A 40,713-nucleotide genomic window follows, 5' to 3' on the forward strand; every position below is an offset into this window, starting at 1 on the left:
CCAGATCGGGCAATTTCTTCGCGCCAAATAGCAAGATGATGACGAGAACAATAAGGCTAATTTCCAATGGTCCTAAGGTCATAAGATTCTCTTTCGGTTCTTCGTTGCTTGCGTCAGATGGGCGCCTCGCTCCTTTCTTACGCGGAAAAACTCGCGGGGCACTTCTAAGACGCATGTGCGTGCGGTAACTGGGATTTAAGTATAGCCCTTCAACGCAGCATTTCCCCGTTCCGCAATGAGATTAACAATAGATTCCGGGGCGATGACGCGTAACCTATCGGCGTTACCAAGAGCGAAGCGTACGATCCAATCCACCGAACCTACCTGCATCTTTGCAGCTATTGTGCCGTTTTCTAGGCGTTTGCCTAGTTGCATGTCGTAGTATTCTGCCAACCAGGTGAATTCTTCATGAACGATTAATTCCACGGAATCCGCAGTACCTAAATTAAAGGGTGCTGCAGCATCGAAATCCAGCTCTTTGAGGTGCGGGTGGGCGCTTTCCTCGGTCACCTCGGCATGTTTAATGCGGTCGATGCGAAAGGTCCTGTGCCCCTGTTTTTCTTCTTCCCACGCCGCGAGATATGGCTCGGCATCCACGATGAAGATCCGGGCGGGATCAACTAGTCGCTCGGTTTCCTTATTAGATGAGGCACTCCAATAGCGCATCCGGATGCGCCGTTTTTCATTGAGCCCGCGGTTCAAGATCGCCTGGATATCAGATTCGTGCGGGTCCACCGTAGACAACGTGTCATAAATGCTGAGAGTGCGCTTATCCATGATGGAGCGCAACTTTGCTGCAGCACACTTTATCGCCCGCGCATCCAGCAAGCCGGGCATAGATTCGAGGGATTCGAGGGTGAGCAGGAGTGCGCCCGCCTCGGTGGGGGTCAGCCGCAAGGCCTGTCCCAAGCCTTGGTCATTGTAGATGGTGACGCCGTCGCGGTAGCTGAAAGAGAGATCGATGAGATCCTCGGTATTGCGGCCGGTCCCTGAGCAAAACAGCCGGTCCACGGCATCCTTCAGTTCTCCTGGGTCCATGCCCAAATCCGCGGCCGCCTCCATCGGGGTTTTATCCGGATGGTTTTGGAAGTACGGAATAAGGTTGAGCGACCGGACGAGCGCTTGCAGTTTGTGAGATCCATCGGCCATTGGTTTACCAAGCTCCGTTCTGGTCGGCGGCTGCGCGCAAAAGGTTAATAATGTCAGCGCGCACCTCGGGGGGATCGAGTACTTCTACTTCGGGGGCATAGCCTGCGGCGGTGCGCACCAACCAATCCTTCCGGACTCCAGTAAGTATTACGGTGCCGGCAGCGGTGCGCTTTCCCGCACTTTCGAGCTCTTGAGCTTGACCTTGTGGAATATCCAGGGTTGCGTCCACCTTTTCGCCGCGTTGTAGCGTCTCCTTGACGAGTTTGTCGATGTCCACCGTCGGTTCACTATGCTCGGCAGGCTGCTGTGACCTTTTGATATCGGAGAGCCGCAGGGCGCGGAAGACGCGCGGGGCGGCACGGTCAACATCGAAGCCAACTATATAAATGCGGCTTTGGTGGTTTACTACGCCCCAGGGATCCATGGTCCGGCGCACGGTCTCTGCCGCTGGGTGGGGGCGGTAGGCAAAGGTAATGCGTATTTTATTTCGCACGGCGGCTAGGACAGAGGTGATCACCTCGGGCGCAAGGCGGGTGATGTCATTGACCGCTGTATAAACGGGCGCGCCCTCCAGGTTCCGGGAAGCACCCGAGGCGGCGATCTTGGTCCAGCCGGACAGGGAGAAATCGCTCAATCCACCAGGGGTTCCTACTCCCCCAGCGATGCCAAGCACCATCGCTTCTTCTGGTGAAAATTCCACCGGTGGGAGTTGGTAGTTGCTCTGGTCAAGGCGGTACGAGGCGCCGGAGTCCCCACCGGTGTGCACTATGGGAACTCCGGCGCGCTGCAGGGTGGCGATATCGCGGGCAAGGGCCTTGGTAAAAGCCTCGTCGGATTTATCGCCATAGCCTGCGACGTGACTGCGGATCCAAGCCGCGGAGCGGTCTGGTGAGCCACCCGAATTAGCCGCCCCTTGCAGGGCAAAGGATAGGTTTGTGAGCCGTTCTACCGCCGCATTTTGCCGGTTTGGTGTGGATCGTGATGCCACCACGTTGTCTACTCTCCCCAGTACTTAAGGTGCACGCGCTAAGCGTGATGATCGTGCATGTAGTCTAGCAATGCGGTAACGCGTGAATCTGTGAATGCAAAGGGATCGAGCAATTCCTCAGTGCGCGGTTCTGGTCGGTTGATTTTCAGCCGCGTCCAATCCACGGTCACGTGCGCGCCGCATTCTTCGGCTGCAGTCAGGAACTTGCCACGCAAGGCCGCACGCGTGGTCGGTGGCGGGGTCGATACCGCACGCTCGATGTCTTCGTCTTCGATCCAGCGCTCGATCATCCCGCGACGCAGCAGCACGTCGTACAATCCTCGCCCGGGCCGGATATCGTGATAGGTCATATCAACCTGCGTGAGCTTCGGATGTGACCAATCATCGCCTAAGCGCGAGCGATAGCGCTCAAGCAGCTCGAGCTTGATAACCCAATCAATCTCGCGGTTCACGCCGGAAAAGTTTCCTGTTTCGATGGCGCGTAGGATGCGTTCCCACAAGTCAACAACGCGCTCTAATTCCGCCGTGGGCGTGCCGGCGTCTTCGCGATGGGCGAGCCATTCACGCGCCCGCGCGCACAGCTGTTGCTGGACCTCCAGGGCAGTTATGGTTCCCCCGCTGGCAAGCGGCAGCGGCGTAGAGCCGGTCACATCGCGTGCGATGGAGCGAATGTGGTGGATTGGATCTGTAATCTGGAGTTCGGGCAGCTGGAAATCGGCCTCCAGCATCTCCAGCATGAGCAGGGTGGAGCCGACCTTCATAGCGACGGAAGGCTCTGCCATATTGGAATCGCCCACAATAATGTGCATGCGGCGGAAGCGCTTTGAATCCCCATGCGGTTCATCGCGGGTATTGATGACCGGTCGAGAACGGGTGGTCGCAGAAGATACGCCCTCCCATACCTGGTCAGCGCGCTGAGATAAGAGGAACTGTGCGGGGTGATCGCCTTTGGCTGGCTGCACCATTCCCGCCCCGCAGATAAGTTGCCGGGTAATTAAGAAGGGCAGGAGCGCTACGCCCAGATCTTTGAGTACTATATCGCGGCTGATGAGATAATTCTCGTGGCAGCCGAAAGAATGCCCGGCAGAATCCACGTTGTTTTTAAAAAGGTAAACTGCGCAGGCGTTTCCTTCGTGCGCCAATGCCTCTTCCGCCTGCAGGGCAAGGCCGTTCATTACGCGATCACCGGCGCATTCATAGGCGATAAGCTGGCTGAGGCTATCGCACTCGGCGGTAGCTACCTCAGGGTGTGAGCCGACATCTAGGTATAGGCGGCTAGCATTGGTGGCAAAGATATTGGATGAGGAGTACTTTTCTACGATCGGCCGAAAGAGTACGCGCGCAACCTCATCCGGGCTTAATGCCCGCTGGCTCTTCGGCGTCGCCGTGGATAGGCCATACTCGGTTTCGATGCCCATGATCCGCCGGGCAAAAACGGGCCGGGTGGATTCCACGCTTACTGTCCGCCCTTTTGGACGTAGGAGCGGACGAATTCCTCCGCGTTATTTTCTAGCAGGCCATCGATCTCATCCAGGAGGTCGTCGGTGCCGGAGGTGTTGATACTGAGCTGGGTGACGGTAAATTCTTTCTCTGACTCAGGGCCATTTTCCCCGTTATTGCTAGTGACCTGGCGATTCGAAGTAGACACGGTGTCATCCTTTCATCATATTAGGCGATCATTACTTACGATACTCCGGCTGGATACCGGAGGCAGCAAGCCCTTCGAGCAGCTCCTCTACGCTGCTGGCACCTTCGATGATGTTTTCGCAGTCCGCGCGGGTGAGCCCGCGGGCATCATCCATGGCCACGGTGGCCCAGACGCCGTTGCGGGAGTGTCCACTCGTGTCGTGAAGCCGCAGGGTGAGGCTTTGCCAGCTGGCGGCGATAATATCTTCGCCAAATTTTTGCGTTATGCGCCCGCGGAAATACGCCCGGCTATCGCCGGGCGGTTCGGCCGCGGCGCGGCGGAGTTCATCGGCAGTAAAGAGCTGGCGCATCTGGCCCTTGCGCACTAGCGCATGGTGCAGCGACTTCTCCGGATCGATTTCCGCATATTGCAAGTCGATGAGGCGCAGCTTGGGATCATCCGCGGCGATGCCGCGGTCAAGGTAGCTCCTGATTAACCGGTACTTTGCCACCCAATCCAGGAGGTGGGAGGCTTTTAGGGGGTCATCGGCAAGCAGCTCTACTGCCTCGTCCCAGGCTGCCAGCACTTTGTGGTCAGCGTCTGTCTCCGGCCGCAGGCGGCAGCGGTATTCGTTAAGCAGTTCGAGGGCGGTGAGCGTGCGGCCATCGGCAAGCGTGAGCCGATGGCGCAATTCAAGGTCGCGACTGACCAAGGACACCTCCGCGACGGCATCGGCAAGGCGCAGGTCGCTAAAGTCCGTGTCGGCCTCAATGGCATCGAGCACCAGCGAAGTCATGCCCAATTTCAGCAGCGTCGAGGTCTGCGACATATTCGCATCGCCGATAATGACATGCAGGCGGCCGAAATCATCGTGGATGGCATGGGGCTCGTCGCGGGTATTGATAATGCCGCGGTTGAGCGTGGTTTCCAGGGATATTTCCTGCTCGATATAATCAGCACGTTGGGAAATCTGGAATTCCGTTTCTTCCCCAAACTCCCCGCAACCCATGCGCCCTGCACCGATGACAACCTGCCGGGCCACGAAGAAAGGGATCAGAGCCTGGGCCATGACCGAAAAATCGGTGGTGCGGGCGTATTGATAATTTTCATGTGAACCGTAGCTTGCGCCCTTGCCATCGACGTTGTTCTTGTATAACCGCAGCGGTGGGCACGGTTGGCGGTCAGTGAGGATGGATTTTCCCTGTGCCGTCAGCTCCGCCACGGCATCCCTGGCCTGCAGCAGTATGAAATCGCCGGCGGCATCATAGAGCGTTGCGTCCCAAGCATTTGTACATTCCGGAGCTGAGTACTCGGGATGGGCGTGGTCCACATAGAACCGCGCCCCGCTCGAGGTGACAACATTGGCCACCCCCACCGCGTTGGGGTCTACGACGGGAACCGTATCGTAGCGCTTGAGATCGAAACCGCGGGAATCTCGCAAGGGGTGTTCTTCTGCAAAATCCCAGCGCGAACGCGCACCCGTATACAGGGCGGCATAAGCAACTACAGCATGGGTTGAGGTAATAATTGGGGAATGTTCCGGCGAACCCGGCGTAGAAATACCGTATTCCGTTTCCGTTCCTAGCACGCGGGCCACGTACAGCTCCTTCCGCTTAAAAGTTCTACACTAATAACACGCGAACCGCAGTGATCCGCGGAAACAATCTTGCTCCATTCCTCAGGGTTAGTTGAGGTTGGCATGTACTCCGATTCTTCCTGCTCGGCGGCGATGGCAGCGCGTAGATGCTGCTTGCCGATGCCCCCTTTAACTCCCCCATTGCCTTCCTCAGCATCAGATGCCGCCGAGGCGACGTGCTTCGCACCGTAGCGCGATAAAGCCTCCTTGATGGCCAGCTTCTTAGCCCGGGCCAAGATATTGGCAATCATCGCGCCCGAGACGAAATCGCGATAGTGCAAGACCTGGCGCTGCCCATTGCTAAAGTGCAGCTGCGCAAATGGTCTATCGCTATACAGCTCGTCTACCGCATCGCCGATAAGCTCGTCAATATCACCCACATGTGGAATGGACGGATCGAAGTGGCGGGCGAAAATATCCCGCGCGCCGTCCTTGGTGGGGCGATTGATGCGCACCTTCATATCCAGCCGACCAGGGCGCATAATCGCCGGGTCAATGAGTTCTTCCCGGTTGGTAGCGCCAATGATGACCACATTGCTCAACCCCTCCACGCCGTCGAGCTCCGTGAGCAACTGGGGAACGACGGTGGTTTCCATATCGGATGAGACCCCGGATCCGCGGGTGCGGAAAATGGATTCCATCTCATCAAAGAAGATGACCACGGGGCGATCCGCACTGGCTTGGGCAAGCTCACGGGCGCGCTCAAAAATCAACCGGATGCGGCGTTCAGTCTCGCCAACGTACTTGTTCAGCAGCTCGGGGCCCTTGACATTGAGGAAATAGCTGCAGCCGTCTGCCCCCATCTGGGTAGACAAAGAGTTCGCCACGGCCTTGGCTATGAGCGTTTTTCCGCAGCCGGGCGGGCCATAAAGCAATACCCCCTTTGGCGGTTGCAGGCCGTACTGGCGGTACAGCTCCGGGTGGATAAAGGGCAGCTCGACGGAATCGCGAATCTGCGATATCTGCTCGTCCAGACCGCCAATGTCCTCGTAGCGCACATCGGGTACGTCTTCTAACGAAAGCTGGGATACCTCTGCTTGATCCACCTTTTCCACGGCCACAGAAGCCTTGGTATCTAACAGCACCACCTCACCCGCGCGCACGCTTTCTTGCAGCACCTGCGCGAGGAGGATGACGCGGTTATCCCCTGCGGAATTAGCCACCACGGCGCGGCGCTGGTCCAAGCGCTCAACCACGGTGGCAAGCTCACCGGTGCTCGTGGGGGCGCAGCCTTCGACGACTACGAAGCCATCTCCCAACCGCACCTGTTGGCCCACCTGCAGGCTTCCCGGCTCCACGTTAGGAGAGACTTTGAGCTGCATTAGGCGCCCATTGGTATAGACCTCCGCAGTGGTGCCCACCTCGCTTTGATGAGGCGAGTAGGCCAAGAAGACGCCATAGGTGGAGGCAGGCTCTGCAAGTGCATTGACCTCAGCGAATAGCTGCTCGAGCTCGGCGCGCGATTTCTTTAATAACTCCACCAGCTTTTGATTGCGCGCAGCAAGCTGGCTGAGTTGCCGCTTAGTGTCCGTGGCTTCATCCATGCACACCACTTTAACGCGCGAAAAGGTATGGGCGAGGCCACTTGAGCACTAAATTACACCCGTGTGCTTAAATACGGCGCACCCACGCTCTGCGCACGGTTAGCGCGCGCTATTTACGGGCGCGGCGCTGGGGGCGCGGCGGAGTGACGCCATCAGCAAGCCGCCTAGTCCAAATAAGAAATGCGGTGTGCGCATTCATGCGGTGTTCCGGGCGGGTGGCCAAGCCTTCTACCTTCCACTCACGAAGCAGGGACTCCCACGCCTTCGGCTCGGTAAAACACTGCAGCTCGCGAATACCCTCCATAACCTTCATCAGCTGCGGGACCGTTGCCACATAGGTCATGAACACCCCGCCGGGGATCAGCAGATCGCGAACGGTCTCCAGGTGCTCCCAGGGCTCAAGCATGTCCAAGATGATACGGTCGACGGGACCGCCGAGATCCTCTACGGTGACATCACCAAGATCTCCTAAGCGCGGCGACCACCATTCAGGGCGACTGCCGAAGTAGTCCTCGACGTTATCTACCGCGTACTCCAGGTGATCCTCGCGGATTTCATACGAATAGACGTGACCTGCGGGTCCCACGGCGCGCAACAAGGACATGGACAAGGCTCCAGAGCCGGCGCCGGCTTCGAGCACGCGAGCGCCCATAAAGATATCGCCTTCCACCAAAATTTGCGCGGCGTCCTTAGGGTAAATAACGGCGGCACCGCGCGGCATGGATAAGACGTGATCCACCAGGAGGTGGCGGAAAAGCAAGAAGGATGAGCCCAAAGTAGACTCGATCACTGAGCCTTCATCCATTCCCACAATGTCATCGTGGTTGATTATGCCTTTATGGGAATGGAACTGGCCTCCTTCTTTCAAAATGACCGTGTAGTGGCGCCGTTTGGCGTCCGTAAGCTGCACGCGGTCGCCATAAGAAAAGGGGCCGGAATAAGCCATGCCGCAAAACTCCTCAAGGTGGTGGGAACTAACCCCTCAAGTATGCCTCAAGAGCCCGCGCGAGCCATATTTGGTCCCGCTCGCCCACCATCTCCCGCGCGGAATGCATCGAAAGCATGGGCACGCCCACATCGACGGTGTCGATGCCCAGCCGCGTTGCGGTAATGGGGCCGATGGTTGACCCGCAAGGCACGTCGTTATTGCCCACAAAGCGCTGCACCGGAACCCCAGCCCTGGAGCAGGCGGTCTCCCATAGAGCGATCGTCTGCGCGTCAGAGGCATAGCGCTGGTTGCCGTTGATCTTGGTCACTGGGCCGCGCCCAATGATTGGCTGGTGGCTAGGGTCGTGCTTGTCCGCGTAATTGGGGTGTACCGAGTGCGCAGCATCGGCAGATACACAGCTAGACCGAGCAAACATCTGGAAGCGCTCCTCTTCATTAGCCCCCAGCGCCCGGGCGGTGCGGGTCAGCACGTCCTGCAGGATCGGCCCGGCGGCGCCATAGCGGGAACTCGAACCCACTTCCTCATGGTCAAAAGCCATCATGACCAAAATATCGGAGCCGTCATAATCCTGCGCAGCGCTGTGTATGGCCTCTAGCGAGGCGTGTACCGAAGATAGGTTATCCATGCGGCCGGCCGCGATAAACTTTTCGCTCGCACCGAAAACCGTGCCCCGGGCGGCATCGGCCGTAATCAGGTTGAAGGAGGCAATATCCTGCTTGGCGATCCCCGCCTGCTCCCCCACCACCTGCAGGATCGACGCCTCTTTATCGCCCACCGAAAGCACCGGTTGCATATGTTTTTGCCGGTCTGGTTTGAACTCATCCTTGCGGTAGAGATGGATTGCCAAAGAAGGCAGGCGCAGAACCGGGCCCGTATCCACGAGGTGGCGACGGCCATCTGTGGTCACAACTTGGCCTGCTACGGTAAGTTCGCGATCGAACCAGGTGTGCAGCAAGGGACCGCCGTAGATTTCTACCGCGACCTGCTGCCAGCCCGCGGCCGAAAAATCAGGTGTTGGTTTCAACGCGAGCCCCGGCGAATCAGTATGCGAGCCGATAATGCGGAAACCGGAGTACTGATTGGCGCCTTCGGGCACATACCACGCGGCCACCGCACCGCCGCGGACCATGACGTGCCCGCCCGGTGCGGCCGACCAGTCCTTGCGCTCATCCTGCACCCGGAAGCCAGATTCTTGCAGCTGGCGCGCTACCTCATGGGCGGCGTGGTACGACGATGGCGAGGCGGCCAAAAAATCTAGGAAGTTATCCGTGTAACTCATACCTTCTAGCTTGCCACGAAAATATCGACGATAGGCTAGAAGCACCATGGCTACTTCATCTACCCCCCGCCCCCTTGCCTTGTCGCCTTCCCGCGCCTCCGACTACCAACAGTGCCCTTTGCTCTATCGTTTCCGGGCCATCGACAAGATTCCAGAGCCAAAGACCATAGCCCAAGTGAAAGGAACTCTGGTTCATGCGGTTTTGGAGCAGATGCATAAACGTCCGCGCGATGAACGCACCTACCCTACAGCAGTAAAGATGATTAAACCGAGCTGGGCTGCGATGACGCACAAGGACGCTGAACTCCGCGAGCTCGTGCCCGAAGAAGAAACTTATGACTTCTTCGTCGCTGCCCGCGAGCTCCTCAAGGGCTATTTCCAGATGGAAAACCCGCAGGGCTTCGACTGCCAAGCAACCGAGATGTATGTCGACACAGTCCTGCCCAATGGTGTGCCCGTACGCGGGTTTATTGACCGCGTGGATCGCGCGCCCACCGGTGAGGTGCGCGTCGTGGATTACAAGACGGGTAAGAAACCAGCACCGCGTTTTTCCCATAGCGCCCAATTCCAGATGAGATTTTATGCCCTGGTGTACTGGCGCCTGCTGGGCACCATCCCTCACCAACTGCGCCTGATGTATCTAAAGGTGTTAGATTCGATGTTTTTATCCCCTAACCAGGAAGAACTCGAATACTTCGAGCGCGATCTAGGCCATTTATGGGCCAAGATCGAAACCGATGGGCGCGCCGGGGATTTTCGCCCGAAACGCTCTAAGCTTTGTAATTGGTGCGCGCATCAGGCGATCTGCCCCGAATTTGGCGGCACCCCGCCGGAATATCCGGGGTGGCCGGGCTCCGCAGCGGATTAGCTCCTCTTAGAACAGTCCGGATATCGTGCCATCGCCGGCGACGTCGATATTATTGGCCGCTGGTTTCTTGGGCAGGCCCGGCATGGTCATCACGTTGCCGGTAAGCACCACGATGAACCCGGAACCTGTGCGCGGCAGTAGCTCGCGCACGTGCAGCGTGTGACCTTCTGGAGCACCCAATGCTGTTGCGTCATCAGAGAAGGAATACTGTGTTTTGGAGATGACAACGGGTAATGTATCCCAGCCATTCTCCTTGATGTACTGCAAGTCCTTAATAGCCTTAGATCCGTATTCCACGCGGTCCGCGCGGTAGATTTCGCGAGCAATGGTCTCGATGGAGGCCTCGATTCCTTCCTCCGGATCGTAGAGCTGCTGCGCGCCGCCTTCGAGGTTATCCAGCAGGGTCTCGGCCAACTTAGTCGCGCCTGCTCCGCCTTCGGCCCAGACGTTGGCCTCTTCCAATGCCACATCAAAGTCCTTTGCCCAATCCCGCATGAACTGGCGCTCCGCCTCTGTATCGGACCAGAAAAGGTTGAGCGCAACAACGGGTTTGATCCCAAACTTGCGCAGATTTTCTACGTGTCGCTCGAGGTTGACAATGCCTTTCTCTAGTGCCTCAACATTTTCCTCGGTGAGCTTGTCCTTGGCAACACCCCCGTTGTACTTCTGGGAGCGGATCGTTGCCACGACCACTGCGCCGGCCACATCCAAGTCACCAAAGCGGGACTTGATGTCCATAAACTTTTCGCCGCCGAGATCCGCGCCGAAGCCGGCTTCAGACAGCACGATATCGCCAAACTGCAGGGCGGTCTGCGTTGCCAGCAAGGAGTTACAGCCGTGCGCGATATTTGCAAACGGACCTCCGTGTACAAGTGCTGGAACCCCGCCGAGGGTTTGGACGAGGTTTGGGTTCAAAGCATCACGCATCAGCGCGGTCAGCGCACCTTCCGCATCGAGTTCGCGCGCGGTCACCGGCCGCTGTTCATAGGTGAACCCGACGGTAATATCGCCTAAGCGTTGCTTGAGGTCATCCAGGCTCTTAGCCAAGCACAAAATGGCCATAATCTCGGAGGCTGCCGTAATGGTGAAACCCGTTTCTGCCGGCACGCCGTGCGCCGATCCACCAAGCCCGGTCACCACGTTACGCAGTGCCCGGTCGTTGACGTCAACGCAGCGCTGCCACGTCACGCGCCGCGGGTCGATGCCCAACTGGTTGCCCTGGTGAATGTGATTATCGATAATGGCCGCGAGAGTGTTCGTTGCCGCAGCGATAGCGTGGAAGTCACCGGTAAAGTGGAGGTTAATATCCTCCATGGGCACAATCTGGGCGTAGCCGCCGCCCGCTGCACCGCCCTTGATGCCCATTACCGGGCCCTGGGACGGCTCGCGAAGGGCCACGATAGCCTTCTTCCCTATCTGATCTAGCGCATCGGTCAAACCGATAAGGACCGTGGATTTACCCTCGCCGGCAGGTGTGGGGGACACTCCCGTGACCAGCACGAGCTTTCCCCGCTTATCTTTGGCGTAGTCTATCTTGGTGATATCCACCTTGGCCTTCGTGGTACCAAACGGAATCACTGCATCGCCAGGAATCCCCGCCTTAGCTGCGATTTCCGCGATCGGCTGCAAGTTGTGGGCTTGTGCGATTTCAACATCGGATGGCTGCTTAGTCATGGCAACTACCATACCGATTTCTAGCATTAGCCACGTCGCATAGGACAAAAGTCATGCGACATCACATTCCTTATGGCGCAGCGACCACACAAAAGTGGCACCCTCTCCGCGGAGAAGGCGCCACTGGAAGTGTGAGGTGGAGGACCGGCTAAATGATCACCGCACCGAGCGCATAGCCCAGCAGCACGGAACCGACAATGCTAACCACACCAGGGATAAGGAAGGGATGGTTGAATACGGCTTTGCCGATCTTGGTTGTACCCGTGTCATCCATTTCAACTGCTGCCAGCAACGTTGGGTACGTCGGAAGGATGAACAAAGCAGATACTGCCGGAAATGCGGCCACAGCGGTAACCGGGTTAACCCCCAACGCTAATGCGGCGGGCATGAGCGCCTTGGTGGTAGCAGCCTGCGAGTACAGCAGGGCCGCGGCGAAGAAAAGCACCACTGCCAACAACCACGGCGAGGCCTCAATGACGTCTCCGGCTAGCGTTTGAATATCGTCCAAGTAGTGGTTGATGAGGGTGGTTCCCAACCACGCAACACCCAGCACACAGATGCAGGCAGACATTCCCGATTTAAAAACCGGGGTATTGAGCACGTCAGCGGCTAGAATCTTCGTCTTAAGGACGATGATTGTTGCGGCCGAAAGCATGACCGCCATAATCGCCTCATTGCGCGGCAGCGTGGAATCCGTGATCAGACCAACCTGATCAGAAGAAATGGTAGCCCATATCATGACGACAACGATGGCAATCAGGAAGATGATTACAGAAGACTTGGCGCCGTTCTTCGGCTCATATTTACTAGCACCAATCGGCTCTTTGACCAGGCCCTTCGCCTTGCGCTCCAGGTACACGGGGTCATCTTCCAATTCTTTGCCAAACCTATTGGCCAGCCAGGCTGCGGGGAAGATGGACAACAAGGTGGCTGGAATCAAGACGCCGAGTACCTGGAGGTACCCCACCCCCATGGGCTCGAGCAAGCCGGCCAGGATGACAACTGCAGCAGAAATCGGCGAAGCACAAATACCCATCTGCGCGGCGACGACCGCGATAGATAATGGACGCGACGGGCGAACCTTACCCTCCTTGGCCACCTCAACGATGACCGGCAGCGTAGAAAAGGAGGTGTGTCCGGTACCGGCCAAGACCGTCATCAACCAGGTCACGATGGGGGCATAATACGTAATCTTCTTAGGATTTTTGCGCAAGAATTTCTCGGCCACATGAACCAAATAGTCCATGCCGCCGGCCTTTTGCATGGCGGCGATTGCCGCAATCACCGTCATAATAATGGCGATAACGTCAAACGGAATATCTTCCCTAGTTACCGGGACTCCCGCTACACCCAAAAGGAGAACGCCTAGGCCGCCGGCCATACCAATGCCTATGGACCCAATTCTTGCCCCCAGGATAATGGCTGCGAGAACGATGACAATATGAATAATAACCATGGATACACTCCACACGGTCTCAACTACACATGGTGGACACACATTAGCCTGCCGGTCGTGTACCACCCTTACACATCTATTTTGCCCTGAGCATGTTGTTTTATTTACGGATTTTGCCCGTTTGTGTTGCTTCCCACATGTGTTCTATCTCGCTTTATAAACGATTAGGCGTGATTTCATGTCTTTGTTTTATAAAAGGAAATGAAACGTCAATTCTGCACCATATAAAAAGACCGCACACACCGTGTACTGCTTAACTGCTCCCCACTGGAGAACGAAAAGCACGATGTGTGCGGGATGATCAGCGCCACCATGAGGAGGATGGGTGTTGCCCATCCTCCTCATGCAGCCCTATGGATCGCGGATGCTACCTAGTTTTCGTCAAGGAAAAGCTGGCCACGAAATTCTGGGTGCATAAGGTTTTCCACCGACAAGACCTTGTTCAACGTTGCCTCATCAAGGAGGCCCTTCTCAAGTACTAGTTCCTTGACTCCCTTGCCGGTCTTGAGAGATTCCTTAGCGATCTCATCACCGTTGTGGTGACCGATGAAGGGGTTCAAATAAGTAACGATACCGATGGAGTTCTCCACGTAGTGGCGGCATACATCAGCGTTTGCGGTGATACCGGTGACACACTTTTCACGCAGCGCATCAACCGCATTGCCCATAATGCGAATGGATTGGAACAATGCCTCACCAATGACCGGCTCCATCACATTGAGCTGCAGTTGGCCTGCCTCTGCAGCCATGGTCACGACGTGGTCGTTGCCGAAGATCTTGAAGCAAGTCTGGTTGACAACCTCCGGGATAACCGGGTTGACCTTACCCGGCATGATCGAGGAACCTGCCTGGCGGGCCGGTAGGTTGATCTCGCCCAGGCCAGCGCGGGGACCAGAGGAAAGCAGGCGCAAGTCATTACAGATTTTGGAAAGCTTCATAGCGGCGCGCTTGATGGCGGAGTGCAAGAATACGTAGGCTCCGCAGTCAGAGGTGGCCTCGATAAGATCGCTTGCAGTCTTCATCTCCAAGCCGGTGACCTCAGACAGAGCGGCGGTGACCTGGTGACGGTAACCCGCCGGAGTGTTAACACCGGTGCCAATGGCAGTAGCGCCGAGGTTAATCTGCAGCAATCGAGTCTGTGCGTCACGCAAGACTGCCTGTTCCTCGTTCAGGTTATTAGCAAAGCCCTTGAATTCATCGCCCAAGGTCATGGGGACCGCATCCTGCAGCTGAGTACGCCCCATCTTGAGGATGTCCTGGAATTCATTGCCCTTGTCCTGGAATGCAAAACGCAGGCTGTCAATGCGCCCGATAAGGTCATCGATAGCAGCGTGCAGGCCCAAACGGAAGCCAGTCGGGTAGGCGTCATTGGTGGACTGAGACATGTTGACATCATCGTTGGGGTTGATGATGTCGTAAGAGCCCTTTTCCTTTCCCAAGTGCTCAAGAGCCAGGTTGGCAATGACCTCATTGGTGTTCATATTCAACGAGGTGCCGGCACCACCCTGGAATACATCGAGCGGGAATTGGTCCATGCAGCGACCTTCCTCCAAGATCTGGTCACAGGCCCAGATGATCGCCTCTGCCTTCTTCTTAGGCAATACATGCAGGCGCCGGTTGGCCATCGCGGCAGCCTTTTTGACCTGCACCATTCCCCGGATGAAGTGCGGAATGGTGTTAATGGTCACGTAAGAAATCTGAAAGTTATCCATCGCGCGCACGGTGTGAACACCAAAGTAGGCATCTGCGGGAACTTCCAAGTCACCGATCAGGTCGGTCTCAGTACGAGTCTTCTTACTCGACGTCTTTGGCTTCTTCTGCTCAGCTACCTTTTTCTGCGCAGAATGAGTGGTCTTATCCTCCTGCTTTTCCTGCGTTTCCTGTGCGGCAGACGTAGTGGCTTTTTCTTCTTTCTTGGACGACTTTGCCATGATGGCGCGGCTCCTTTGCCTGTCGAGAATGATATCCGAGTGAATTATCTCAAGCACCAATGGTAGCCACGTTTGAGCCCAGTGGGGACGATCAAGAATTTAGTACTCCCCTAAAAGCGGGCAATACGGAGATCAGAAGCCAAAATTGCCTCCGCGCCGAGTTGGGAGAGGCGGTCCATAATCTGGTTAGCTTCCTTTTGCGGAACCATTGCACGCACCGCCACCCAGTCTTCTCGCGCCAACGGTGAGACCGTCGGCCCCGTCAGTCCCGGAGTAATACCAGCCGCTTTATCCAGATTTTTTTCTGCGATGTTGTAATCAATCATGAGGTAGGTGCGCGCGTGCAATATGCCTTGGATACGCCCTAGGAGCACCTGCTCTTCTGGCGTTACTTCTGCATCATGGCGTTTAATCACCACAGCTTCCGAGCTGACGATGGGCTCACCAAAAGGCGCCAAACCCTGCTGCCGTAACGTAGTACCGGTTGACACGACATCGGCAATAGCATCGGCTACGCCTAAGCGGATGGATATTTCTACCGCACCATCTAGACGTATCACATCGGCGGTAATTCCTTTCTCCGCCAAGTCCCGGCGAACCAGATTCGGGTACGACGTTGCCACACGCTTACCCTCTAGGTGAGAGATATCCCACGCCTCGCCCTGGGGTGCGGCGTAGCGGAACATTGAGTCACCGAAGCCTAGCGAGAGGATCTCTTTAAATTGGGCATTGGAATCGAGTGCCAAATCGCGTCCCGTTATCCCTAGATCGAGCACACCGCGGGCGACATAGATGGCGATGTCCTTCGGGCGGAGGAAGAAAAACTCGACGCCGTTGTCCAGGTCCACCACGTTCAGGGTTTTAGAGTGCCCACGGTCCTTATATCCGGCCTCACCGAGGATTTCTACCGCTGCTTCTGATAAGGAACCTTTATTCGGTACTGCAATTTTGATCATGGCGTTCTCCACAAAGTCTGTTGCACCTCAAGTAACAACAATTTATAAGTATTTATAAATATCTTCTGGCCGCAGGCCGCGCTTGATCATCATGACCTGGGTCCAATAGATAAGCTGCGACATTTCTTCCGCCAGTTGTTCATCGGACTGGTATTCGGCGGCGATCCATACCTCGCCCGCCTCTTCAATGATCTTTTTGCCAATATGGTGGGCGCCTTCTTCCAACGCTTCGACGGTGCCAGAGCCTTCAGGTTTCTGGGCGGCTTTATTTAATAGCTCGGCAAAAAGTGTCTCAAAATCTTTCACGGCTACCTATTGTTTCACAGGTAAGTTGCCAATGCGAAGGGTTGTGTTTCATTTCTTGGATGGCTCGAAACCTCTCGTGGATGTCTACGTGGCGTGCGCCAGCGCCACTTTATAAGGCTACTCGCATAAGACCTAAGCTATTAAGGCTGCTAGAAGTCCAACTCTGGGATCTGTGCGAGCGCCTCATCGTCGGCGCCGGTAGCCGCGGAAGCGTTGTACATCAACTCGGTGATTTCTTGCTTTTCCTCCGGCTCCACCACGGCATCATGCTGTTTCCGATTGAAGGTGGCTAGTTGCTGCACTGTCTTGTTCAAGACCGCTGCGAGCTGCCCGCCATCAGGATCATCCGGCAGCCCATCCAGCCCATCTAGCATCTGCTCGAGATGGCCTTTGAGCTCTGGTAGCACCGCTGCATTAAACGGCGCCTCCCAGAACTCTTTTTCCCCTTCCTTGAGGTAATCGCCCGTAGCAAAGGAATTTAGATCAGCAATGAACTCATCAACGGCGGGTTGAAAATCTGCGCGAATACTCATGCCGTCGATCTTGCCTTAAGTTGGCTAGGCCTGCACGCCGAGCAGCGAATTGAGTGCGGTACGCACCAAATCTGCGGCGCCTTCCTCATCCTCGCCGCGGTCGCTGCCTGCCCAGTCGTCGATGGCGTGTAGCGCGGTGGGGGTATCGAGGTCATCGGCAAGTGCTTGGCGAAGCCCCGCTACCACGTCTTCCGCAGCTGACAGAGAGCCAGGGGTTTTCAGGGCGCGGCGCCACGTGTCTAAGCGGGTTTGAGCCTGTCCTAGCACCTCATCGGACCAGTCCCGCTCGGCGCGGTAATGACCAGAGAATACGCCGAGGCGAATAGCAGAGGGATCCACGCCCTGCTCCACGAGCTTATGCACAAAGACCAGGTTGCCTAGGGACTTCGACATTTTCACGCCATTGAGTCCAATCATTCCGGTGTGGACATAGAACTGTGCCATGCGATCTACGCCCAATGCCGCCTCAGCATGGGCAGCGGAAAATTCGTGGTGAGGGAACTTCAGATCGCTGCCGCCACCTTGGATATCAAAAGTACTACCCAAGTAGTTGGTGGCGATGGCAGAGCACTCGATATGCCAGCCGGGCCGACCCGGACCGAAGGGAGAGTCCCATGTCGGTTCACCTTCACGGTGGGCGCGCCAAATCAGGGCATCCATGGGGTGCTTCTTGCCTGGGCGGTCGGGGTCACCGCCGCGCTCGGCAAAAAATTCCCGCATCTGTTCCATCGAGTAATTGGATTCATAACCAAATTCCTCGGTGGCGTCGATGGGGGCATACACATCGGGGTACTCGGGGTCATCAACCACATAGGCGGCACCATTATCCAGCAGCTTTTGCACCATGGCCACGATCGCGTCGACTGCCTCCATGGCGCCGATAAAATGTTGCGGCGGGATGACCGATAAAAGCTCCATATCGGAGCGGAAAAGGTCGATCTGGGAGGCCCCGAGTTCGCGCCAATCAACGCCATCGCGCTCCGCCCGCTCAAAGAGTGGGTCATCGACGTCCGTGATATTTTGCGCGTAAATGACCTTTTTACCTGCATCCAGGAACTGCCGGTAAATCAGGTCAAAGGTGAGATAGGTGGCTGCGTGGCCCAGGTGGGTCGAATCATACGGGGTTATGCCGCACACGTACATGGTGGCGGTACCGTTCTCTGCCTGCACGGGGGCCTTGCTTTGATTCGCGGAATCGTAGAGATAGAGCTGTGCCGCATCGCCTGAGACGGGGCTAAAGGCAGGTGTTGGCCAAGAATGCATGGCACCTATCCTAACGCTTCCATGTGGGTGGCTTTAAATGGGTTGGAGGGCTCCCATGGCCAGCAGAATCATGACGAGGATGCCCAGCGGAATGCGGTAGGCCGCGAACCACGCAAAGGAGTGGCTCCCCACGAACTTTAACAACCACGCAATCGAGGCATAGCCCAAGGCAAAGGCGATGCCGGTGCCGACGAGCAGCTGCATGCTGGAAGCGGCTTGGCCGACTTCGGGCGCAAAGGCATCGGGCAGCGAAAAAAGCCCAGAGGCCAGCACCGCAGGAATAGCGAGAAGGAAGCTAAAGCGCGTGGCTACCTCGCGATCAAGGCCGAGGAAAAGTCCACCGGAGATGGTACCGCCTGAACGCGACACGCCAGGAATCAGAGCCAGGCACTGGCACAGACCCATAATGATGGCATCTTTCATCGTAAGTTCCTCGAAACCGCGTTTTTTGGAGCCGATGCGCTCAGCAGCAATGAAGACAAAAGAAAAGAGGACCAGCATCGCGGCGGTGATCCATAGGTTGCGCAGCACCCCGCGGATGGCATCTTCAAAAACCAAGCCGATAACGCCGATAGGAATGGAACCAACAATAACCATCCACCCCATGCGCCAGTCCTGCCCGCGCGAGTCAGGCTTGGTCCATCCGCGGAGCCAACCGGAGAGGATTTGCCAGATCATCGGGGCGAAATAGACCAGCACGGCAAGTTCGGTGCCGAGCTGAATGACGGCAGTAAAGGAAGCTCCAGCATCGTTGCCCCAAAAGAGCTGGGAAACAATGCGCAGGTGCCCCGAGGAGCTCACTGGAAGAAACTCCGTGAGGCCCTGCACAACGGACAATACGATCACTTGTGCCCAAGAAACTGCTTCGGTCGCGGTATCAGTAATCACTCGCCATACACTACCGCCACGCACGGCTTCGGGAAATCGCAACGCGCGCTGTTAGGATAAGTATCCGTGAAATCACGATCCCGCTCTACACTCGTACTATCCAGCTTGCTAGTACTCTCTACTGCTGGGCTCGCCGCCTGCGATTCCACCGTGGGCGTAGGCGGTGATCCCAAAACCGCCGTGAAGGGCAATGCCACCCCGGCCGCTTCCCCTAGTCACACCGATCCCGTCGGTACGGTTATCAATTTCAATGAAGACATCACGGATCTGGCTGCGGTGAAAGATACGATTGCCGTTCGCACCGCGGATCAGGTGCACATCGGCAATCAGGGTGACTTTGCCGCAAAGAAGGCTAAAAGCATCGATATCGATTCGACCTGCGGCGATTTAAGCTCTTCTGCATCCAGATTCGTCCTGGCCTGCCCGGACAAGGTCTTGCTCATCGATCCTGCTGCGCCAAAGTCACCGGAAGAAATCAGGATGGACGAGGACTTCCAGGTCACCGCCGCCACCCAGATTTCGACCGGCGAGGTCTTCGCCACCGCGGATAACACTGCTGTGGTTGGCCGGTACAAGGATGGCACGCGGAACGGCGAAATATCCGTTGAGGCGGGATCGGACCAGATACTCGCGGTCCCCAATGCGGGCGGCGATGACGGGATTGTGCGCATTCAGCGTTCTGACTCCACCATCCAAAATATCGATTGGCCCAATGACCGCGCCGGCGGCCGCCTCCGCGTCGGCCAGGGCGTAGGACAAATCGCGGTGGGCGACAATGGCGTCGTGCTCGCCTCCGATACCGAGGGCGGCCGGATCGCTATCTATACCTCCGATGATGTCGTCCGGCTGCACCAATATGGCGTGGTAGACGGCGCCCCCTGGGCGGTGGCCTGGGATGACTCGCGCGAGCTTGCATGGGTCACCACCACCGATAACAACATCGCGCACGCCTATTCTATTGACAAGGGCGTCCCCAAATCCCGCGGCGACTTTGCCACGCTTGCTGATGCCCAGAATATAGCCGCCCTGTCCAATGGCACCATCGTGGTTGCTTCCGCATCCGGCCAAGGGCTGCAGTTTGTGGCGGATCCCCACCTGATAAAGGAGTCTTAGTCAATGGTTTCGACCTTCGATTCGCTGCGCAAGCGCGCTTATCAGCTCGCACTGCACGGAATGTTTCGCCTCAGCCCCGAGCGTATCCACGGGATCATCAATTCCGTCCTCCACGGTCTGCATGTAGCAGGGCCCGCCAATCGTGCGCTCGGCCGCATTCTGCCGGTCAATGATCCAGTCTTGAAGCAGACCATTTGCGGCATCACGTTCCCGCGCCCGCTTGGTCTGGCGGCAGGGTTTGACAAAAACGCCGTGGCAGCCGATGTCTGGTCCCCTCTTGGTTTTGGCTATGCCGAACTGGGTACTGTGACGGCGCAAGCACAGCCGGGTAATCCAGCTCCCCGACTATTCCGCCTCAAAGAAGATGCCGCGATTTTAAACCGGATGGGTTTTAACAATAAGGGTGCAGCAACCGTGGCAGAGAATCTGCGTAAGCGACGGTACACTGACGTGATCGGGATAAATATCGGCAAAACCAAGGTTACTCCGGCTGAACGCGCAGTGGATGATTACCGCCGCTCCGCCTCCGTTTTAGGCGGTCTGGCGGACTACCTCGTGGTCAATGTCTCTTCGCCTAATACGCCCGGATTGCGGGACCTGCAGGCGGTCGAATCGCTGCGCCCCATCCTGCGCGCCGTACAAGAGTCCACCGATGCTCCTGTCATGGTGAAAATAGCACCGGATCTTTCGGATGCCGATGTCGATGCCGTTGCCGATCTCGCCGTGGAACTCGGCCTCGCCGGCATCGTCGCCAACAATACCACCATCTCCCGCGAGGGGCTTAACACTCCCCGCGCGGAAGTACAAGCCCTCGGCGCCGGTGGTATTTCCGGCCCACCCGTGGCCGAGCGCTCCTTAGAGGTACTCCGCCGCCTGCACGCGCGCGTGGGCTCGGAGCTTGTCCTTATTTCCGTCGGCGGCATTACCACCCCAGAACAAGCGTGGGAGAGGATCGTCGCTGGTGCGTACCTTCTCCAGGGCTACACCGGGCTCATCTATGGCGGGCCGGACTGGATTAGGGACATTCACCGGGGCATCGCCAAGCAGATTCGCGCTCATGGCCTGGACAATATTTCTGAAGCAGTTGGCTCCAACCTACCGTGGAAGGCTACTAACTAATAGCCCGGTGGATAGCACAGGCGCCACGTGCCTCTGCACTCGGCGTTGCGCACTGGTGCGCCCGCTTAAGAGGCAGCCATGACGCTGCGCCGCAAAATCAAGGCGCAGATGGCGGACATGCCAGCATAAAAGAGCAGCCAATACTGTTGCTGAATCAGGAGATCGTGCTGCGGTAGAAAGCGGCTAGCAATGATCAAGGCCACCGCGACTGCTAAGGCGATGATCTGCGCGCGGCTGCCGGCATGCTCCTTGTTCATCGTGCTGAAGGAACCCACCAACACCGCCGCGATAATGATCGTGAGGTTGCTATAGGTCCAGACAAAGGGGGCGCCCCACCCATCGCTGAAAACGGAAATGAGGGCGAATAAGACCAGCACAAAAGCGACGACCAAAAAAGCGCCGCCCACCCGCAGCGCTGCGGGTGGGGTCACCGGATTTTTAGAAGCGGGACGCGCCATTACTTAGCCTCGTACCAACCCCACAGGATTGCTCGGCCCAGTGCGTGGAAGTGGAGGTTGAAGCCGAGGACAGTGGGGGAAGCATCTGGATCGATATCGAGCGTTTCTACGTCCACGGCATGCACCGCGTAAATGTAGCGGTGCGGGGCATGGCCAGCCGGCGGGTTAGCACCAAAATGGGTGCGGTTGCCGGAATCATTGCGCAGGCTAATAACACCGTCGATACCGAGGCCCTCAGCCGCGCCGGCATCGGTGGGTAGCCCTGAAACATTGGTAGGAATATTAAAGGCAGCCCAGTGCCAGAAACCGGAAGCGGTCGGCGCATCCGGGTCAAAACAGGTGACCGCCAAAGACTTGGTTCCCTCCGGCAACCCGGACCATGTCAGCTGTGGGGACACGCTTTCCGGCGCGCGGTGCTTTTCTGGAATCTCATCGCCTTCTACCAAGTCGGTGGAGAAAAGCCCGAAACTAGGGAGATCTCGCAGCGGGGCGTACGGGTCAGGTCCGGGGAATCGAGTGTCATCGGCATAAGAAGTCATATACTCCTTTGTACCGCAGATCACATACGCTTGTCGATGTTCTTTCCTTCCTCGCCTCCGTGCGACCGCTCGTGCGACCGCTTTCGTACCGCACTCGCTCCCTAAAGCTCGGCGGTCACCCAAGTTACAAGCAGGTATTTCCCCTCCTTGCGATCGTGTAGTTTTTAGATTCTACCTGGCGATTTGTATTCCAAAGGCGGAACGCGATAAGCTCTCGAAGAGCCCAACCGAGAGGTTGTAAACACCCTGCCCGGGTGGCGGAATGGCAGACGCGCTAGCTTGAGGTGCTAGTGTCCTATTAACGGACGTGGGGGTTCAAGTCCCCCTCCGGGCACATTGTGAAGTCTCGAGACATCGTTCCTATGGTGTATCGAGATTTTTCTATAAATACAGCTCTTTTCTGTCAGGCCGAACCCGCCGACTACGATACAAATGCATGACTGCTTTACGGGACTGGATGCACAGCTTTGGTAGCTTCTGTATTCAACTCGCCCAGTCTGCTTGGGGCTCAATCCGCGCATTGTCACCACGACGCTGGGCTCTCCTCATCGCGCTCACACTTGCTGGAGTTACGCTTTTTACCTGGCTCGGCGTTCCCGATCTCTCCCAAATGCGAGCCGCCGCTGCCCGCCTTGGCGCATGGTTTCCGGTCGCCTTCACGCTAGGTTATGTCATATTTACGCAATTTCCCCTGCCCCGGACCATCTGGACCGTTGCAGCGGGCATCCTTTTCGGCCCCTGGCAGGGCCTTGTACTCTCGCTGTTCGCGCTTACTATCTCGGCCGTATTATCGCTGCTGATTGTGCGCAGTCTGCTCGGCAAGTGGATTAGGCCGCACCTTGCACACCCTGCGGTTTATACCATCAATGCCCACTTGGAGCGGCGCGGCTGGCTAGCCATTGCTTCCCTACGCATGATCGCGGGAGTACCCTTCAGCCTTCTCAACTATGTCGCCGCGCTGACCCCCATTAGCGTTTCCCACTTTACGGTCGCTACGGTGGTGGGCTCGATTCCCACCACCGTCATCGGTGTCTTTTTCGGCAACGCACTCACTGGCGCGGTCAATCCCGGGATCATCGTTGCCTTTGTCGTCTTTGCCCTCACCGGCGTGGGCGGGCTTATACTCGATTCGCGCCTGCCGACTCCCACCCAGTCAAGGTTAGGCGGTAGACTGTAACGAACTACGTGCGATAAAGGAGGATCCTCGTGCTCGCTGTCCATGCCCGTTACCGTGGGCGTTCCGTACGCCGCGCTGAGCTCGTACAGCGCTCGGCCGCTGCGCTATCCACCCTCGAGGGCGTCGGGGAGTTTCACGTTCTCGACGTGGAGGATATTTGCGCCGTTGTTGATTCCGCCACCGCAGTATGTGAGGTCGTCATGGCCTTGCTGGCTGATGGCGACTGGGCCATCGGCATCGGCATCAGCCCCGGCAACCAAGCAGACGAGGATAGCGCGCGCCAGGTCGCCACCGCGGCGCTCAAAAATTCCGCGCGCATGGGGCAGGTCTACACCAAGCTCAATAAACGGGGCCGTTCCGCGGAAGCAAGCGATATTGCGGCTGCTTTCGCACTCATTGGATACGTTCTTAATAAACGTACCATCGAGGGCCGCGAGGCGACCTCGCTCGTAAGGGCGGGGCTCAATCAAAATGAAGCCGCAGAGGAACTTGGAATTTCCAAACAGGCGATGTCCCAGCGGCTGCAGGCTGCGGGCTGGAGTGCAGAGATGGCCGGGTGGCAGTTAGCGGTCAACCTCATTGAACGAGCCAACCTAGCCTAGTCCCAGAGCATGCGGCTCGCCACGGATTACATGAGGTCTGATTTACGCAACTCTGGGGTGGTCACAAAATCTACCAGCCGCTCGACTGCGCCGATAAGGCTCGAGTCTAGGTCCCGGAATGAATGAACCGCATTATATATATGCCGCCACCCTTCGGAGGGCTCGGACCATCCCACGCGGCGGCAAATCCCGGTCTTCCAGTCTTCGCCGCGAGGTACCTCCGGCCACGATTGCAGGCCTACCCGTTGTGGTTTGACTGCCGCCCAAATATCGACAAAGGGATGGCCGGTAACTAGGACATGTTCCCCCACTGACTCGGTCATGCGTGTTTCTTTCGAGTCTTTGACCAGGTGATCCGCGAGCACACCTACCCGGCGGCCGGGGGCGGGTTTAAACTCGGCCAGCCTCTCATCGAGGTTATCCAAGCCTTCGAGATATTCCACGACCACGCCTTCTACCCGCAAGTCATGCCCCCATACCTTTTCTACAATGGCGGCATCGTGGACGCCTTCGACCCAGATGCGCGATGGCGCCGCAACCTTGGCCTCCACGTTTTCTACCCGCCTAGAGCCAGAGTTCGATTTACGGGGTGCTTGCTTGGGCACATACCTCGTGAGCGTCACCGGCTGACCTTCTACTAAGAATCCGCCTTTAATGAGGTTAAATACTCGCTCGACGCCGTGGCGATCTTCTAGCCGCACGACCTCACCAAAAACGGTCTTATCCACACCTAAAACGGCACCCACGAAGTCATCGCCGCGCACTTCCACCACCATTCCCGGCTCTGCCGGTACTTGCGGGTACTGGGTAGGCTTGCTACGTCGGTGCCCGGCAAAAATATCTCCGCCATAAGGATCTAAGCTCATGGCCCGATAGTCTATCTACTACACTTGCTCGCCATGGATATGCGCGCCGAAGTGTGGTCCCCTCTCCAAAACTCCGCCATCTGGCTAGCTGCGTGGTTGTGGGGACATGAGACAACAGATGAGCTGCTCGATGCCCTGACGGAACTGGGCGGGCGCCCCGAATGCTTTGATGAGTCCCCCTTCATCGATGTACTCGCGCTGCTGCGGGCCGAAACCAACGAGCTTACCTCTCAACCAGGCGGGGGCGGGGAGCCTCTCCTCCGACTTATATTATCCGGCCCGGGTGAAGCGCCCGCACTTCCAGCAGGGTCAGAATCTGCTCGTCCGGCGGCGCACAGTTCAGCCGGCGCCATCGTTGTGCGCACCCATGATCCGGGATCCTCGCTCGTCCTTATCGCCTATCCCCGCCGAGCACACACGGCATGGCAGGTCATCCGCGAGGACCAACCTCTGCCCTCACCAGCCTGGCTGAGCCCCGGCGAAGCGGACGCCTTGTTAACGCGGGCGACGGATGAATCCGCCGATCTCATCACGGCCACCGGCTATAAATCCACCGCGCTTAGTAATCCACGGCTCACGGTGGGTACCCTGAGCGATTTCTATGACACACCCGGCCTGCCGCAGGCCACCCCACCACGTGCCGCTAAGCTCCTAGCGCGCGCGGACCGCGTTGCCGCGATCATCGAAACCGTTACAGATAGGATCAAGGATCACAGCCTCGATCCGCACCTACTCCGCTTATGGCGTCATATCCGGCAAGCGCGAATGACGGGAGTAGCGTATTCGGCAGCAGAATTCGCTCGCTAGGCCAGGCGCGCCCACGGTGTTTAGTTGGCGCGGATATCACAGCAGCCTGCAGCGCAGGGCACACCGTTGGTGGTGCACCCCTGTACGGTGACATTCCCGCTGGTCTCCCACGGTCGTCCCTGCTCGAGCTCTTCCAATAGATCCACGACCATGCCCGCAAATCGTTGGGAGGGGCCAGCGGTGCGAGCACGTTCGACCTGAACGCCCATCTCATCGGCAGCAGCCTGCAGCTCGGAATCCAAGTCCCAAATGACCTCCATGTGATCGGAGATAAAACCGATGGGGCACACCACTACTGCATCTACCCCGTCGTGGTCATGGATTGCGGTGGTGTGGTCAACGATATCTGGCTCCAGCCATGGCGTCTTCGGGTTTCCGGAACGCGATTGCCACACCAAGTCATAATCTGAGATTCCTGCGCGCTCGGCCACCAGCCGGGAAGCTTCGGCGACTTGTCGGGAGTAGAGGTTCTTATCCCCGTCTGCGCCACCGACATTATCGTGTGCATTCGGCACGGAGTGGGCTGTAAACAGCATGCGAGCCCTGCCTATCTTCTCGGCAGGGATACGCTGCCAGGCTTCTGCGACGGCATCAACCATCTCCGCGATGAACTTGGGGTGGTCATAAAACTGCCGCATCTTAGTGAACTCAATTTCAGGCAGACCCTTATCTGCGAGGTGCTGCCGGATTGCAGCAATGTCTTCATCGTATTGTCGGCATGCTGAGTAGCCACCCCAGGCAGAGGTTGCAAAGACGGCCACCTTGCGAATGCCCTCTTGCGCCATTTTCTCTGCTGTAGCTGTGCCAAACGGGTGCCAATTCCGGTTACCAAAATAAACCGGTAGATTATGTCCGCGTTTTTTCAACTCGGATTCGACATTACGAATAATCTCCCGATTCAGGGCGTTAATCGGGCTTATCCCGTCAAAGTAGTAGTAGTGTTCGCCCACTACTTCCAAGCGTTCGCGCGGAATGCCACGTCCCCGCGTGACGTTCTCTAAAAACGGCACGACCTCCTCATTTCCTTCCGGGCCACCGAAAGAAAGAACGAGGAGGGCGTCAAATTGTTGAGCAGAATGCTGTGCGTCAATCATGCCATAAATAGTAACAACCGCACGGCTAAAATTAGAGAAGGCGCACTACATCCGGGGTCGCACCAGCCCAGCGCACAGGGGAAACCTGTACATTTTGCCCGGACTGTGGGGCCTCAATCATTTGGCCATTGCCCAGGTAGATCGCAACATGCTGGCTGCCACCGGGTCCGTAGAAGATAAGGTCGCCGCGTTGTATATTCTCGCGCGAGACCTTTTTGCCCATTTGGTATTGCGCACCGGAATAGTGCGGAAGATTCAGTCCGGCTGCGGCGAATGCATACTTAGTCAAACCGGAGCAATCAAAACCTTGTCGGCCGTAGTCACCAAAACTATCGGCAACTCCGCCGTCCCGGAGGCCACCGGTTGGACCATTATTGTCGCCACCGCCCCACACATATGGGGTTCCAATCGCAGATTCTGCGCGAGCGATTACCGCTTCAATCTGGCTGCTATTGCCTGAGAGAAGGCTGCCTGGCTCTTGACCGATAGCGGAAGAATCAGTGCTTGCCGATGGCGCCGTATCAGGACTGCCCACCCCTAGCAGGTCGGCCGTTCCCTCCATCAGTGCCCGCACATCATCTTGGTCTACGGCGGCGGCAATCTCACCCGCAATATCTATGACTTCAGATGCCGAGGATCCACTGCCATAGTCCACAGTATTAAAGGACGGTTTAGCCCCCTGGTTGAGGACGGTGCCGAATTCCGCCTGCGGGGTGGTTGCCTCCCGTTGCTCCTCTACAGCAGCGTCATCAGGGTCCACCGCGTTAAACGGAGTTACATCTGGGACTATCTCATCAGTAAAGGATTGAGTCTTGTCTTTATTCAAGCTATTAGACTTGACTGAAAGATCTGGAGAGGCATCCTCAACTTCTATTGAATAAGGTTTATAGCCTTGACTTTGCCCCGTTGGGAGTTCGCTCTGCTGAGCTACTTCCAGCGCCTGCTGCCGCTGAGCAAACGCCGCTTCGGCAAAATTGCGCGTAGCATTCATTTGAGCTTCTCGCTGGGCGAGGTTACGGCGATGCTCCACCAATGCCGATTCGGCTGCACGTTTGTCAGCATAAGCCTGGTCAAGTTCTAATTCACTTTCCGCAACCGCCGGATCGGCCGAGATCAGGTCAATGCGTTGCGCCGCAGCTGCAGCCCGTTCCTCTGCCAGGTTGACCAGCTTCCGCAGCTGGTCTATTTGCCGCTGCTGAGCATCAACATTGGAAACAGCACGGGCAATAGAGTCATCTACATCGGTGCTTGTAGCTTCTTCGACCACTCCAGTTTGAACGGGATGGGAGTGCTCGTCCGCTCCGGCGGGGTCAACGGCGGTCAAGGGCGATAGCGCTGCGATGCCTGCGACCGCAGCAATAATTGCGCGAACGTGTCGTATGCGCGGTAGACGAATGGTGGCCACTGGAATTTTCTCCTTTTTGGACCACCTTCCTTTTGAGAAGGGGACATAATGGGCCGCACCTGGGCATGGGAATGCCCGAGAGACCCTAGGCCTAGCTTTTCGCACAGCAGCATGCCCAAAGTCTGAGGGGGTGCGCACTTTTGCTAAAGCTCTATGACGAAGACTTGAACCAGTAGCCTCACGACTCAATAACGATCAATCGCTACTATTTTCCCATGCCAGCGACATGTATAGTGCACTGTCTCCACGTGTTGTACGCGGTGCAATGCGAGTGCGAGTGTTCTAGCGCTGCAGGGAGCAACTGCTCTCCCCGCCACAGGGCCAACCCTGGATTGGCGTATCTTCATCGAGCTTTACTTGTCACATGCGGCGAGTTGAGGTAAACGACAGAATCCGGGCTCTTCGCGCGCTGCGCTTAGCACGGTGAGAACTGCCCTATGGTGTGTGGCTCAACTCGCCGCGGCGCAGAAGTACAGCTTCAAGCCTGAGCTCGTTCCTGCGAGGGCAAGCGGCCACAAACCATGAACAGGCCACACGATGCTGGCCCTAGTGTGATTCCGGTGCCCTCATTCACTCATTCTGTGCGTCCCCGACTGGGCTCTCCTGCGAACCCCATGGCTAGATCCCGCTTCACCGGGATCCCCGCATCGAAGGGTTCGCCAAAGAACCACACTCGCATACACACACGATGGAGCTCTAGCGACCTTGTCTCACTACTTTAAGGAAGGTGGGTGATGTTTATTTTTCGAACGTTGTCATCACTCAAGTGAACAGTTTTCTGGCCTCCCATTCGAGAGGTCCCTCATGGTTCATTGACTCCCAAGTACCGTCAATTGCTCAATTCCCGCGAGGAGTGCTTCCCCACATGCCTGCGTGAATCTTCAATTGACCGTCAAGGCTAAGCCCATGAACTCAGTAAGATATTCATACCCCTTGAGTCGACACCCGAATCATACGTCACGACACGCTCTTTTCACACACGTTCCACTTAAATCCGTGGAGTCAAGTTAAACCACATGACATAGCAGACGCATCTCACCTGCAAGAATTTCTTGTTGTCCCATAATTGTTATTTACATCACTTGCAATTGCCAATGTTGATGCCCAGAGGTTGCCGGTACGGATGGAATCGAGAAACACTACCGCCACAGCACCACCCCCGAAGCTCCACTCCCCCAACCGCAGTCAACCACTAAGCCTTTACTTTCCCCCCTCCCCCACTCTCCTGTCAGCTTGGTCCGTTAACGGTTTTCTTGGTTCCCTAGCGTCCGAAGCGGACCGAGGGATTACTTTGGGAAGTAAACAAATTACCCTAATTTGTTGACGACTATTTTCTAGAGAACTCGAGGAGGCTTTCGGAGCCCCTCGGTGGAGCGGCGGACTACGGCACCGCGTACACCCTCAAAATGTAGGGCGCGGTTTCTTTGAAGGCCGGTACTTAACCTCGAACCTCGCGATAGCGAGAGGCCTGCCTATAACTTAAGCCGCCGAAAAACAGGGCGAACACGGACACGACAGTGACGATCGTGACCATCGGAAAGCTACTTTGCTCTAACCCCGCATAGTACTGCTGTAGGAGATCGATTTGACTTAACCCCGGCGCAAGTTGGGCTTGGGAAGATTCAATATCCGCGCGGCTATAGTTCTCGCTGACCGAAGCTACATGGCGCGGTGTCTGCACGATGACGGTATGCAGATCCGTAGCGTCATATAATTCTTGTGCAATATCGCGTGCGTCAGCCGCTTTGGAGACAGGCACATCGACGACAGCGAGCCCATCACCCTCACGCAGCCGCCCGGCGACGTTTTCATTTAGCTGAACATCCGATGCTAGGGAGGGTGTCGAATAAGCTACGCCGTCCTGCCTGAGCTGCTGGGCTAGCTGTGGGACGTCCACTTCACCGGGAACCAAAATCAATCCCCTCTCTCTTCTTTGCTAGTACGGAAGCTTATGCACCCGAGATCGGGGGTTGCGCACTGGGCTTGTATCGGTGTTTTCTCTGTTAAAGATAAAGGTTACCGCCCTTGCCCACGCGGTTAACGCGCCGGGCGTAGCAAAAAGCTTTAAACAGAACGCTTGTCCCGTTACAATGAGAACAACGGAAAGGTTTTACCTCTACAATAAGTGGGTAAACCATCGCGTTTTTGCCGTCTTAGGCACTGCGGGCCCCATGGCTTCGTCTCGACCACTCTGTGGTCGCGCACCTTTTGCTTATCCCGCAACTCCAGTAGGCGGCCAGAAAAACAGAACAGACTGCTTATCAACAAGGAATGGAGCTCCCTGTGACTGAAAGCTTGAACTCCTTCGGAGCCAAGAAGACCCTTGACGTCAATGGTAAGTCTTATGACTACTTTGACATCAACGCGGTTCCTGGCATGGAGAAATTGCCCTACTCCCTCAAGGTGTTGGCAGAAAACCTGCTGCGCAATGAGGACGGTAAAAATGTTAACACGGACCACATCAAGGCCCTTGCCAATTGGGATCCAAAGTCTGAGCCAGATACTGAAATTCAATTCACTCCGGCCCGCGTCCTCATGCAGGACTTCACCGGCGTTCCCTGTGTGGTCGACCTTGCAACGATGCGTGAGGCCGTATCCGCACTGGGCGGTACTCCAGACCAGGTTAACCCCCTGAACCCGGCCGAGATGGTTATTGACCACTCAGTCATCGTTGAGGCCTTTGGCTCCACCGACGCTCTTGAGAAGAACGTTGAAATCGAGTACCAGCGCAACGAAGAGCGCTACCAGTTCCTGCGTTGGGGTGCTGAGAACTTCTCTAACTTCCGCGTTGTTCCCCCGGGAACCGGGATTGTCCACCAGGTCAATATCGAGTACCTATCCCGCGTTGTCTTTGACAATGAGGGCCTCGCTTACCCGGACACCTGTATCGGCACCGACTCTCACACCACCATGGAAAACGGCCTCGGCATCCTGGGCTGGGGCGTCGGTGGCATCGAGGCAGAGGCCGCCATGCTAGGCCAGCCGGTATCGATGCTCATCCCGAAGGTCGTAGGTTTCAAGCTGACCGGGGAAATCCCGACCGGCGTTACCGCAACCGACGTCGTCTTGACCATTACGGAAATGCTACGTGAGCACGGCGTGGTCCAGAAGTTCGTGGAGTTCTACGGCAACGGCGTTAAGTCCGTCCCGCTGGCTAACCGCGCCACCATCGGCAACATGTCGCCAGAGTTCGGCTCTACCGCAGCCATCTTCCCGATCGACGAAGAGACCACCAAGTACCTCGAGCTCACCGGTCGCCCGCAAGAACAAATTGACCGCGTGGAGCAGTACGCCAAGGCCCAGGGCATGTGGCTAGCAGAGGACGCCCCGGAGCCGGAGTACTCCGAATACATCGAACTCGACCTATCCACCGTTGAGCCATCCATCGCCGGTCCTAAGCGCCCGCAAGACCGCATCCTTCTTTCGAAGGCTAAGGAACAGTTCCGCAAGGATCTGTCCAACTACACCACCGATGACGTATGCGTGGACGAGTCCTCCGCTGAGGCCAAGCGCATGTCCGCTGAAGGCGGCGCACCTCGCAACGAGGATGTCACGGGTGGCTTGAACAAGTCGCGTAAGGGCCACGGCGAATCCGCCGCCGCTGGCGCTACGGGACGTCACTCCAACCCGATCACCGTTGAGCCTGACAATGGTGGCGAATACACCCTTGACCACGGCATGGTAGCAATCGCCTCGATCACCTCTTGCACCAACACCTCCAACCCATCCGTTATGGTGGGTGCAGGTTTGATTGCACGTAAGGCCGCTGCGAAGGGGCTGCGCTCCAAGCCATGGGTCAAGACCATCTGCGCACCTGGTTCCCAGGTGGTTGACGGCTATTTCCAGCGTGCAGACCTCTGGAAAGACCTCGAAGCTATGGGCTTCTACCTCTCCGGCTTCGGCTGCACCACCTGTATTGGTAACTCCGGCCCACTGCCTGAAGAAGTTTCTGCAGCCATTAACGAAAACGACTTAGCAGCGACCGCAGTTCTGTCTGGTAACCGCAACTTTGAGGGGCGTATCTCCCCTGACGTAAAGATGAACTACTTGGCGTCTCCAATCATGGTTATTGCCTACGCTATTGCCGGTACCATGGACTTCGACTTTGCCCAGCAGCCGCTGGGCCAGGACGAAGATGGCAACGATATCTTCCTGGAGGACATCTGGCCGACCCCGCAAGAGATAGAGGACACCATCCAGTCCGCTATCTCACGCGAGATGTACGAAGCTGACTACGCCGACGTCTTCAAGGGCGACGATGCATGGCGCAACCTGGATGTTCCTGAGGGTCAGACCTTCGAGTGGGATGAGGATTCCACCTACATCCGCAAGGCGCCATACTTCGAAGGGATGCCTACCGAACCGGATCCAGTCCAGGACATCAAATGCGCTCGCGTTCTTGCTAAGCTGGGCGATTCCGTCACCACCGACCACATCTCTCCTGCATCCGCCATCAAGCCAGGAACCCCGGCTGCGCAGTACCTGGATGACAACGGCGTTTCCCGCTCTGACTACAACTCCTTGGGTTCCCGCCGCGGTAACCACGAGGTCATGATGCGCGGTACCTTCGCCAACATTCGCCTGGCTAACCAGCTGGTAGATGAAACCGGTGGTTATACACGCGACTTTACCCAGGAAGGCGCACCGCAGGCATACATCTACGATGCATGCAAGAACTATAAAGAAGCCGGGATCCCACTGGTTGTTATCGCTGGTAAGGAATACGGCACCGGTTCTTCCCGTGACTGGGCTGCAAAGGGGACCAACCTGCTGGGCGTGAAGGCGGTAATCACCGAGTCCTTCGAGCGTATCCACCGCTCGAATCTCATCGGAATGGGCGTTATCCCGCTGCAGTTCCCTGCGGGCGAATCCCACGAGTCCTTAAACCTGGACGGCACGGAGACCTTCGACATTGAGGGCATCACCGAGTTCAACGACGGTTCCATCCCGAAGACAGTTCACGTCACCGCTACCAAGCAGGACTCCGACGAAACCGTCGAGTTCGATGCTCATGTACGAATCGACACCCCGGGTGAGGCCGAGTACTTCCGCCACGGCGGTATCCTACAGTACGTGCTGCGCCAAATGGTGAAGAGCTAAGCACTTAATGCGACGACAAAGTACTATGCTTCTGGGCTTAGTGCTCGTTGCTGAGTGTGATGACGCGGGGTCGCACCGCTCTCTCCCCTAGAGGGCTCTGCGGTCCCGCATTTGTTCATTGTTGTTCTATGTTTGTTTCACAACATACTTAACTTAAAGTATTAAACAGCCCTAAAAGGAGACGACCTCACCATGCCAATCGTGAGTGAATCTGAGTTAAATCGGCGTCGTCACGAAATTCTCGTTGGTGCGCGGCATTGCTTTGCCGAACACGGCTACGAGGGCGCGACGGTCCGGCTCTTAGAGCAAGCCACGGGGAAATCACGGGGCGCCATATTCCACCACTTTGGGGACAAGGAATCTCTATTTCTTTCATTAGCCCGCGAAGATGCCGCACGTCAGGCAGAAGTAGTGGCCAATAACGGCCTCGTCGAGGTCATGCGGGAAATGTTGCGCCACCCAGAACGCCACGATTGGCTCGCCACGCGCCTGGAGATCACTTCCCTATTGCGCACGGACGCCTCGTTTGCCGCTCGGTGGAAAGAACACCAGTCCATCCGTGACGAGGCCATCCGCGCCCGACTCGCATCCAACGCGGAGCAAGGCCGTCTGCGCGATGATGTGGATATAGATACCCTGGTCAGCTATTTGGAAACCTTTATGGATGGGTTTATTAATAGGCTTGCCTTAGGGGATACGGATGGTCTGGAGCGTGTCCTCGATCTGGTAGAGCAATCCATTCGGAGTTCTAGGTCTCCACAGCGCTAACCGAGCCCATTACGTTGTTGACAGTTCCGTTTGCGGTCACCCAGGATTCGTAACCTGCCCCCATGCTGGGGCAGGTTAGGTTTGTGTGCGTTCCTTTTGCTTTTCTTTTTAAGAAGCAGTGGAACTAGTCGCTGGCTTCGGTATGGCTTATTTTCGTCCCTGTCTGGCGATGATCCGGGGGGGGTGATGCCGCCGAAGGCAGTGAGATACTCCAAACTGCTAATAGGAACCTGACCCACATCACGTGTGCGAGGTCTCAAAGTAATGTGGATGCCAGCGTGAAGTATGTCCCACCACCAGCGATGAAAGAAGTCTCATACTCATTCAACTCGCTAGGAGGCCTGACATGGTCTACGACTATGTCATTGGAATGGATGTTGGAAGATGGGCCCGACCCCCGAAAAGTGGACACATCGGGGGCTAGCTATGCTGCTTTGGTCAGTATAGCCGAAGTCTCGATTTCAAAGACATCAGGCGCTACAAGGTTGCACCAAGAGTGCCGTCTTCGCGTGTTATAAAGCATGCACCACCGGTGTTAGGACCACGGATTTAATAACGCCGTGGTGAGCAAGCAGTAACGCCCGGGTGAGTATTGAGTAACATCCGGGCGTTGATCATGAGCAACTACTTTGAGTGGGCTTCTAGGCGCATGTTCGGTCCTTCCAGTGTGATGTTGGACCTGACCCCCATTCGGTGGACACCTGATATCCAGCCCAGTCGAGCTGGGAAGAAAGGTAATCTACCACCATGTCCAGGTACTCCGAACAGTTCAAACGCGACGGTGTGGCCCTCTATGAAAACAATGAGGACCTCTCGCTGAACTCAGCATCAGCCGAGCTCGGAATCAACCGAGCCTCGCTACATTCATGGGTCAAAAAGTACGGCACCGGCAAACGTGCCCGCATAAAAGCAGTGCATGATAAAGCCCAAGCGGCGAATGATTCTGCGCGAATCCGACAGCTGGAAAAGGAAGTCTCTAAGCTGCGCGAAGAACGCGACATCCTGCGTAAGGCCGCGAAATATTTTGCTTAAAGCAACTCACAGGGAGTTCTGCTTCCAAGTGTGTCTATGACCACCGAACCGAATACTCGGTTAAGCGGATGTGCCACGTGTTAAAGCTGAATCGTTCCTCGTTTTATAAATGGGTCCACACCCGTAAAAAACGCAGGATAAGAGATGTATTCCGACGGTCTTATTGGTGCAAGAATCAAGACCATCTTCGATGATGAGCACGGGCTTTACGGTGCTAAACGCATCGCGGCAAGCCTCAAGGAAGACCTGGTGTATACCCCGGTCAATCACAAGAAAGTTGCACGCATCATGAAAACCATGGGACTTCAAGGCTTTAGCAAACGGCGTCGATGCATTACTACCAGGCGTAAGCCTGGTCACCGTGTCATGCCAGATCTAGTAGGCCGCAAGTTCACAGCTAATGAGCCAAATCGTGTGTATGTCGGTGACATTACTTACCTGCCGTGTAGGGGAGGCAAGAACATGTACCTTGCCACAGTCATTGACACGTATTCACGTAAACTTGCAGGTTATGCACTCGCAGACCACATGCGGGTCTCACTAGTTATCGATGCTCTAGCCCACGCACACGGCGTGCGCGGCAGTCTTGACGGGACTATTTTCCATTCAGATCACGGCAGCGTGTACACCTCACAAGCCTTTAGGAACTACTGCTCGTCGTTAGGTGTGCGCCAGTCCATGGGCGAGGTTGGAACGAGTGCCGATAATGCCCTGGCAGAATCCTTTAACGCCACCTTAAAGCGGGAAGTGCTGCGTGATCGGAAAGTCTTTGACAACCCAATTAGCTGTCGTCAAGAGGTCTTCCGGTGGTGCATGCGCTACAACACGCGCAGGCGGCACTCCTGGTGCAATCTCGTAGCTCCTGATGTCTTTGAAGCCGAGACTTCAGCTACGTGGACCACAGCAGCATAGCTAGCCCCCGATGTGTCCACTTTTCGGGGGTCAGGCCCGTCGGCATCAACCCGAGCCTGTGGACCGCCGCTACCGGCGCGCACTTCGCCCGCCCGGGTAACCGCTTCTATCCGGCCTTTTTCCGAGCTGGGTTGACTGCCCACCAGTTCGATGCCTCGGGCGGCTACGCGGACGCCGACTTTGACGAGCTGCAAGAACGTGGCATCGGCGTGTCCAACCTCGTTCCGCGCGCCACCGCCCGCGCCGATGAGCTAACCACCGACGAGCTGCGCCAGGCCCCGGCACGCCTGGACGATATCGTTAGCAAACACCACCCGAAGGTCGTGGCCGTGCTGGGAATTACCGCTTACCGCAAGGCCTTTAGCCTGCCCAAGGCGGCCATCGGGGAGCAGGACTCGCCGTGGGAGGGCACCCGCCTGTTTGTGCTCGACAACCCCAGCGGACTCAACGCCCACGCCAGCGTCGCGGACCATGCGGCCGGGTACCGGAAGGTGGTCAAGGCCGCGGGCATCGCGATTTAATCCCGCGCAGAGCCGGAGACTGTGACCTGGCGATCATTGATGCGCAAGGTGTTGTCAGCGGCAGCAATAACTGCGGCATCGTGGGTGGCGGCCAGAACGAGTGCGCCCCCGTCCGCAGCTCGCCGCAGGAGCGCGATAACTTGGTCGCGGTTTGTGGGGTCGAGGGAGGCGGTCGGCTCGTCAGCGAACACATAAGCCGCGCCGCGGAGCAGGGCTCGGGCGATGGCCAGCCGCTGCTGCTCGCCTCCGCTGAGAATAGCTGCCGGCCCGTCGAAGGGGACATCAAGACCGACTTCGCCGAGGGAGTGCAGCAATTCTTCTTTGGAGTATTGCTTCCTGGATAGCCCGAGGGTGAGGTTATCTTCGCAGCTTAGTTCGGGAATGATTCCGTGGTCTTGGTGGATTATCGCTGCGCGTTCTCGCCAGAACCTCCGCCTCCGCTTCATCTTCCACGCGGAGGCATTCTCGCCGTCTATCCGGAGGAGGCCGTCCGCCGGCGGCAGGAGCCCGGCCAAGGTGTTGAGCAGCAAAGTCTTTCCGGAACCGCTGGCCCCACAGATGGCGACAAAGCCTGGCCCGGGTAGGGAAAACGTTGCATTTTCCACGAGGGACTTCTTCACCGTCCGCGTGCTGCGTCCCGCAGAATAGGTCGATTCCGCGGCGAGACAGAGATGAGAGGTGGAAATCTCCGGCGGCAGAGTGGGGGACTGATTGGGGCTAGCCAATGACATTGTGACTCCTAGGGGAGGCGGACATGTGCTGAGAAATACTGAGACGGACAAAACCGAGGTAGACGATTAAGACAAGGCAGCTTAGCGCAGTGAAGGTGTAGAGGAACGGGTTGGGAAGCAGTAGCGGAGCCAGGACGGACAATATGACGACAACAGTCAGGCTGACCAGTTGGCTTTTGAATAGTCGCCACATCGTTTTGTCCGGTGATTGCCCAGCGCTGTGGAGGAGTACCAGGAGGCGACGGTGAACTCGGAGCTGGATGCGCGCCTGGACTATCAAGGCCGCAAGCGTGGCGAGCAAAGCTCCGAGGGCGCTCAGGATACTCAGCCAGAACAGCGCCGTGTTGGCTACTAGTTCGGCCAGACCGCGATCGGCCGCGTGTACCGGGTACACGTAGCCTTCGAGGCCGGCAGCGGTAAGTTCTGGACCCAGTTCCGAGAAATCCGCGAAGAGCAAATTTTTACTCGAAGCTGTGGAGCTTAGGAAGTCTGCGTCGAAGCCGGATAGATCGTCCGTTTCAAGCACGTAAAAACAATCGCCGGGAACCAGTTCCCCCGACATTGTTCCACTAATGAATCCGACCGCATGATCGGCACTGACCGGACCAATTTGCGCAGACTTAAGGAGCAGGTCGCCGGATTCCTGAGCCCACAGATCCACGGAAGCTGCGAAATGCTCTTGGGCTGCGGAATAGTCGACCGAGTGGTTGTCGTCTCCGGGACGGAACTGATAATCCTGCAGATCGTGCCATTGGCGGTTGGCAAGTGCCACGGGGCAGGAGTCCGGCACACCGGTAGCTTCTTTCGGCAAAGTATGGCTGAGGACAGCCCCGTGCTCCCGTTCCCAGCTGAGCGCGAAGTCGCGGAAGTTCTGCTGCACACTGGGCGGCAAGAGCTCGCCTTCTTCCGCGCGGCCAGCAGGGCCGTCGAAGTTGGTTTGAAAATGCAAGGCTCCAAACTCCGCGAGAGATTTCCAGGTCTGCTGGGCCTCGGATTCCTGCTGGTAGGAGCGGAGCGCAGCCGCTGAGCTAAGACCCGCTGCCACAAAGGTCACGCAGGTAAAGACCGAAATTACTTTCAGCGCTTTTCCCGCCGCCTTCTCTGCGGGGGCACGCTGCCCCAGCAGCGCTACTGCGCGGCGCAACAATGGGGCGGTGACGGCTACGGCCAAACCGGTGGTAGCCAGGGCCAAGCCTATCCCGGCGGCGTAGAACCTGAGGAACAGGAAGGCAAAAGAATAGCTCCCTTGGCGGGCGAGGAATGTACTCGCAAGGCCAATGAGAACTAGGTGCGGGAGGATGACAAAGGTCCATTGCCGCCAATTGCCTTTTTGGCTGCGGTGCCCGCCATTTATTGTGCGCAGCGCTGCCAATCTAAGACCGGAAACCCGAAGAACAAATACCAGGGCAAAAAGGGAAACGACAAATAGAAGCAGGATCGCCACCAACGCGGGTAGGCGGAACACGATCGATTGGATGAGGTGGAAAAACTGCGTCTTTTCGCTCAACCTGAGCCCCGCGTACTTAGCAGACTCATAGAATTGGCTAACATCGCCGCCCGTCTCTTTTGGAACCAAGACGTAGTCACCGTGGTAATCCAGCGACCCAAGTTCACTGGTCGCTTGCCTCAAGGCATCAGGCCGGTTGAGTCGGGGAATGCGTTCTGGAGCTGGATAATCCTGTTCCAGCGGGATGAAAACTTCGTGGGAAGTCCCACTTGCGTCATCGGTGCCAGTCAGCCGGTAGATGGAGTAGCCATTCTGCTCGGCCAATGAAACCAGTGAGTTACGGATTACCGTCGGTGCGTAGTCGGACTCAAGTTCCTTCGCGAGAGGAGTCTTAGGTTCGACGTAATCAAGGCTAAAGGTTGATTCGACCCCTAAGGACAAGGGCTTGGTGGAGTCAACCAGGGCAGTCAGCAGCCACCCAGTGGTCGCGATGACTGCAGCAAGAAGTAGGCTCAAAAGCCCAAGTACTAGGGGTCGAATGCGCAAGAGTTTTAGCAGAAGTTGTAGTAGTAGCTGTCCTTAGTGCCCGGCAAATTCGTCGCCCAAAGCTCGGCGATCGACTTCTGGCCGCCGCGGGTGTTGATGCTTCGTTGCGTTCTGCCGTTGACGGTCACAGTCGAAGTATGACAGCGATTCACGGTGAAATAAGAACGCGCCTTAGCGTTCCAGAAACCGTACTCCCAGGTACCGCCACCTGCAGGGTAGCGAACTTTCCGGCCGACAGATGCCCAGTAGGTTGTGAAGGCTGGTGCTGCCTCGCCGAGTAGCTCGGCCATCACACCGGAAGCAAAGCCTCCCTTGGCGCCGTGGTCTTGGAATTCTTCTGCGGAAGCAACGGCTGAGTTAGATACGGAAACGCTCAGAGCAGAGGCAATCAGCAGCGCTGCAAACTGCCGAGTGCGCTTTTTGGGGGTCATAACAGTCTCCTTTGAGAGAGAAAATGAGGCGGGATTGCCTCAAAAGGGAGACTACCCTAAGTGAATATAAATGGGAATAGAACCAGTTTTCTAATTTTATTGGTACTTTTCACGGTCCTTAGGCTCGGGAGGGCGGTGGTTGTCCTTGGTCCGCTATGTCTTGGATTCACCCCACTCGGTCAAGCGGATGTGCAACGTATTAAAGCTCAATCGATCCTCGTTCTACAAATGGGTTAACACCCGCGAAAATCGCAGGTTAAAGATATGCTCTGATGCTCTTATTGGTGCAAGAATCAAGACCATCTTCGATGATGAGCACGGGCTTTATGGTGCTAAACGCATCGCTGCAAGCCTCAACGACGATATGGACTTCGGCCCGATAAATCACAAGAAGGTTGCACGCATCATGAAATCCATGGGGCTAAAAGGCTTTACCAAACGGCGTCGATGCATCACCACTAGGCGCAAGCCTGGTCACCGAGTCATGCCAGATCTAGTAGGCCGCAAATTCACCGCTGACAGGCCGAACCACGTCTATGTAGGCGACATCACCTACCTGCCCTGCAAGGGCGGCAAGAACATGTACCTTGCCACAGTCATTGACGCCTACTCGCGCAAGCTCGTTGGTCATGCGCTAGCCGATCACATGCGGGTATCTCTGGTTATCGAAGCTTTGTCTCATGCCAGCAAAGTCCGCGGAAACCTTACTGGGGCAATTTTCCATTCTGATCATGGCAGTGTGTACACCTCACAGGCTTTTGGGGACCACTGCGCCCAACTTGGTGTGCGCCAATCCATGGGAGCGGTGGGAACGAGTGCCGATAATGCCCTGGCAGAATCGTTTAACGCCACCTTAAAACGTGAAGTCTTGTGAAGTGTCCCAGGTTTTGTTCCGTTTGAGTAGATGGGAAAATCTGGAATATGCCAAGAAAATTTGACCAAGATGCGAAGGACCGTGTGGTCCGTCTCGTGGAAGACCGCATCTTGGCGGAAAACAT

General features: G+C 56.8%; 35 protein-coding genes, 1 tRNA gene and 2 pseudogenes (1 of these 38 cut by a window edge). 12 read left to right on the forward strand and 26 right to left on the reverse strand.

Annotated features, from left to right (window positions below):
* The 9 genes from tatA to D9V82_RS07055 form a co-directional block, all read right to left on the reverse strand.
* Positions 1-82: the start of a Sec-independent protein translocase subunit TatA gene (tatA, locus tag D9V82_RS07015; RefSeq protein WP_121911704.1), read on the reverse strand. Its footprint begins 188 nt before the window's first position; only the first 82 of its 270 coding nucleotides appear in the window; it begins with the start codon at positions 80-82; the stop codon falls past the left edge of the window.
* Between the two features lie 113 nt (positions 83-195).
* Positions 196-1,149: a helix-turn-helix transcriptional regulator gene (locus D9V82_RS07020; RefSeq protein ID WP_121911705.1), complete on the reverse strand. Its 954-nt coding sequence runs from the start codon at positions 1,147-1,149 to the stop codon at positions 196-198.
* 4 nt (positions 1,150-1,153) lie between these two features.
* Positions 1,154-2,140, reverse strand: coding sequence for a helix-turn-helix transcriptional regulator (locus D9V82_RS07025; protein ID WP_121911706.1), 987 nt, complete (start codon positions 2,138-2,140; stop codon positions 1,154-1,156).
* A gap of 35 nt (positions 2,141-2,175) precedes the next feature.
* Positions 2,176-3,555, reverse strand: coding sequence for a Pup--protein ligase (gene pafA / locus D9V82_RS07030; protein WP_121911737.1), 1,380 nt, complete (start codon positions 3,553-3,555; stop codon positions 2,176-2,178).
* A 38-nt stretch (positions 3,556-3,593) separates the two neighbouring features.
* Positions 3,594-3,785 carry a ubiquitin-like protein Pup gene (locus tag D9V82_RS07035; protein ID WP_121911707.1) on the reverse strand — a complete coding sequence of 64 codons (192 nt, stop codon included), beginning with the start codon at positions 3,783-3,785 and terminating at the stop codon, positions 3,594-3,596.
* Positions 3,786-3,816: 31 nt separating this feature from the next.
* Entirely contained in the window at positions 3,817-5,361 is a 1,545-nt protein-coding gene (gene dop / locus D9V82_RS07040) for a depupylase/deamidase Dop (protein ID WP_121911708.1), read from the reverse strand.
* On the reverse strand, positions 5,346-6,944 hold the full coding sequence (gene arc / locus D9V82_RS07045; RefSeq protein ID WP_121911709.1) for a proteasome ATPase: 1,599 nt from the start codon (positions 6,942-6,944) through the stop codon (positions 5,346-5,348). The genes dop and arc overlap by 16 nt, the downstream gene beginning before the upstream one ends.
* Before the next feature lie 109 nt (positions 6,945-7,053).
* Positions 7,054-7,890, reverse strand: coding sequence for a tRNA (adenine-N1)-methyltransferase (locus tag D9V82_RS07050; RefSeq protein WP_121911710.1), 837 nt, complete (start codon positions 7,888-7,890; stop codon positions 7,054-7,056).
* Between the two features lie 28 nt (positions 7,891-7,918).
* The gene (locus D9V82_RS07055) at positions 7,919-9,172 is read right to left on the reverse strand and encodes a M18 family aminopeptidase (protein ID WP_121911738.1); all 1,254 of its coding nucleotides are present in this window, start codon (positions 9,170-9,172) and stop codon (positions 7,919-7,921) included.
* Positions 9,173-9,218: 46 nt separating this feature from the next.
* On the opposite strand from D9V82_RS07055, the gene D9V82_RS07060 reads away from it, so the two are divergent.
* Positions 9,219-10,040 (forward strand): RecB family exonuclease, encoded by an 822-nt coding sequence (locus D9V82_RS07060; protein ID WP_121911711.1) that lies wholly within the window; start codon positions 9,219-9,221, stop codon positions 10,038-10,040.
* Between the two features lie 6 nt (positions 10,041-10,046).
* Here the strand turns inward: D9V82_RS07060 and D9V82_RS07065 are convergent, their stop codons facing one another.
* The 8 genes from D9V82_RS07065 to D9V82_RS07100 all read right to left on the reverse strand — a co-directional run bounded on the left by D9V82_RS07065 (position 10,047) and on the right by D9V82_RS07100 (position 19,047).
* The gene (locus D9V82_RS07065) at positions 10,047-11,714 is read right to left on the reverse strand and encodes a formate--tetrahydrofolate ligase (RefSeq protein ID WP_121911739.1); all 1,668 of its coding nucleotides are present in this window, start codon (positions 11,712-11,714) and stop codon (positions 10,047-10,049) included.
* Between the two features lie 148 nt (positions 11,715-11,862).
* Entirely contained in the window at positions 11,863-13,170 is a 1,308-nt protein-coding gene (locus tag D9V82_RS07070) for an anaerobic C4-dicarboxylate transporter (RefSeq protein WP_121911712.1), read from the reverse strand.
* A gap of 371 nt (positions 13,171-13,541) precedes the next feature.
* Complete coding sequence (gene aspA / locus D9V82_RS07075; RefSeq protein WP_121911713.1) at positions 13,542-15,101, reverse strand: aspartate ammonia-lyase; 1,560 nt, start codon at positions 15,099-15,101, stop codon at positions 13,542-13,544.
* Between the two features lie 110 nt (positions 15,102-15,211).
* Positions 15,212-16,057, reverse strand: a complete 846-nt coding sequence (gene hisG / locus D9V82_RS07080; protein ID WP_121911740.1) for an ATP phosphoribosyltransferase — start codon at positions 16,055-16,057, stop codon at positions 15,212-15,214.
* A 42-nt stretch (positions 16,058-16,099) separates the two neighbouring features.
* Positions 16,100-16,363: a phosphoribosyl-ATP diphosphatase gene (locus tag D9V82_RS07085; RefSeq protein WP_121911714.1), complete on the reverse strand. Its 264-nt coding sequence runs from the start codon at positions 16,361-16,363 to the stop codon at positions 16,100-16,102.
* Between the two features lie 149 nt (positions 16,364-16,512).
* Entirely contained in the window at positions 16,513-16,896 is a 384-nt protein-coding gene (locus tag D9V82_RS07090; protein WP_121911715.1) for a hypothetical protein, read from the reverse strand.
* A gap of 24 nt (positions 16,897-16,920) precedes the next feature.
* A complete protein-coding gene (mshC, locus tag D9V82_RS07095) occupies positions 16,921-18,159 on the reverse strand; it encodes a cysteine--1-D-myo-inosityl 2-amino-2-deoxy-alpha-D-glucopyranoside ligase (RefSeq protein WP_121911716.1) in 1,239 nt (412 codons plus the stop codon).
* A gap of 33 nt (positions 18,160-18,192) precedes the next feature.
* A complete protein-coding gene (locus D9V82_RS07100) occupies positions 18,193-19,047 on the reverse strand; it encodes an undecaprenyl-diphosphate phosphatase (protein WP_121911717.1) in 855 nt (284 codons plus the stop codon).
* Positions 19,048-19,113: 66 nt separating this feature from the next.
* Here D9V82_RS07100 and D9V82_RS07105 point away from each other — a divergent pair, with 66 nt between their 5' ends.
* Positions 19,114-20,160 (forward strand): NHL repeat-containing protein, encoded by a 1,047-nt coding sequence (locus D9V82_RS07105; RefSeq protein ID WP_121911718.1) that lies wholly within the window; start codon positions 19,114-19,116, stop codon positions 20,158-20,160.
* A gap of 3 nt (positions 20,161-20,163) precedes the next feature.
* Complete coding sequence (locus D9V82_RS07110) at positions 20,164-21,279, forward strand: quinone-dependent dihydroorotate dehydrogenase (RefSeq protein ID WP_121911719.1); 1,116 nt, start codon at positions 20,164-20,166, stop codon at positions 21,277-21,279.
* A 65-nt stretch (positions 21,280-21,344) separates the two neighbouring features.
* Here the strand turns inward: D9V82_RS07110 and D9V82_RS07115 are convergent, their stop codons facing one another.
* Positions 21,345-21,737, reverse strand: a complete 393-nt coding sequence (locus D9V82_RS07115; protein WP_121911720.1) for a hypothetical protein — start codon at positions 21,735-21,737, stop codon at positions 21,345-21,347.
* Entirely contained in the window at positions 21,737-22,276 is a 540-nt protein-coding gene (locus tag D9V82_RS07120) for a YbhB/YbcL family Raf kinase inhibitor-like protein (protein ID WP_121911721.1), read from the reverse strand. Before D9V82_RS07120 ends, D9V82_RS07115 begins: the two co-directional genes overlap by 1 nt.
* Before the next feature lie 248 nt (positions 22,277-22,524).
* On the opposite strand from D9V82_RS07120, the gene D9V82_RS07125 reads away from it, so the two are divergent.
* The 3 genes from D9V82_RS07125 (at position 22,525) to D9V82_RS07135 (ending at position 24,055) form a co-directional block, all read left to right on the forward strand.
* Positions 22,525-22,610: transfer RNA gene (locus D9V82_RS07125), tRNA-Leu, on the forward strand.
* 102 nt (positions 22,611-22,712) lie between these two features.
* Positions 22,713-23,453 (forward strand): TVP38/TMEM64 family protein, encoded by a 741-nt coding sequence (locus tag D9V82_RS07130; RefSeq protein WP_121911722.1) that lies wholly within the window; start codon positions 22,713-22,715, stop codon positions 23,451-23,453.
* Positions 23,454-23,482: 29 nt separating this feature from the next.
* Entirely contained in the window at positions 23,483-24,055 is a 573-nt protein-coding gene (locus D9V82_RS07135; protein WP_121911723.1) for a MarR family transcriptional regulator, read from the forward strand.
* Positions 24,056-24,081: 26 nt separating this feature from the next.
* Here D9V82_RS07135 and D9V82_RS07140 read toward each other — a convergent pair whose 3' ends face one another.
* Positions 24,082-24,921, reverse strand: coding sequence for a DUF3097 domain-containing protein (locus D9V82_RS07140; protein ID WP_121911724.1), 840 nt, complete (start codon positions 24,919-24,921; stop codon positions 24,082-24,084).
* Between the two features lie 33 nt (positions 24,922-24,954).
* Here D9V82_RS07140 and D9V82_RS07145 point away from each other — a divergent pair, with 33 nt between their 5' ends.
* Complete coding sequence (locus tag D9V82_RS07145) at positions 24,955-25,728, forward strand: hypothetical protein (protein WP_121911725.1); 774 nt, start codon at positions 24,955-24,957, stop codon at positions 25,726-25,728.
* A 20-nt stretch (positions 25,729-25,748) separates the two neighbouring features.
* On the opposite strand, the gene D9V82_RS07150 is transcribed toward D9V82_RS07145, so the two are convergent.
* From D9V82_RS07150 to D9V82_RS07160, 3 genes are all read right to left on the reverse strand, one after another.
* On the reverse strand, positions 25,749-26,822 hold the full coding sequence (locus D9V82_RS07150) for a ferrochelatase (protein WP_121911726.1): 1,074 nt from the start codon (positions 26,820-26,822) through the stop codon (positions 25,749-25,751).
* A 31-nt stretch (positions 26,823-26,853) separates the two neighbouring features.
* Positions 26,854-28,227 (reverse strand): NlpC/P60 family protein, encoded by a 1,374-nt coding sequence (locus tag D9V82_RS12415; RefSeq protein ID WP_121911727.1) that lies wholly within the window; start codon positions 28,225-28,227, stop codon positions 26,854-26,856.
* Positions 28,228-29,665: 1,438 nt separating this feature from the next.
* Positions 29,666-30,124, reverse strand: coding sequence for an Rv1476 family membrane protein (locus tag D9V82_RS07160; protein ID WP_239088581.1), 459 nt, complete (start codon positions 30,122-30,124; stop codon positions 29,666-29,668).
* Positions 30,125-30,510: 386 nt separating this feature from the next.
* On the opposite strand from D9V82_RS07160, the gene can reads away from it, so the two are divergent.
* The 4 genes and pseudogenes from can to D9V82_RS07180 all read left to right on the forward strand — a co-directional run bounded on the left by can (position 30,511) and on the right by D9V82_RS07180 (position 36,560).
* Entirely contained in the window at positions 30,511-33,327 is a 2,817-nt protein-coding gene (gene can / locus D9V82_RS07165; protein ID WP_204084033.1) for an aconitate hydratase, read from the forward strand.
* A gap of 192 nt (positions 33,328-33,519) precedes the next feature.
* Positions 33,520-34,095 carry a TetR/AcrR family transcriptional regulator gene (locus D9V82_RS07170; protein ID WP_121911729.1) on the forward strand — a complete coding sequence of 192 codons (576 nt, stop codon included), beginning with the start codon at positions 33,520-33,522 and terminating at the stop codon, positions 34,093-34,095.
* A gap of 747 nt (positions 34,096-34,842) precedes the next feature.
* Positions 34,843-36,039, forward strand: a pseudogene (locus D9V82_RS07175) (IS3 family transposase).
* Entirely contained in the window at positions 36,021-36,560 is a 540-nt protein-coding gene (locus tag D9V82_RS07180) for a mismatch-specific DNA-glycosylase (RefSeq protein ID WP_121911730.1), read from the forward strand. The pseudogene D9V82_RS07175 and the gene D9V82_RS07180 overlap by 19 nt, the downstream one beginning before the upstream one ends.
* Here the strand turns inward: D9V82_RS07180 and D9V82_RS07185 are convergent.
* From D9V82_RS07185 to D9V82_RS07195, 3 genes are read right to left on the reverse strand one after another with little or no spacing between them, the layout of a single operon-like run.
* Positions 36,557-37,291: an ATP-binding cassette domain-containing protein gene (locus D9V82_RS07185; RefSeq protein WP_052750540.1), complete on the reverse strand. Its 735-nt coding sequence runs from the start codon at positions 37,289-37,291 to the stop codon at positions 36,557-36,559. The genes D9V82_RS07180 and D9V82_RS07185 overlap by 4 nt on opposite strands.
* A complete protein-coding gene (locus D9V82_RS07190) occupies positions 37,278-39,254 on the reverse strand; it encodes a hypothetical protein (RefSeq protein WP_234457288.1) in 1,977 nt (658 codons plus the stop codon). The genes D9V82_RS07185 and D9V82_RS07190 overlap by 14 nt, the downstream gene beginning before the upstream one ends.
* Positions 39,255-39,289: 35 nt before the next feature.
* Positions 39,290-39,715, reverse strand: a complete 426-nt coding sequence (locus tag D9V82_RS07195) for a lactococcin 972 family bacteriocin (RefSeq protein ID WP_234457289.1) — start codon at positions 39,713-39,715, stop codon at positions 39,290-39,292.
* 151 nt (positions 39,716-39,866) lie between these two features.
* On the opposite strand from D9V82_RS07195, the pseudogene D9V82_RS07200 reads away from it, so the two are divergent.
* Positions 39,867-40,586, forward strand: a pseudogene (locus D9V82_RS07200) (IS3 family transposase); the annotation flags it as partial.
* Positions 40,587-40,713: the final 127 nt, after the last annotated feature.

The sequence above is a fragment of the Corynebacterium macginleyi genome, from assembly GCF_003688935.1.
GTDB lineage: Bacteria > Actinomycetota > Actinomycetes > Mycobacteriales > Mycobacteriaceae > Corynebacterium > Corynebacterium macginleyi.

What these genes read in the sequence shown, in the direction of transcription:
- D9V82_RS07020 (WP_121911705.1), bottom strand. Translation starts at nt 1,149, where the DNA reads ATGGCCGATGGATCTCACAAACTGCAAGCGCTCGTCCGGTCGCTCAAC.
- pafA (WP_121911737.1), bottom strand. Translation starts at nt 3,555, where the DNA reads ATGGGCATCGAAACCGAGTATGGCCTATCCACGGCGACGCCGAAGAGC.
- arc (WP_121911709.1), bottom strand. Translation starts at nt 6,944, where the DNA reads ATGGATGAAGCCACGGACACTAAGCGGCAACTCAGCCAGCTTGCTGCG.
- D9V82_RS07050 (WP_121911710.1), bottom strand. Translation starts at nt 7,890, where the DNA reads ATGGCTTATTCCGGCCCCTTTTCTTATGGCGACCGCGTGCAGCTTACG.
- D9V82_RS07055 (WP_121911738.1), bottom strand. Translation starts at nt 9,172, where the DNA reads ATGAGTTACACGGATAACTTCCTAGATTTTTTGGCCGCCTCGCCATCG.
- D9V82_RS07060 (WP_121911711.1), top strand. Translation starts at nt 9,219, where the DNA reads ATGGCTACTTCATCTACCCCCCGCCCCCTTGCCTTGTCGCCTTCCCGC.
- D9V82_RS07065 (WP_121911739.1), bottom strand. Translation starts at nt 11,714, where the DNA reads ATGACTAAGCAGCCATCCGATGTTGAAATCGCACAAGCCCACAACTTG.
- D9V82_RS07070 (WP_121911712.1), bottom strand. Translation starts at nt 13,170, where the DNA reads ATGGTTATTATTCATATTGTCATCGTTCTCGCAGCCATTATCCTGGGG.
- aspA (WP_121911713.1), bottom strand. Translation starts at nt 15,101, where the DNA reads ATGGCAAAGTCGTCCAAGAAAGAAGAAAAAGCCACTACGTCTGCCGCA.
- hisG (WP_121911740.1), bottom strand. Translation starts at nt 16,057, where the DNA reads ATGATCAAAATTGCAGTACCGAATAAAGGTTCCTTATCAGAAGCAGCG.
- D9V82_RS07090 (WP_121911715.1), bottom strand. Translation starts at nt 16,896, where the DNA reads ATGAGTATTCGCGCAGATTTTCAACCCGCCGTTGATGAGTTCATTGCT.
- mshC (WP_121911716.1), bottom strand. Translation starts at nt 18,159, where the DNA reads ATGCATTCTTGGCCAACACCTGCCTTTAGCCCCGTCTCAGGCGATGCG.
- D9V82_RS07110 (WP_121911719.1), top strand. Translation starts at nt 20,164, where the DNA reads ATGGTTTCGACCTTCGATTCGCTGCGCAAGCGCGCTTATCAGCTCGCA.
- D9V82_RS07115 (WP_121911720.1), bottom strand. Translation starts at nt 21,737, where the DNA reads ATGGCGCGTCCCGCTTCTAAAAATCCGGTGACCCCACCCGCAGCGCTG.
- D9V82_RS07120 (WP_121911721.1), bottom strand. Translation starts at nt 22,276, where the DNA reads ATGACTTCTTATGCCGATGACACTCGATTCCCCGGACCTGACCCGTAC.
- D9V82_RS07130 (WP_121911722.1), top strand. Translation starts at nt 22,713, where the DNA reads ATGACTGCTTTACGGGACTGGATGCACAGCTTTGGTAGCTTCTGTATT.
- D9V82_RS07140 (WP_121911724.1), bottom strand. Translation starts at nt 24,921, where the DNA reads ATGAGCTTAGATCCTTATGGCGGAGATATTTTTGCCGGGCACCGACGT.
- D9V82_RS07145 (WP_121911725.1), top strand. Translation starts at nt 24,955, where the DNA reads ATGGATATGCGCGCCGAAGTGTGGTCCCCTCTCCAAAACTCCGCCATC.
- D9V82_RS07150 (WP_121911726.1), bottom strand. Translation starts at nt 26,822, where the DNA reads ATGATTGACGCACAGCATTCTGCTCAACAATTTGACGCCCTCCTCGTT.
- D9V82_RS07170 (WP_121911729.1), top strand. Translation starts at nt 33,520, where the DNA reads ATGCCAATCGTGAGTGAATCTGAGTTAAATCGGCGTCGTCACGAAATT.
- D9V82_RS07185 (WP_052750540.1), bottom strand. Translation starts at nt 37,291, where the DNA reads ATGTCATTGGCTAGCCCCAATCAGTCCCCCACTCTGCCGCCGGAGATT.
- D9V82_RS07195 (WP_234457289.1), bottom strand. Translation starts at nt 39,715, where the DNA reads ATGACCCCCAAAAAGCGCACTCGGCAGTTTGCAGCGCTGCTGATTGCC.